The 57,413-nt window shown below is 72.6% G+C and carries 45 protein-coding genes (2 of these 45 running past the window's edge); 24 read left to right on the forward strand and 21 right to left on the reverse strand.

Annotated elements, in window-relative coordinates; genetic code table 11:
* Together ACHUEU_RS03030 and ACHUEU_RS03035 are read left to right on the forward strand one after the other, a co-directional pair.
* On the forward strand, positions 1–1,698 hold the 3' portion of the coding sequence (locus tag ACHUEU_RS03030; RefSeq protein WP_394214414.1) for an ABC transporter transmembrane domain-containing protein. Its footprint begins 66 nt before the window's first position; 1,698 of the gene's 1,764 nt are visible here — the last part of the coding sequence; its start codon lies beyond the left edge, outside the window; it ends in the stop codon at positions 1,696–1,698.
* Positions 1,695–3,527 (forward strand): ABC transporter ATP-binding protein, encoded by a 1,833-nt coding sequence (locus ACHUEU_RS03035; RefSeq protein WP_394214415.1) that lies wholly within the window; start codon positions 1,695–1,697, stop codon positions 3,525–3,527. Before ACHUEU_RS03030 ends, ACHUEU_RS03035 begins: the two co-directional genes overlap by 4 nt.
* Before the next feature lie 3 nt (positions 3,528–3,530).
* Here the strand turns inward: ACHUEU_RS03035 and ACHUEU_RS03040 are convergent, their stop codons facing one another.
* Positions 3,531–4,880 carry a hypothetical protein gene (locus ACHUEU_RS03040; protein ID WP_394214416.1) on the reverse strand — a complete coding sequence of 450 codons (1,350 nt, stop codon included), beginning with the start codon at positions 4,878–4,880 and terminating at the stop codon, positions 3,531–3,533.
* Between the two features lie 111 nt (positions 4,881–4,991).
* Between ACHUEU_RS03040 and ACHUEU_RS03045 the strand changes: the two genes are divergently transcribed.
* On the forward strand, positions 4,992–6,221 hold the full coding sequence (locus ACHUEU_RS03045; protein WP_394214417.1) for a protein kinase domain-containing protein: 1,230 nt from the start codon (positions 4,992–4,994) through the stop codon (positions 6,219–6,221).
* 10 nt (positions 6,222–6,231) lie between these two features.
* On the opposite strand, the gene ACHUEU_RS03050 is transcribed toward ACHUEU_RS03045, so the two are convergent.
* Positions 6,232–6,921, reverse strand: a complete 690-nt coding sequence (locus ACHUEU_RS03050; RefSeq protein WP_394214418.1) for a response regulator — start codon at positions 6,919–6,921, stop codon at positions 6,232–6,234.
* 38 nt (positions 6,922–6,959) lie between these two features.
* On the opposite strand from ACHUEU_RS03050, the gene ACHUEU_RS03055 reads away from it, so the two are divergent.
* The 6 genes from ACHUEU_RS03055 to ACHUEU_RS03080 all read left to right on the forward strand — a co-directional run bounded on the left by ACHUEU_RS03055 (position 6,960) and on the right by ACHUEU_RS03080 (position 14,893).
* A complete protein-coding gene (locus ACHUEU_RS03055; protein WP_394214419.1) occupies positions 6,960–8,774 on the forward strand; it encodes a sensor histidine kinase in 1,815 nt (604 codons plus the stop codon).
* Positions 8,775–8,837: 63 nt separating this feature from the next.
* Positions 8,838–9,953 carry a fatty acid desaturase family protein gene (locus tag ACHUEU_RS03060; RefSeq protein ID WP_394214420.1) on the forward strand — a complete coding sequence of 372 codons (1,116 nt, stop codon included), beginning with the start codon at positions 8,838–8,840 and terminating at the stop codon, positions 9,951–9,953.
* Between the two features lie 151 nt (positions 9,954–10,104).
* Positions 10,105–10,758: a ribonuclease FAU-1 family protein gene (locus tag ACHUEU_RS03065; RefSeq protein WP_394214421.1), complete on the forward strand. Its 654-nt coding sequence runs from the start codon at positions 10,105–10,107 to the stop codon at positions 10,756–10,758.
* 46 nt (positions 10,759–10,804) lie between these two features.
* Complete coding sequence (pepN, locus tag ACHUEU_RS03070; RefSeq protein ID WP_394214422.1) at positions 10,805–13,354, forward strand: aminopeptidase N; 2,550 nt, start codon at positions 10,805–10,807, stop codon at positions 13,352–13,354.
* Positions 13,355–13,446: 92 nt separating this feature from the next.
* Positions 13,447–14,397, forward strand: coding sequence for a mechanosensitive ion channel family protein (locus ACHUEU_RS03075; protein ID WP_394214423.1), 951 nt, complete (start codon positions 13,447–13,449; stop codon positions 14,395–14,397).
* Between the two features lie 46 nt (positions 14,398–14,443).
* Entirely contained in the window at positions 14,444–14,893 is a 450-nt protein-coding gene (locus tag ACHUEU_RS03080) for a globin (protein ID WP_394214424.1), read from the forward strand.
* Positions 14,894–14,905: 12 nt separating this feature from the next.
* Here ACHUEU_RS03080 and ACHUEU_RS03085 read toward each other — a convergent pair whose 3' ends face one another.
* Positions 14,906–15,427 carry an acyl-CoA thioesterase gene (locus ACHUEU_RS03085; RefSeq protein ID WP_394214425.1) on the reverse strand — a complete coding sequence of 174 codons (522 nt, stop codon included), beginning with the start codon at positions 15,425–15,427 and terminating at the stop codon, positions 14,906–14,908.
* 40 nt (positions 15,428–15,467) lie between these two features.
* On the opposite strand from ACHUEU_RS03085, the gene ACHUEU_RS03090 reads away from it, so the two are divergent.
* The gene (locus tag ACHUEU_RS03090) at positions 15,468–16,403 is read left to right on the forward strand and encodes an acyl-CoA thioesterase (RefSeq protein ID WP_394214426.1); all 936 of its coding nucleotides are present in this window, start codon (positions 15,468–15,470) and stop codon (positions 16,401–16,403) included.
* A gap of 277 nt (positions 16,404–16,680) precedes the next feature.
* On the opposite strand, the gene ACHUEU_RS03095 is transcribed toward ACHUEU_RS03090, so the two are convergent.
* Together ACHUEU_RS03095 and glgP are read right to left on the reverse strand one after the other, a co-directional pair.
* A complete protein-coding gene (locus ACHUEU_RS03095; RefSeq protein ID WP_394214427.1) occupies positions 16,681–18,000 on the reverse strand; it encodes an ABC transporter substrate-binding protein in 1,320 nt (439 codons plus the stop codon).
* Between the two features lie 54 nt (positions 18,001–18,054).
* Positions 18,055–20,619 carry an alpha-glucan family phosphorylase gene (gene glgP / locus ACHUEU_RS03100; protein WP_394214428.1) on the reverse strand — a complete coding sequence of 855 codons (2,565 nt, stop codon included), beginning with the start codon at positions 20,617–20,619 and terminating at the stop codon, positions 18,055–18,057.
* 335 nt (positions 20,620–20,954) lie between these two features.
* On the opposite strand from glgP, the gene ACHUEU_RS03105 reads away from it, so the two are divergent.
* Positions 20,955–22,454: a hypothetical protein gene (locus ACHUEU_RS03105; protein WP_394214429.1), complete on the forward strand. Its 1,500-nt coding sequence runs from the start codon at positions 20,955–20,957 to the stop codon at positions 22,452–22,454.
* Positions 22,455–22,488: 34 nt separating this feature from the next.
* On the opposite strand, the gene ettA is transcribed toward ACHUEU_RS03105, so the two are convergent.
* The 3 genes from ettA to ACHUEU_RS03120 form a co-directional block, all read right to left on the reverse strand.
* Complete coding sequence (gene ettA / locus ACHUEU_RS03110) at positions 22,489–24,171, reverse strand: energy-dependent translational throttle protein EttA (RefSeq protein WP_394214430.1); 1,683 nt, start codon at positions 24,169–24,171, stop codon at positions 22,489–22,491.
* A 168-nt stretch (positions 24,172–24,339) separates the two neighbouring features.
* The gene (locus ACHUEU_RS03115; RefSeq protein WP_394214431.1) at positions 24,340–25,032 is read right to left on the reverse strand and encodes an HAD family hydrolase; all 693 of its coding nucleotides are present in this window, start codon (positions 25,030–25,032) and stop codon (positions 24,340–24,342) included.
* Complete coding sequence (locus tag ACHUEU_RS03120) at positions 25,029–26,162, reverse strand: YlbL family protein (RefSeq protein WP_394214432.1); 1,134 nt, start codon at positions 26,160–26,162, stop codon at positions 25,029–25,031. The genes ACHUEU_RS03115 and ACHUEU_RS03120 overlap by 4 nt, the downstream gene beginning before the upstream one ends.
* Before the next feature lie 80 nt (positions 26,163–26,242).
* On the opposite strand from ACHUEU_RS03120, the gene ACHUEU_RS03125 reads away from it, so the two are divergent.
* A complete protein-coding gene (locus tag ACHUEU_RS03125; protein WP_394214433.1) occupies positions 26,243–27,784 on the forward strand; it encodes a zinc-dependent metalloprotease in 1,542 nt (513 codons plus the stop codon).
* Positions 27,774–28,397, forward strand: a complete 624-nt coding sequence (locus ACHUEU_RS03130; protein ID WP_394214434.1) for an NUDIX hydrolase — start codon at positions 27,774–27,776, stop codon at positions 28,395–28,397. The genes ACHUEU_RS03125 and ACHUEU_RS03130 overlap by 11 nt, the downstream gene beginning before the upstream one ends.
* Here the strand turns inward: ACHUEU_RS03130 and ACHUEU_RS03135 are convergent.
* Positions 28,373–29,038 carry a M48 metallopeptidase family protein gene (locus ACHUEU_RS03135; protein WP_394214435.1) on the reverse strand — a complete coding sequence of 222 codons (666 nt, stop codon included), beginning with the start codon at positions 29,036–29,038 and terminating at the stop codon, positions 28,373–28,375. The two genes, ACHUEU_RS03130 and ACHUEU_RS03135, sit on opposite strands and share 25 nt — an antisense overlap.
* Positions 29,039–29,573: 535 nt before the next feature.
* On the opposite strand from ACHUEU_RS03135, the gene ACHUEU_RS03140 reads away from it, so the two are divergent.
* On the forward strand, positions 29,574–29,732 hold the full coding sequence (locus ACHUEU_RS03140) for a DUF5679 domain-containing protein (RefSeq protein ID WP_137771171.1): 159 nt from the start codon (positions 29,574–29,576) through the stop codon (positions 29,730–29,732).
* A 121-nt stretch (positions 29,733–29,853) separates the two neighbouring features.
* Here the strand turns inward: ACHUEU_RS03140 and ACHUEU_RS03145 are convergent, their stop codons facing one another.
* From ACHUEU_RS03145 to nudC, 3 genes are all read right to left on the reverse strand, one after another.
* Complete coding sequence (locus tag ACHUEU_RS03145) at positions 29,854–30,147, reverse strand: WhiB family transcriptional regulator (protein ID WP_394214436.1); 294 nt, start codon at positions 30,145–30,147, stop codon at positions 29,854–29,856.
* Positions 30,148–30,466: 319 nt separating this feature from the next.
* Positions 30,467–32,614 carry an ATP-dependent DNA helicase UvrD2 gene (locus ACHUEU_RS03150; RefSeq protein ID WP_394214437.1) on the reverse strand — a complete coding sequence of 716 codons (2,148 nt, stop codon included), beginning with the start codon at positions 32,612–32,614 and terminating at the stop codon, positions 30,467–30,469.
* Positions 32,615–32,711: 97 nt separating this feature from the next.
* Positions 32,712–33,629 carry an NAD(+) diphosphatase gene (gene nudC / locus ACHUEU_RS03155; protein WP_394214438.1) on the reverse strand — a complete coding sequence of 306 codons (918 nt, stop codon included), beginning with the start codon at positions 33,627–33,629 and terminating at the stop codon, positions 32,712–32,714.
* A gap of 48 nt (positions 33,630–33,677) precedes the next feature.
* On the opposite strand from nudC, the gene ACHUEU_RS03160 reads away from it, so the two are divergent.
* Positions 33,678–34,643, forward strand: coding sequence for a phosphotransferase (locus ACHUEU_RS03160; protein WP_394214439.1), 966 nt, complete (start codon positions 33,678–33,680; stop codon positions 34,641–34,643).
* 7 nt (positions 34,644–34,650) lie between these two features.
* On the opposite strand, the gene ACHUEU_RS03165 is transcribed toward ACHUEU_RS03160, so the two are convergent.
* Together ACHUEU_RS03165 and ACHUEU_RS03170 are read right to left on the reverse strand one after the other, a co-directional pair.
* Positions 34,651–37,965, reverse strand: a complete 3,315-nt coding sequence (locus ACHUEU_RS03165) for a UvrD-helicase domain-containing protein (protein WP_394214440.1) — start codon at positions 37,963–37,965, stop codon at positions 34,651–34,653.
* Complete coding sequence (locus ACHUEU_RS03170) at positions 37,962–41,165, reverse strand: PD-(D/E)XK nuclease family protein (protein ID WP_394214441.1); 3,204 nt, start codon at positions 41,163–41,165, stop codon at positions 37,962–37,964. The genes ACHUEU_RS03165 and ACHUEU_RS03170 overlap by 4 nt, the downstream gene beginning before the upstream one ends.
* Before the next feature lie 144 nt (positions 41,166–41,309).
* On the opposite strand from ACHUEU_RS03170, the gene ACHUEU_RS03175 reads away from it, so the two are divergent.
* The 4 genes from ACHUEU_RS03175 (at position 41,310) to ACHUEU_RS03190 (ending at position 45,969) form a co-directional block, all read left to right on the forward strand.
* Positions 41,310–41,972 (forward strand): TetR/AcrR family transcriptional regulator, encoded by a 663-nt coding sequence (locus tag ACHUEU_RS03175; RefSeq protein WP_394214442.1) that lies wholly within the window; start codon positions 41,310–41,312, stop codon positions 41,970–41,972.
* A gap of 58 nt (positions 41,973–42,030) precedes the next feature.
* Positions 42,031–42,252: a DUF3107 domain-containing protein gene (locus ACHUEU_RS03180; RefSeq protein WP_394214443.1), complete on the forward strand. Its 222-nt coding sequence runs from the start codon at positions 42,031–42,033 to the stop codon at positions 42,250–42,252.
* A 7-nt stretch (positions 42,253–42,259) separates the two neighbouring features.
* The gene (locus ACHUEU_RS03185) at positions 42,260–44,020 is read left to right on the forward strand and encodes a metallophosphoesterase family protein (protein ID WP_394214444.1); all 1,761 of its coding nucleotides are present in this window, start codon (positions 42,260–42,262) and stop codon (positions 44,018–44,020) included.
* 113 nt (positions 44,021–44,133) lie between these two features.
* The gene (locus ACHUEU_RS03190; RefSeq protein ID WP_394214445.1) at positions 44,134–45,969 is read left to right on the forward strand and encodes a DEAD/DEAH box helicase; all 1,836 of its coding nucleotides are present in this window, start codon (positions 44,134–44,136) and stop codon (positions 45,967–45,969) included.
* A 215-nt stretch (positions 45,970–46,184) separates the two neighbouring features.
* Here ACHUEU_RS03190 and ACHUEU_RS03195 read toward each other — a convergent pair whose 3' ends face one another.
* Positions 46,185–47,069 (reverse strand): PHP domain-containing protein, encoded by an 885-nt coding sequence (locus ACHUEU_RS03195; protein WP_394214446.1) that lies wholly within the window; start codon positions 47,067–47,069, stop codon positions 46,185–46,187.
* A 79-nt stretch (positions 47,070–47,148) separates the two neighbouring features.
* Here ACHUEU_RS03195 and ACHUEU_RS03200 point away from each other — a divergent pair, with 79 nt between their 5' ends.
* The 4 genes from ACHUEU_RS03200 to ACHUEU_RS03215 all read left to right on the forward strand — a co-directional run bounded on the left by ACHUEU_RS03200 (position 47,149) and on the right by ACHUEU_RS03215 (position 51,798).
* Positions 47,149–48,639 (forward strand): aminopeptidase P family protein, encoded by a 1,491-nt coding sequence (locus tag ACHUEU_RS03200; protein ID WP_394214586.1) that lies wholly within the window; start codon positions 47,149–47,151, stop codon positions 48,637–48,639.
* Positions 48,636–49,985, forward strand: coding sequence for a magnesium transporter MgtE N-terminal domain-containing protein (locus tag ACHUEU_RS03205; RefSeq protein WP_394214447.1), 1,350 nt, complete (start codon positions 48,636–48,638; stop codon positions 49,983–49,985). Before ACHUEU_RS03200 ends, ACHUEU_RS03205 begins: the two co-directional genes overlap by 4 nt.
* Before the next feature lie 2 nt (positions 49,986–49,987).
* Complete coding sequence (locus tag ACHUEU_RS03210; RefSeq protein WP_394214448.1) at positions 49,988–50,584, forward strand: DUF1003 domain-containing protein; 597 nt, start codon at positions 49,988–49,990, stop codon at positions 50,582–50,584.
* Between the two features lie 110 nt (positions 50,585–50,694).
* Entirely contained in the window at positions 50,695–51,798 is a 1,104-nt protein-coding gene (locus tag ACHUEU_RS03215; RefSeq protein WP_394214587.1) for a P-loop NTPase, read from the forward strand.
* 25 nt (positions 51,799–51,823) lie between these two features.
* Here ACHUEU_RS03215 and ACHUEU_RS03220 read toward each other — a convergent pair whose 3' ends face one another.
* Entirely contained in the window at positions 51,824–52,237 is a 414-nt protein-coding gene (locus tag ACHUEU_RS03220; RefSeq protein ID WP_394214449.1) for a twin-arginine translocase TatA/TatE family subunit, read from the reverse strand.
* A gap of 130 nt (positions 52,238–52,367) precedes the next feature.
* On the opposite strand from ACHUEU_RS03220, the gene ACHUEU_RS03225 reads away from it, so the two are divergent.
* Positions 52,368–53,021 (forward strand): O-methyltransferase, encoded by a 654-nt coding sequence (locus tag ACHUEU_RS03225; protein WP_096803593.1) that lies wholly within the window; start codon positions 52,368–52,370, stop codon positions 53,019–53,021.
* 70 nt (positions 53,022–53,091) lie between these two features.
* Here the strand turns inward: ACHUEU_RS03225 and ACHUEU_RS03230 are convergent, their stop codons facing one another.
* The 5 genes from ACHUEU_RS03230 to ACHUEU_RS03250 form a co-directional block, all read right to left on the reverse strand.
* Complete coding sequence (locus tag ACHUEU_RS03230) at positions 53,092–53,259, reverse strand: DUF3117 domain-containing protein (protein ID WP_394214450.1); 168 nt, start codon at positions 53,257–53,259, stop codon at positions 53,092–53,094.
* Positions 53,260–53,493: 234 nt separating this feature from the next.
* Positions 53,494–54,264: an LOG family protein gene (locus ACHUEU_RS03235; protein WP_394214451.1), complete on the reverse strand. Its 771-nt coding sequence runs from the start codon at positions 54,262–54,264 to the stop codon at positions 53,494–53,496.
* Positions 54,265–54,280: 16 nt separating this feature from the next.
* Entirely contained in the window at positions 54,281–55,609 is a 1,329-nt protein-coding gene (locus ACHUEU_RS03240) for an APC family permease (protein WP_394214452.1), read from the reverse strand.
* Positions 55,606–56,724 (reverse strand): succinyl-diaminopimelate desuccinylase, encoded by a 1,119-nt coding sequence (gene dapE / locus ACHUEU_RS03245; RefSeq protein WP_394214453.1) that lies wholly within the window; start codon positions 56,722–56,724, stop codon positions 55,606–55,608. The genes ACHUEU_RS03240 and dapE overlap by 4 nt, the downstream gene beginning before the upstream one ends.
* Positions 56,721–57,413, reverse strand: the end of a protein-coding gene (locus ACHUEU_RS03250) for an FAD/NAD(P)-binding protein (RefSeq protein WP_394214454.1). 1,077 nt of this gene lie beyond the right edge of the window; only the last 693 of its 1,770 coding nucleotides appear in the window; its start codon lies off the right edge, out of view — the gene reads right to left on this strand; it ends in the stop codon at positions 56,721–56,723. The genes dapE and ACHUEU_RS03250 overlap by 4 nt, the downstream gene beginning before the upstream one ends.

Here is a 57,413-nt window from a genome sequence, read left to right on the forward strand (position 1 = left end):
ATGGCCTCGATCGTGCGCGCCCATCGCGGGATGCTCGCCGTCGTGCTGCCGCTGGCGACCCTCGCCGAAGGGGTCGAGCTGCTGACGCCGATCGTGCTGGGCCTGGTGATCGACCGCGGCGTGCTCGCCGGGGACCTGTCCCTCACGCTGCTGAGCGCGCTGGGGCTGATCCTGCTGCGGCTGGTGGGCGTGGTCCTGTGGGCCTGGTGCTTCCTGCAGTCGCAGAAGGCGTGCATGTACGAGCGGCATCGCCTGCGGGTGGGACTGACCGGCGCGGTGCTCGACCCGCGCTCGCGCCCGGTGCGGCGCCCGGCCGGTGAGGTGCTCTCGATCGCCACCTCCGACGCCGACAAGGCCTCCGACCTGATGGACATGCTCCCCTGGGTGGTGCCCTCGCTGCTGACAGTGCTGGCCGCGGCCGGATACCTGGCGGTGATGGATGTGTGGCTGGGGCTGGCGATGCTGCTGGGGATCGCGGTGATGGTGGTCGTGATCCGGGTGATCACCCCGACCCTGTCGGCCCGCTACGACGATCAGCAGTCGCAGGCCGCGGAGGCCGCCGCCACCGCCACCGACCTGGTCCACGGACTGCGGGTGCTGCAGGGCCTCGGCGTGCAGGGCCGGGCCCGGGCCGCCTACCGTCGGCGCTCGCGCTCCGCGCTGCAGGCCGCACTGGTCAACGCCCGCTACTCGGGGATCTCCTCGGGGCTGACCACCCTGGTCACCGGGCTCATGCTCGCCGTCGTGGTGGTGCTCGCCGCGCTGCGCACCCTGGACGGCTCGCTCTCCCTCGGCGTGCTGATCGCGGTGGTGGGCGTGGCACGCTACGTGATGGGCATGCTGCAGGGCCTCTCGGGCGCCCCGGTCTGGTGGGCGGGGATGTCCACCTCGGCACGGCGCGTGCGCGACCTCTACACGGACCTCGGACGCACCGTCGACGACCCGGCGCTGGGACTGGACGTGCTGACCACCCAGCGCGACGAGCGCGGCGACACCGGCGGGGGGCAGGGCCGACGCGGTGCCGCCGGCGGCCTGCATCTCCCCCAGCTCTCGGTCGCCGATGGCGAGATCGTGGCACTGGCCTGCGCCGATGCCCGGGACGCCGACGCCGTGGTCGATGCCGTGAACGGCCGCACCGAGTTCGGGGCGCGCATCGGCGATGAGCCGCTCACGCCCACGGGCAGGTGGGGCCTGCGCTCGGACCTGCTGGTCGAGCCCCATGTCGTGGATCTCTTCGACGGCACCCTGCGCGAGCAGCTGGCGACCCGCGCTCCTCGGGGCAGCATGGACGAGGACGATGCCTGGGCCGCCGGCGCCCTGCACGCCGCCGGCGCCGCGGACCTGCTGCGGATCCTGCCCGCGGGCTACGACAGCCGCATCCTGGATCGCGGCGCGAACCTCTCGGGCGGCCAGCGCCAGCGCATCGCCCTCGCCCGGGCGGTGGCCGCGGACGCCCCGGTGCTGGTGCTGCATGACCCCACCACCGCCGTCGACGCGGTCACCGAGCAGAACATCGCCGAGGCGCTGATCGGCGCCCGGCGCCGCACCGACCGGGCGACGCTGCTGGTGACCCGGGCGCCGGCCCTGCTGCAGGAGGCCGACAGGGTGGTGTTCATGCGGGACGGCGCAGTCGTCACCGAGGGCGCCCACCAGGACCTGATGGAGCACGAGGAGTACCGGGAGGTGGTGCGGCGATGAGCGAGCTCCACTGGAAGCGGCCGCTGGAGGACGTGCTCGGCGACGACGAGACCGCCCGCCGCCAGCTGGCCGAGCATGCGCAGCTGCTGCCGATCGCGGACGCCCGCACCTCGCTGCGGTTCATGGCGGCCCGCTTGCGGGAGCATCGGGTCGCCACGCTGCTGACCCTGGTGGTCACGATCGGCGGCGCGGTCGCCGCGGCGGTCCTCCCCCGCCTGATCGGCTCGGCCGTGGACGTGGTCGCCGCCGGGGGGCCGACGGACCGGATCTGGGCGCTCGGCGGGCAGATCCTGGCCGTCGGCGTGATCCAGGCGGCGCTGATGGCGCTGGGCTGGTCGATGATCTCGGCGCTCGGTCAGCGCATCCTCGCCGGCATGCGCGAGGACGTCATAGATCGGGCGCTGGACCTGCCGGCGCAGACCATGGAGACCACCGGGATCGGCGATGCCCTCTCCCGGGTCGCCGATGACGTGGACGTCGCCGCGCGCGCGGTGAACAACCTGGTCCCGAACCTGATCCAGCTGGGCTTCCTGGTGCTGATCACCCTGGTCGCGATGGCGACGCTGTCCCCCTGGCTGCTGCTGATGGTGGTGATCATCGTGCCGATGTACGTGCTCGCGGCCCTCTGGTACCTGCGGCGCACCGCGCCCCTCTACCGTCGGGAGCGGATCGCGATGGGAGCCCGGGCCCAGGGACTGCTCTCGGCGATCCACGGCATCCCCACCGTGCACGCCTACGGCATCGAGCGGCGCGAGACCCGCCACGTCGCCGTGCTCTCGGAGACCGCTTCACTGCTGAACATGCGGGTGATGTTCCTGGTCAGTCGCCTGGTGCTGGGCCTGAACGTGCCCGAGAACCTGGCGCTGGCGATGGTGCTGCTGTTCGGCTTCGTGATGGTGCAGCTCGGCGGGGTCCCCATCGGGCTGGTCACCGCGGCAGCGGTCTACCTGGTCACCCTGTTCTGGCCGCTGATGGCGGTGATCTTCACCCTCGACGAGGTGCAGTCGGCGCTGGCCAGCCTCGCGCGGATGATCGGGGTGATCACCTCGATCGATCCTGCCGCCTCCCCCGGCACGGAGCGTCCCGCCGACGCCTCGATCCGGCTCGAGCAGGTCTCCCACGCCTACGGCGAGGATGCGGACGGGGCCGAGCGGATCGTGCTGCGACCGATCGACCTCGACATCGCCGCGGGCGAGGTGGTCTCGCTGGTGGGCGCCTCGGGCGCCGGCAAGTCGACCCTCGCCGCGATCCTGGCCGGCACCCTGCTCCCCCGCCACGGTCGGGTGCTGCACGGCGGGACCGACCTCGCCCATGCCGATCTGGAGGCGGTGCGCGCGCACGCCGCGATCGTCAGCCAGGACGTGCACGTGTTCCGCGGCACCCTGCGCGAGGACCTGCAGCTGGCCGCCCCCGGCGCCGACGACGAGGAGCTGCGCCGGGCTCTGCACCGGGTCGATGCGCTGGCCTGGGTGGATCGGCTTCCCCACGGCCTGGGCACGGAGGTGGGCGAGAAGGGCGAGCGCCTCACCGCCGAGCAGTCCCAGCAGCTGGCCCTGGCCCGGGTCGCCCTGCGGGACCCGGCGGTGCTGGTCCTCGACGAGGCCACGGCCGAGGAGGGCTCCTCCGGGGCCCGGGTGCTCGAGCGCGCCGCGCTCGAGGTGGCCCGCGGCCGCACCACGATCATCGTCGCCCACCGCCTCTCGCAGGCGCGGATCGCCGACCGGATCCTGGTGATGGCCGATGGCGCCGTGGTCGAGGAGGGCACGCACGACGAGCTGGTCGCCCGCGGCGGCGACTACGCACGCCTCTGGGAGGCGTGGTCCCTCTGATCGTCAGCCGCGGCGCAGCCGCAGCACCAGCATGCCGGCGATGCCGGTGAGCAGGCCGAGCAGCGTCAGCAGTCCGGCGCCGCCGAACATCGCCAACCGGCCCCAGGAGGCGTCGATCCCCAGCGAGGACAGCGGGCCGCTGGTCACGGTGGTCTCCCCGAGCTCGAGCATCGTTCCCTCGGGGGCGTCCTCGGCCACCTCCCCCTCGACCTCGAGCGTGAGCACGACGGTGACCGGCTCGGCTCCGGCCGGTTCCGCGTCGGCGGGACGCTGCAGGCGCTGCAGGGTGACGTAGTGGGTGCCCGGCAACCAGGCCGTCGCGACCGAGGGCAGCTCGGAGCCGCGGTTGCCGCGAGCGACCGGGGTGGTCATGCCCCCTCCGGTCACCCGGTCACCGGAGGACATCACCCAGCTGCCGCCGTGGACGGTCACCTGCTCCCTCACGGCGTTGGCGGTCCGCAGCGCGAGCTCCCCCGCGCCCTCGGGCTGGGACATCGTCTCGACGCGCCAGCGCAGCCGCTGGCCCTCCTGCACGTCGATCCGCACCACCCCCACCTCGCCGGGCACCAGCTCCATGAGGTAGGAGCCCGGTGCCACCTCGGGCGCCGTCGCGAAGGAGCGGCCCGCCTCGAAGGGCTCGTCCTGGGCGGGCGGCACCGGGCCCGCACCGGAGTCCTCGACCTCCTCGGTGACGGCCGGCGATCCGCCGCCTGTCCCGGCGGGCTCGACGGCGATCTGGATCTCGACCGGGAGCGGGCTGTCCCCTGCGCGCGTCCCCGTCCGGGTGATGCGCAGGAACAGTTCCTCGCCGGGGCAGCCGTCCCATCCCACCGCTCCCGAGACGGCGCTGGAGGTGATGGGACCGTCCCCGGTGCGCCACTGGCCGATCTGGTCCTCGCCGCTGTCCTTGCAGGTCTCTCCCCCGGCGGTGAGGAAGGTGACCTCCATCGACAGCTCGTCCGCGGTCTCGGGGATGCCGTCGGCATACGGCGGGGCGGCCACGGTCGCGGCGGCGTGCACCCGCTGACCGCTGCTGACGGCGATGCGGTAGTGCTTCGCGGTCCCGGTGCTCTCGTCCTCGCTCTGCCCGCCGACCGCGAAGGTGTCCAGGTGGATCCCGGGCAGCAGCAGGGGCGCCTGGGCCTGGGAGGCGGCGCCGGAGACCTCCGGACCGGCTGCCTGATAGGCGTGGTCGGGTGGCGTCGCGGCCTCATCGCCCGGGTCCGCCTGCGCTGCGGGCACGGCTCCCCCCACGGCCACGGCGAGCGCCAGTGCCAGCGCCGCCACCAGTGCGGCCGTGATCGTCCCGGTGACGGGGGCGAGTGCTCCGCGGGCTCGCTCTGGGCAGATCATGCGTGCTCCTGGGGCTCGGGGGCGAGGTCGGGACGTCTCAGAGGCCAGGGTGCCAGATCCGCCGCCCTCGGGCCGCAGGGCGCAGTGCCGTGCCCTAGCATGACGTGCATCATGTCCGATGTCATCGCCGGCCGTATCGAGCTGCTCCATCCCCTCGCCCGGGGCGCCTCGGGCTCCCTGTGGCGTGCGATCGACCTGCGGTACGGAGCCGTCTGCGCGGCCAAGGTGATGCGTCAGCGCGACGGCGCCGACGTGCTGCGCTTCGTGCGCGAGCAGACGGTCGGCTCCGCGCAGGGCCTGGGACGTCACCCGCACCTGCTGCCTCCCTACACCTGGGTCGCGGAGGACGACACGATCGTGCTGGTGATGCCGCTGGTGCATGGCGGCACCCTCGCCGGGGCCCTCATGGAGCACGGCGCGCTCGCCCCGTCGCTGGTGGCCCAGCTGCTGCGCCAGCTGCTGGATGCGCTCGCGGCGATGCACCAGTCGCACTGGGTCCATCGCGATCTCAAGCCCGCGAACCTGCTGCTGGACGCCACCGGCGACGGCGTCCCGCACCTGCTGCTGGCCGACTTCGGGATCGCGCTGCACGAGAGTGATGTGCGGCTGACGGAGAGCGGTTTCGCCCACGGCACCCCCGGCTTCATGGCGCCGGAGATCCTCGCGGGGGCGGGCACCTCGGCCGCGCAGGACGTCTGGGCGGCCGCGGCCTGCGCGCTCGCGGCGCTGTCCCCGCTGCGACCGCGGGAGCACCTCGAGCCGGCCGAGCTGCCGGCGCGTCTGCACGAGGTCCTCTCGAACAGCAGCGATCCGGCCGCCCGGCCCCTCGAGGAGCTGCTGCAGCAGATGCTCCTCGCCGATCCCACGACGCGCCCCACCGCGGCGCAGGCCCGGGACCACATCCCTCCGCCCCCGTCCCCTCCGGTCTCCTGGGTGCGCACCGCCGACGGCAGGCCCTTCGTGCTCCGCGACCGGATCGAGGCACCCGATGCCTTGCCGGAGGTGCCCCTGGACGGTCCCGAGACCCTCGCGGGGCTGGCACCCGGGCTGCATGAGCGGCTGACGGCCCGGTCGCGATCGGCGACCTCGCCCCCGCCGGCCCCCTCCGCCGCCGCTGCCCCGCCCGTGCAGCAGCCGGCCGCGGCCGTGGGGACGATGAGCCCTCCGTCCGGGACCACGACCGAGCGCTTCGTCCATGACCCGACACGGGCGAGTCCTGCACCGCAGTCCGGCCCTGCGCCCCGCCGCGGCCGGGCGACCGCGACCGGGGCGGCGCTGCTGCTGATCGCGGTGCTGTCCTTCGCGGGCGCCACCGCCCTGCTGTGGTCGGCGCTCAGCTGAGCGCGTCGGCTCATTCCCCCGGCCGCACCAGCCCGGACTCGTACGCGGCGACCACCAGCTGGGTGCGATCACGCAGCCTCAGCTTGCCCAGGATCCGCGAGACGTGCGTCTTGACCGTCTGCTCCGCCATCACCAGCGCATCGGCGATCTCCCGGTTGGCGAGCCCTCGCGCGACCAGCCGCAGCACGTCGAGCTCCCGCTCGGTGAGCGCGGACAGACTCGCCTCCGCGCCGAGGGAGCGTTCGGGGCGGGCGACGAAATCGGCGATCAGTGCGCGCGTCACCCGCGGGGCGAGCAGCGATTCGCCGTCGGCCACCACCCGCACCGCCTGCACCAGCTCCTGGGGCGTGGAATCCTTGAGCAGGAACCCGCTCGCCCCGGCGCGCAGGGCGGCGAAGACGTACTCATCGGCATCGAAGGTGGTCAGCATGATGATCTTCGGCGGCGTCCCGGGCATCTCGAGCACCGTCCGGGTGGCCTCGAGCCCGCCGACATGCGGCATCCGGATGTCCATCAGCACCACATCGGGTCGCAGCTCCTCCACCACGGCGGCGATGCCCTCCCCGTCGGACGCGGTACCCACCACCTCGATGCCGTCCTGCGCGTTCAGCAGCGCCTCGAAGCCGCCGCGGATCATCGACTGGTCGTCGACGATCAGCACCCGGAGGAGGGGAATGTCCGTGCGCGCCGTCTGCTCCATGGCGTCACCGTATCCCCGCTCGGCTGGAAGGAGCGTGGATGTTCCTGATCCCTGATCGTCATGCGCTGCGCCGGCTCCGCCATGATCTGGCCCTGGTGATCCCCGGCCTGCCGCTGGCGCTGTTCGCCGCCCTGCTGCTGCTGCCGCTGATCGCGATCTCGGCAGCGCTGTCGATCATCTGGGTGGGCGTGCTCCTGCTCCCGCCGACGTTGACGCTCGCCTCTGCCTGGGCCCGGCTGGACCGTGCCCGGCTGCACCACTGGGGCATCGAGGTCACCGCGCCGAGGTACCGGCCCCGCGGCCGGGGGGCCATCGGGATGCTGCGCCTGGTCACCGACGCCCGCCGCTGGCTCGACCTGGCCTTCGAGGCGGTGATCGCGCTGCCGGTCCGGGTGCTCACCACCGGGGTCACGATCGTCTGGATCACCGGAGCCTTCGGGGGGCTGACCTGGTGGGCGTGGGGACCCCTGCTGCCGGAGCGGAACGACGTGCTGCCGGGCCAATGGGCGCTGGTCATGGTCGTCGGCCTGGTGCTGGCCCTCTCCTTCCCCGCGATGGTGCACGCCCTGGCGCTGCTCGACGTGGTGGTCACCGCACCGCTGCTCGGCGGGGCGGCGCCCGGCTCCAGCCTGCGCGGGGCGATCCCCCCGCCACGGTCGACGGAGGCCGATGCCCGCCTGCGGGAGAGCGCCTGGACCCGGATGACGGTCGCCTTCCTCGCCTTCGTGCTGGCAGTGGTGGCCTGGCCCGTCACCGCAGCGCTCTACGACGTGCACCCGGCGCCGGCGATGGCGGTGGCGGGCGCGGCCGCTGCCGCCGCCCTGCTCGCGGTCCGGTGGCCCTGGGCCGGGCTGTCGCTCTCCGTGGTGGCCGTCGCGGCGATGATGCTCGTGACCCTCCCCGCCCAGGCGGCGGCACCCTGGCCGTGGCCGGTCACCTCGCTGCTCGTGCACTGCCTGACCCTGCTCGTGCTGGCGGTGCTGCACCGGTGGTACTGGACCGTCTCCACCTGGTCCGCCGGGGCGGTCCTCACCTTCGTCGCGCTGCTGCTGACCGACGCCTCCGCGATGCCCGGCGGCACCCTGCGCGAGGTGATGACCAATGGTGTGGTGCTGCTGGCGGTCAGCGGCGGCGTGGTGCTCCTGGGCATCACGGTGCGGCAGTGGGTCCTGGTCAGCGGCCAGGTGGAGCGGGCGCAGACGCTGAGCGCCGAGGAGGTGCGACGCCGCTACGAGCTCGAGGAGCGGGGTCGGATCGCCCGCGAGCTGCACGACGTCGTCGCCCACTCCATGTCCGTGATCACGGTGCAGGCCGGCACCGCGAAGTTCCGCCTGCCGGGCCTGGATGCGAGCACGGAGCGGGAGTTCGAGGACATCGCCGCCTCCTCCCGGCAGGCCCTCGGCGAGATGCGCTCGCTGCTGGCGATCCTGCGCACCGACGAGGTGGCCGACGAGGTGCCGATGCCGGGACTCGCGGACCTCGCGGAGCTGCTGCGCTCCACCCGCGCCTCGGGCGCGACGATCACCGCCGAGGTCTCCCCGCCGGAGGTGACGCCCACAGTGGGCCTGACCGCGTACCGAGTCGTGCAGGAGGGGCTGAGCAATGCGCTGCGGCACGCCCGGGGGGCGGCGATCCGGGTGCGGGTGGCACCGTCCGCCGGCGCCCTTCTGGTCGAGGTGGTCAACGAACGTCCCGAGGATCCGCAGGCGACGATCCCGGGCTCGGGGCTGGGGCTGTCCGGGACCCGGGAGCGGGTCCGAGCCCTCGGCGGAACGGTCGCGGCGGGCCCGACGGCCGACGGCGGCTTCGCCGTCACCGCCAGGATCCCGCTCGCCGACCCCCTACCCCGGTAGGGGGTGCAGGTTCGCTCCCGCGGGGGACGCGCCGGCATCATCCGGCCCTCTAGCGTCAAGGGCATGACCACCACTGCTTCACCGCGTCCCACGCGCGCCGCCGGCGCAGCCCCTGCCCGGGGACCTCGGGCCGATGCCCAGACCCGGGACTACTTCGAGCTCTCCGAGCGGGTGAAGGATGCCGGGCTGATGGGCCGCAACGTGCGGTCCTACATGGTGCGCACGGCATTGCTCGCACTGGCTCTCGTCGGTGCCTTCGTGCTGCTGCTGACGCTGGGCAGCACCTGGTGGCAGCTCGCCGTGGCGGCGCTGTTCGGGATCCTGTTCACCCAGGCCGCGTTCATCGGCCACGATGCCGCGCACCAGCAGGTCTTCTCCTCCGGCCGCCACAATGCATGGTTCTCCCGCATCATCGGGAACCTCGTGGTGGGCCTGGCCATCGCCTGGTGGACCCGCAAGCACAACAAGCACCACGCCAACCCCAACACGATCGGCCGCGACGGTGACATCGCCGGCGGCGTGCTGGTGTTCGTGCCCGAGGACATGGCCGACCGCACCGGCTTCCTGGCCTGGTTCGCGAAGCGGCAGGGCTGGGCGTTCTTCCCGATCCTGACCCTGTTCGGCTTCGTGCTGCACTACGAAGGGATCACGGCTCTGCTCAGGAAAGGCCGGGTCAAGCACCGCAAGGTCGAACTGGCGCTGGTGCTGGTGCGCGTCATCGGCTTCCCGGCGATCGTGCTGACCACCCTGGGACTGGGCATGGGCGCGGCGTTCCTGGGCGTGCAGATGGCCGTGTTCGGCATCTACATGGGCTCCTCCTTCGCCCCGAACCACAAGGGCATGCCGCTGATCCCCCAGGGCCTCCAGGTCGACTTCCTGCGCCGTCAGGTGCTCACCAGCCGCAACATCAAGGGCGGCCTGCTGATGAACTGGGCGATGGGCGGGCTGGACCTGCAGATCGAGCACCACCTGTTCCCCCGCATGCCCTCGGCGAACCTGCGCAGGGCGAAGCCGATCGTCAAGCAGTTCTGCGCCGAGCGCGGGATCACCTACACCGAGACGAACCTGCTGACCTCCTACGGGATCATCATCCGGTACCTCAATCGGGTGGGCCTGGGCCAGGCCGATCCCATGGACTGCCCGCTGGCGGCGCAGCTGCGCGGAGCCTCCATCTCCTGAACGGGTCCGGACCGGCGCGTCGCCCCCGCGGTCCCGGGGCAGGCGGTATGGTCGGCCCATACGCCTACCCCTTCACGGGCAGCGCAGCCCCTCTCCGGTGGCCGGTCGGCACGGGGCGTCCGTGGAGGCCGATCCGGCCGGGACCCCCACCATGTCTTCCACCCCGCGCTGGTCGCCCGGCGACCAGGTGACCTGGACCTACTACACCCCTCAGCACCCCACCCGCACCGTCCGCCCCGGCACCGTCGTGCTGGACGACGACCGCGGGGTGGTGGTCTGGATCGCGCCCGGCACCGAGGTGCTGCTGCCCGTCCTGGAGACCGGTGCGGCGCTGCGCCGTGCCGGCGACGAGGGGATGTTCACCGCCCCGCGCGTGCAGTCCAAGCAGCTGTGGACCGGCAACGGCATCCTGATGATCGGCCTGCCGGACACTCCCTATTCGATCTGGCTGTTCTATAAGGACGACGGCTCGCTGGGCTGCTACTACGTGAACCTCGAGACCCCGTACGAACGGACCGAGGAGGGTGTGTGCACCCGTGATCTCGTCCTGGACCTGGTGGTGCTGCCGCGTCGCGACTGGCATTACAAGGACGAGGACGAGCTCGAGGGCGCCGAGCGCACCGGATACTTCTCCGCCGCGGAGATCGACGAGATCCGGGCCGCGGGCCGGGAGGCGGAGGCGCACATCGCCGACTGGCGCTACCCCTTCTCCGCCGGCTACGAGTACTTCTTCCCGGACCCCTCCTGGCCGCTCCCCCGGCTGCCCGAGCACTATTCCTGGGATCTCGACCTCACCCGGCGCTGAGCGCGCAGGGGCTCGCGGGCCGCTCCCGGGTGGCAGGATGGAACCCATGTCATCCGAGAACCTCACTCGCGACGAGGCCCGCAGCCGCGCCTCGTTCCTCAGCACCGACTCCTACGACATCCGCCTGGATCTCACCGCCGACGAGCGGACGTTCCGCACCGAGACCACGATCCGCTTCTCCTCCACCACCGCCCGGCCCACCTTCGTCGACCTCATCGCGCAGTCCGTCGAGGAGATCGAGCTCAACGGCGAGCTGCTGTCCGATCCGGCCTCCCGCTTCGACGGCGCCCGGGTGCAGCTGCCCGCTCTCGCCGCGGGCGAGAACACGGTGCGGGTCCTGGCCACCGGCCGGTACATGAACACCGGCGAGGGACTGCACCGCTTCGTCGACCCGGTCGACGACGAGGTCTACCTCTACTCCCAGTTCGAGGTCTCCGACGCCCGGCGCATGTTCGCCTGCTTCGAGCAGCCCGATCTGAAGGCGACCTACGCCCTGACCGTCACCGCCCCGGCGCACTGGCGCGTCATCTCCAACGCCCCCACCCCGGACCCGAGCCCCGTCGGGGAGGGCGTGGCCACCTGGGCCTTCCCACCCACCGAACGGATCTCCACCTACCTGGTCGCGCTGATCGCCGGCAACTACCAGGGTGGCACCGGGGAGATCACCACCCGCGACGGGCGCACGATCCCGATGGGCGTCTTCGCCCGTGCCTCTCTCGCCGAGCACGTGGATGCGCAGAACGTCATCGACGTGACGAAGGCCGGCATCGACTTCTACGAGGAGGCCTTCGATCGCGATTTCCCGTTCCGCAAGTACGACCAGGTGTTCGTGCCGGAGTACAACATGGGCGCGATGGAGAACCCCGGGGCGATCACCTACGTCGAGGCGTACGTGTTCCGCTCCGAGGTCTCCGATGCCGTGCGCGAGCGCCGCGACCTCACGATCCTCCATGAGCTGGCCCATATGTGGTTCGGGGACCTGGTCACCATGCGCTGGTGGGACGATCTGTGGCTGAACGAGTCCTTCGCCGAGTACGCCTCCACGCTCGCGAGCGCCGAGGCCACCCGCTGGAGCGATTCCTGGACCACTTTCGCGCTGTCCGAGAAGGGCTGGGCCTATCAGCAGGACCAGCTGCCCTCGACCCACCCCGTGGTGGCCGACATGGTCGACCTCGAGGCGGTCGAGACGAATTTCGACGGCATCACCTACGCCAAGGGCGCCTCCGTGCTGCGCCAGCTGGTCGCCTATGTGGGGCGCGAGGAGTTCTTCGCCGGCGTGCGCGCCTACTTCGCCGAGCACGCCTGGGGGAACACCGAGCTCACCGACCTGCTGGTCGAGCTCGAGGCCACCAGCGGCCGCGACCTCTCCCGCTGGGCCGATCTCTGGCTGCAGCGGTCGGGGGTGAACACCCTGCGGCCGATGATCGAGCGCGATGGCGAGGGCACCGTGACCCGGTTCGCGATCGCCCAGAGCGCCCCCGAGGAGCACCGGACCCTGCGACCGCACCGCCTGCAGGTCGGCGGGTTCTCGCTGCGCGACGGCGCCCTGGTGCGCACCGAGACCGTCGAGCTGGACGTCGACGGCGAGCTCACCGAGGTGCCGGACCTGATCGGGAAGCGCGCAGACCTCTGGCTGGTCAACGACGGCGACCTGGCCTACGCGAAGATCCGCCTGGACGAGCAGTCCCTGGCAGTGGCGATGGCGCACCTGCGCGACCTCGACGACTCCCTGGCCCGCACCCTGCTGTGGTCCGCCGCCTGGGACATGGTGCGTGACGGGGAGCTGCCCAGCCGCCGCTACCAGCAGCTGGTGCTCGCGAACCTCACCGGGGAGGACTCCTCCTCCGTGGTGCGCACCCTGCTGCAGCAGCTGGAGACGGTGGCGGGCGCCTATGCCGCGGTCGACCAGCGGGAGCTGCGCACCGAGACCGCGGCCACCGCGGTCTGGGAGCTCGCCGAGGCGGCCGCCGACGGCTCCGACGCGCAGCTGCAGTACGTGGAGTCCTTCGCCCGGCTGGCCCGCTCCGAGGCGCACCGCCACACCCTGGAGGGGCTGCTGGGCGGCACGGTCGTCCTGCCGGGCCGCGAGATCGACACGGACCTGCGCTGGAAGCTGGTGATCTCGCTGGCGGTGCTGGGCGGGATCGACGCCGCCGGGATCGACGAGCAGCTCGCCGCGGACGACACCCAGTCGGGCCGGAAGCACGCCCTGACCGCCCGGGCCGCCCTGCCCACCGAGGTCGCCAAGGCCAAGGCGTGGCGTCGCACGGTCGAGAAGGACACCCTGGCCAACGAATCGGTCACCGCCGTGATCCAGGGCTTCCGCCGGGTCACCGACGAGACGCTGCTGGCCCCCTACCGCCAGCGCTACTTCGACGTGATCCGGGCGGTGTGGGCCGAGCGCTCCCACGAGATCGCGACCCGCCTCGTCGGTGGCTACTTCCCGCACTCCTACGGCGGGCAGGGCGTGCTCGACGCCGCCGACGCCTGGTTGGCGGACGCCGAGGAGGCCCCCTTCGGCCTGCGCCGCCTCATCATCGAGGGCCGGGACACGGTGGCCCGGCAGGAGAAGGTCCGCGCCGCGGACGTCCAGTGAGGTGACCGCGCCCCGGGGCGAGGGGGGACGGTGACCCACCTCGCCCCGGACGGAGCCGGACATCAGAGTGGTCGGGCACTATCGTCGAGGGCATGTTGGACGCTCCCCAGGACCTCGGCCCGCTGCTGGCCGCCCCCACCGCCGACGACGCGCTGACCCTGATGGATCAGCTGATGCGATGGCTGCTCAGCAGCGGCGTCAAGATCGTGATCATCATGCTGGCCGCCACGCTGCTGAGCGTGATCGTCGGCTGGTTCCTGCGGCGGTTCTTCCGCACCATGGTGCAGTCCGGGGCGAAGATCTCGACCGTGACCGGCACCGTCATCCGCCGGGACCCGAAGTCGCAGCGGGCCGCCCAGGCCCGCCGCGAGCAGCGCGCGAGCACCCTGTCGAACGTCGCGCGGAACATCGCGCACGTGATGATCTGGGCGATCGCCACGATGATGATCCTCTCCGAGATCGGCGTGAACATCGCCCCGGTCATCGCGAGCCTCGGCGTGGTCGGCCTGGCGGCCGGCATCGGTGCGCAGACCATCATCAAGGACGTGGTCGCGGGGGTGGTCATGCTCTTCGAGGACATCGTCGCCGTGGGCGACTGGGTCGACCTCGAGTACGCGGAGGGCACCGTCGAGTCGATCAACCTGCGCGCCACCCAGGTGCGCGGCATCGACGGGGTGCTGTGGACGGTGCGCAACGGCGAGATCGTCCGCGTGGGCAACTACGCGCGAGGCTTCTCGACCGCAGTGGTGGTCCTCGACATCGACGCGGAGGCCGACGACGAGCTGGTCACCGCGGTGGTGACGACGGTGTCCGCCGAGATCACCGAGGATCCTGCGTGGAGCGACACCGTGCTCGCCCCCGCCGCGCTCAGCGGCATCCTGGACGTGGACGGGAACCGCTACCAGCGGCGGGTCACGATCCAGACCGCCCCCGGGCAGCAGTGGGACGTGGAGCGGGAGCTGCGTGCCCGCATCCGCGCCGGCTTCGCCGCCTCCGATATCGCCTTCGCCATGCCCCGCTTCGTCGAGACCGTGGGGAACTGATCTGCCCGTCCCCGTTCCCCGTCCGCTCCATGGAAGGATCCCAGACATGACCAGCCCCGCCCGGCAGCCCGCGCAGCTCAGCTTCTACGAGGCCGTCGGCGGCCACGAGACCTTCGCCCGTCTCGTGGACCGCTTCTACGAGGGCGTCGCCGAGGACCCCGAGCTGCGCCCGATGTATCCCGAGGAGGATCTCACCGGTGCGAAGCACCGCCTGTGCACCTTCCTCGAGCAGTACTGGGGCGGCCCGAAGACGTACGGCGAGGAGCGGGGCCACCCGCGACTGCGGATGCGGCATGCCGTCTTCCCGGTCTCCCCCTCGGCGCGGGATGCGTGGCTGCGCCACATGCGCACCGCGCTGGACACCCTGGAGCTGGCGCCGCTGCACGAGCAGACGCTGTGGGACTACCTCGATCGGGCGGCGCAGTCACTGGTGAACACCGTCGACGGCGGCCAGGCCCCGGCGGCCGGGCAGGACGTGCCGGGCCGCCTGAGCTGAGGCTCCCCCGCGTCAGTCGCGGAAGCGCAGGGGCTCGCCGGTGAACCGCTCGAGCATCCGCCGGGTCGCCTGCTCCAGCCGCACCGGTGCACCGGAGGCCGCATCGACCATCACCACCACGGTGCGGGCGCGGGCGTAGGGCGCGGCGGCCTCGGGATCATCGCGCGTGAGCACCAGGTAGTCGACGCTCAGGCTCGCCCCGCCGATCCGGGAGAGCCACAGCCGCACCAGCACGCCGTCGCGGCGGTGGCCGAGGGAGCGGGAGTACTCGACCCGCTGCGAGGCGATGACGGTGCTGAGAGCATCGCCGGCGCCGCTGATCGGCAGCGCCGCCGGGGGCCGCGGTGCCCCGAGCGCGATCTGCTCGGCGGGCGGCTGCCAGAAGGCGGCGATGCGCGCCTCCTCGAGCAGGCGCACCATGGCGGCGTTGTTCACGTGGCCGTAGGCGTCCAGATCCGTCCACCGGACCGGGATCGGGATGTCCAGCGGTCCGGGCGTGAGATCAGGAGCATCGGCAGCGAGAGGAGAAGACATGGTTCTCATCGTAAGCCGCCCGAGCAGTACGATCGGGCCCATGACGTTCCCCCGCACCGACCCCTCGGAGATCGCCGCCGGTCTGGTGGACCTGCTGGACCTGCGCGAGGTCGCACCGTCCGGAGAGTTCTCCACACCCGCCACCGTCGCCGCGTACCAGGGCGATTCCTCGCCGCACCCCGGAGGGCACGTCTTCGGCGGCCAGGTGATGGGCCAGGCGGTGACCGCCGTGGGCCGCACCGTGTCCGCGGACCGTCGGATCCACTCGATGTACTCGTACTTCCTCGCTCCCGGCGATCCCGCGCATCCGATCCGCTTCCAGGTCGATGCGCTGCGTGACGGCGGCTCCTTCTCGGTGCGGCGCGTGCTGGCCACCCAGCCCGGGAAGGAGGCCGACGAGGAGGAGCGCACGATCCTCGCGATGACCGCCTCCTTCCAGGAGAGACAGGACGGCCTCGAGCACCAGGAGCGGGCACCGCAGGCACCGGACCCCGAGGGGCTGCCCACCACGGCCGAGGCGCTGGCCGGGATCGACCACCCGGTGGCGCGGTATTGGGCCACCCAGCGACCCATCGACATCCGGCACGTCACCGATCCGATCTACCTGCGACCCGATCCCGCCTCCGACACCGCCGATGCGCAGATGGTCTGGATGCGCACCCTCGCCCCCGTCGAGGCGGAGCCGCTGCTGCACGATGCGATCCTCGCCTTCGCCAGCGACTACACGCCCTTCGAGCCGATCCTGCGCCGCCAGGGCCTGAGCTGGATGACACCCGGGCTGAAGATGGCCACCATCGACCACGCGATCTGGTGGCACCAGCACGTCAGCGCCAACGAATGGCTGCTGTACGTGCAGCGCTCACCCTCCGCCTCCGGCGGGCGCGGCCTGACCCACGGCCAGGTCTTCGACCGCGGCGGCGACCTGGTCGCGACGGTCACCCAGGAGGGCATGATCCGGGCACCGCGGGAGCGCTGAGCTCAACGGTCGTGGAGATCGAGGGCCTCCTGCAGCCAACGGCCCCGCTGGACGTCCTCGAGCATCACCGCCCGGCCGCCGAACATCGCCACCTCCCGGACGGGCCCGGCGGGCGGGAGCAGACCACCGATCCGGGCCCGGAGAGTCTCCTGGGCGGGTCGGGGCGGCCATGGCGGTCCTGCCGTCGGTGCAACGATGCGCGGGGGCCTGAGTCTTCCCGACCGGAGGCGACCTGTCACGCCCCCTCGCCGCTGCCCGCGCTGCTCCGCCCCGGCGCTCAGCCCATGGCCTCCCGCGCGGCCTGCTGCGCGCGGGGCAGGGCCTCGGCGGCGGCGGTCTCCCCGCGGAAGACCTCGGCGATGATCGGCATCGCCGCACCGGTCGCGATCGCCGAACGATCCCCGATCTCCGGCATCGCGACCTCCTCGGGGACCTCGATCACCGAGACGTCCACCCCGGCGGCGTCCCAGCTCTCCTCCCACGCCCCGCGCAGGTCCCGGTGGCCAGGGATCCCCAGCCGGCTCTCGGCCAGCGGGCGCTGACCCTCCACGCCGCCCAGCCAGCGCAGCAGCTCACCGATCGCCCGCTCCCGGTCCTCGTCCCCCGGGTCGACACCGAGCGCGGCGATCGAGTGCACCAGCGGCCGCGCTCCCTCCGGTCCCGCGACGACCGGATGGATCCCCCAGGAGAAGGCGTCGTCGATCTCCGCGGCGAGGGCGTGCAGATCGTAGGTCCCCGTCTGCAGCAGTCCGAGCTTGCCCTGCAGGAACAGCGATCTGCACAGGGTCGGGTCGGCGACGGTGTCCTTGCCCGCCGGGGCCAGGTGGGAGGAGGCGAGATCAGCCAGGTACTGCACCGCCGTGATGCCCTCCGCGGAGGCGAAGGCGGGGGTGCCGTCCTGATCCTGCCAGCTGCCGCCCTGCGCGGCGATGAACGGGCCGAGCACCGCGGTGCGATCCGGATGGGCGCTGAACCCGAAGGTCGTGCGGGCGGCCGGGTCGAAGTCCGCCTCCCCGGGCCTGCGCCCCTCGCCGTCGACGGTGAGGGCGCGGGAGAGCTCGCGCAGCGGGTCCGAGGCGGCTCCGGCATCGAAGGTCAGCGCCGAGGCATCACCGTCGACCGCGGCGACGAGTCCCTCATGGGCCACCAGGATGCTCTGCTCCCACAGCTGCGGCACGCCCCACAGTCCCGTGTCCAGACGGTAGAGGTCCGTCGCCGCGCTCTCCCAGTTCGCGGCGTCCTCCCCCACGATCTCGCCGATCTCCAGCAGCACCCCGCTGCCGTGGGCCTGAGCGAGATTGGCGGTGTTCATCCAGAGCACATCGGGCAGGTCGCCGGAGGCCACGTCCAGCGGGAGCTGGGTCCAGTAGTCCGCCCAGCCCAGCACCTCGAGGGCCACCTCGATACCGGTGGAGGCGGTGAACGCGGCGAGGGAGTCCTCGTAAGCGGTCGCCGCGGACTCGCTCCACACCCGCATCCGCAGCGCCTCCCCGTCGTCGAGCTCGACGGGTCCGTCCTCCGCGCAGCCCGAGAGGGCCCCGACCCCCGCCAGTGACATCGCAGCGGTGGAGAGCAGGAGCTGGCGACGGGTCGGCACGGGGTCGGGACCTTTCGAACGAGGGGCTGCGGGCCTCTCGGGCGGGGGTGCCGCTCAGGCGGTGGCCACCAGCCCGAGCTCGGCGCGGGAGGCCAGCACCGGGTGCTGCGGGGTGATCCGCACGGTGAAGCCCACCTCGCCGGGAGCGGCGAGTGCGAAGCGGGCGGCCCAGCGACCGTCCTCCCCGCGCCGCAGCGGGATCAGCTGAGGCTCGATGATCTCATCCCCGGCACCGATCTCGCCGAGGACCGCCTCGATCAGCACATCCGTGTCGCGCAGCCGGCCCAGCTCGACGTCGGCGACCAGGGTGAGCTCGTCCCCGGTGGTGGCTGCGGCTCCCCGGACGCCCTCCAGGCTGACATTCTGGACCGACACTGCCGGCCAGGCCTCCTGGACCTCGGCCTTCCAGGTGGTGAACTCGCCGGCCCGCGCGGGATCTGCGGTGAAGGCGGCGGCCGCCCTGGCCGCAGGCAGGTACAGATCCGTGACGTAGTCGCGGACCATGCGGCCCGCGGTGATCTGCGGAGCCACCGTCACCAGCGAGGAGCGGACCTTCGTCATCCAGCCGCGCTGCATGCCGCGGGCGTCGCGCTCGTAGAACAGCGGCACGATCGACTGCTCGAGGATCTCGTAGAGGGCGTCGGCCTCGATCTCGTCCCGACGGGCCTGGTCGGCGACGTCCGCGGTGGGGATGGTCCAGCCCGCGTCATCGTCCTTCATCTCGTCCCACCAGCCGTCGGAGACGGAGAAGGTGAGGCCGCCGTTGAGGACGGCCTTCATCCCGGAGGTGCCGGAGGCCTCCTCCGGACGGACCGGGTTGTTCAGCCACACGTCCGAGCCGGCGATCAGCACGGAGGCCATGCGGATGTCGTAGTCGGGCAGGAAGGCGATGCGGTGGCGCACCCCGTGGTCGTCGGCGAACTGCACCAGCTGCTGGAGGAACTCCTTGCCGGGGCGGTCCGCGGGGTGCGACTTGCCCGCCACCACGATCTGCACCGGACGCGTCTCGTCGAGCAGGATCCGCCGGAGGCGCTCGGGATCCGAGAGCATCAGGGTCAGCCGCTTGTAGGTCGAGACGCGTCGGGCGAAGCCGATGGTCAGAGCGTGCGGGTCGAGGATGTGGTCGGTCCAGGCGAGCTCGGCCTCGACGGCGCCGCGCCGCAGCCACGAGTCCTTGACGTGACGGCGCGCCATCGACACCAGATCCGCGCGCAGCGCGTCCCGGGTCTCGGTGAGCTCATGATCGGTGAGGGTCGACAGGGCGCTCCAGTCGCTGAGCGAGGAGATGTCGACGTCACCCAGGGCCTTCTTGTACAGATCGTCCATGTGGTCGGAGGTCCAGGTGCGGCGGTGGACGCCGTTGGTGACGGAGCCGATCGGCACCTCGGGCACGTCGGAGCCCGGGTAGAGGTCCTGGAACATGGCGCGGGAGACCGCACCGTGGAGCTCGGCCACACCGTTGGAGCGCTGGGCGATGCGGAAGCCGAGCTGGGCCATGTTGAACACGTCCCCGCCCTCCTCGATGCCGAGGGCGAGCGCCGCCTCGACGGGCAGCGAGGGGATCAGGCGGGACAGACCCGATCCGTCGGCGTCGAGGTGGCTGCGCAGCTGCGCGGCGTCGAAGCGGTCGATGCCGGCGGGCACCGGGGTGTGGGTGGTGAACACGGTGCCCGCACGGACCTCGGCCACCGCCTCGGAGAAGCCGGTGCCGGCCTGCATCCTGCGTCCCACCCGCTCCAGGCCGGAGAATCCGGCGTGGCCCTCGTTGAGGTGGAACACCGACGGAGCCGGGGCGCCCACCAGCGCGCTGTATGCCTCGACGGCGCGGACGCCGCCGATGCCCAGCACGATCTCCTGGAGGATGCGGTGCTCGTGGTCGCCGCCGTAGAGGCGGTCGGTGATCTGGCGGGCCTGTTCGTCGTTGGACTCGACATTGGAGTCCAGCAGCAGCAGCGGGACCCGGCCCACCTGCGCCGTCCACACGGCGATCGCGACCTCGCGCGCCCCGGGCAGCGTGACCGCGACCCTGAGCTGCTCGCCGTCGGCGCCCCGGACCGGCTCGACGGGGAGCTGTGAGGGATCGTTGAGCCGGTAGTCCTCCTGCTGCCAGCCGCTGCGGTCCAGCGACTGGGAGAAGTAGCCCCACTGGTAGAGCAGGCCGACGGCGACCAGCGGCACGCCGAGGTCCGAGGCGGACTTCAGGTGGTCGCCGGCGAGGATGCCGAGCCCTCCCGAATAGATCGGCAGGGTCGGGGTGATCCCGAACTCCATGGAGAAGTAGGCGACCGAGGTGCCCCCGCCGCCGCCCTGCGCCCCCGGGACGGTCCGCTGGAACCAGCGGCCGGAGTCGAGGTAGGTGCGCAGGTCGCCGATCTCGGAGCGCATCCGCGTGAGGAAGGCCTCGTCGCGGGAGGCCTCGGCCAGACGGCCGGCGGGCACCAGCGAGAGCATGGCGATGGGGTTCTCGCCGCTGGCCACGAAGGCGCGGGGGTCGAGGGAGCGGAACAGATCGACAGTCTGTCGACGCCAGGTCCAGCGCAGGTTCAGCGCCAGCTCGCGCAGCGGCGCGAGGGCATCCGGGAGGTCGGAGGTGACCGTGATCGTGGAGAGCGGCTTCATGGACCCAAGGTACCCGACGCAGCACGCGATCTTGCGTCGAACTTGCGCGATGCTGAGTGCAGGTCACACTCCTCACGGTCGCGATTCACCAGCAGTGATAGGCGACCGCTGTGATGCCGGCTGTGATGCTGGGTGCCGCCCTCAGCTCGGGGCCCGCCCCGGCGTGCAAGAACTTTCCGCAGGCTTGTGCCCGCCCGCTGCAGCGCTCCGTCCCCAGGGCACCGCGCCCGGGTGCACTGCCTGCGACAATGGTGCGGCACCGCGGGGGCGGTGCCCCGCACTGAGCAGAGAACGCACGGAGGCGCCCGATGGGGAGCGACGCACGGACCGGCGAGATGCCGGCGATTCCGGAAGACACGATCGATCTCGGGGAACGACTCGATCCGGTCCGGACCCTGCTGCGGCGCACCGCTGGCGGGGATCAGCGTGCCGCCGCGGCCCTGGTCGATGTGCTCGGCCCCCGCATCCACGGGCTGGCCGTCCATGTCACCGGCTCCGCCGCCCGTGCGGAGAAGCTCGCCGTGACGGTGCTCCGCTCCTGTCTGCGGGATGCCGGGCACCTCGCCACCAGCGGGCTGCCCGGGGAGGCCGCGGTGCTGGATCGCGCCCGACGTGCTGCCGTGGCCACCCGTCCCACCGGCGACGTGCGCTCGCTGGCCGGTCCGGGCCCGGCCACCGATCGCACCAGTGACCGGCGGGAGGTCGACGTGCTGCGGGTGCTGCTGGAGCTGCCGCCGGCGCAGCGAGCCCTGGTCGAGTCCGCTGCTCAGGGGCGGTTCCCCTTCACGGGCACCGCGCGGCAGCAGCCGGCGCTGACCATCTCCGAGGTCCTCGATGCGCTGGTGCCCTTCGGCGGTCCCCCCGATGCCGAGACCCGGGGACTGAGCTCGCTGGACGCCCTGGCCCTGGCCGACGAGGGGGAACGGCTGCGCCTGCGGGAGCTGACCCGGTCCCCGGAGACGGCCGGGATCCACCGCCGTGCGATCGAGGCCGCGGCCCGTCTCGCCCTGCTCACCGCGGTGCCGCCGTCGAGGGACCTGCGCCTCGCCGTGCTCGAGGGCTTCGACGCTCCCGGGACGTCGGCTCCCTCGGCTCCGCCGGACCCCGAAGCAGTCTACCGCGGCACCTACTCCACCCCGGTGCTCGGCACCGACACCCAGCGCCGCGTCGTCGGCCCCCCGCCGGTGGCGGGCGGGCTGCACGGCCGTGCCGCTGAGCCGCCCGCCGGCTCCCCGCCCGCGCCCGGCTCAGCGGCCGCGCCGCCGCAGTGGTCACCGCAGGCTGCGAGCGCCCCGGCCTTCACCTTCCGCCCCACCGATGAGAAGCAGCGCTCCCGGCGCAGCCGGCGGCGGGAGCAGCAGCGGGCCCGGGGCATCCCGTGGATCTCCCGTTCGCTCGCCGCCGCCGCCCTGCTCGCCGCGCTCGTGCTGGGGGTGCTGCTGCTGGACAGCCACCGACAGCTCGCGGCCTCCGAGGACTTCACCGCGGCCTGGGCCGATCGCGCCCTGACCCCCGGGGCTCAGCTCGTCACCGGGATCAGCGACAACGGCACCTGGCAGGCGGTCCTCACCGAGGAGGGCCTCGTGCTGCGCGCCGAGGGGGTCGAGGGCCGGCAGAGCGAGGTCCTCGAGCTGTGGGGCGAGACCGACGGTGTCCAGCGCAGCCTGGGTGTGCTCGAGCTCGGGGCGGACGGGACCATCGAGTTCACCTCGAGGCGGACCGACCAGCGCCTCTTCGTGACCCGGGAGATGGCCCCGGGCAACGAGTCCGGCTCCCCCTCCACCAAGGTGGTCGCCAGCCTGGACCCGCGGGCGGAAGCTCCCGAACCGGGCTGAGCAGGCTCCGGGGGCCGGCCGTGGGCGGCCGCCGTCAGTCGCGGGTGAGGCGACGATAGGTCACGCGGTGCGGGCGCGCGGCCTCCTCGCCGAGGCGCTCGACCTTGTTGGCCTGGTAGGCCTCGAAGTTGCCCTCGAACCAGTACCAGTTCGCCGGGTTCTCCGCGGTGCCCTCGAAGGCCAGGATGTGGGTGGCCACCCGGTCCAGGAACCAGCGGTCGTGGGAGACGACCACGGCGCAGCCCGGGAACTCCAGCAGGGCGTTCTCGAGCGAGCCGAGGGTCTGCACGTCCAGGTCGTTCGTGGGCTCATCGAGCAGCAGCACGTTGCCGCCCTGCTTCAGCGTCAGCGCCAGGTTCAGGCGGTTGCGCTCACCACCGGAGAGGATCCCGGCCTTCTTCTGCTGGTCCGGTCCCTTGAAGCCGAACTGGGAGACGTAGGCGCGCGAGGGGATCTCGACCTTGCCGACCTGGATGTAATCCAGGCCGTCGGAGACGACCTCCCAGAGGTTCTTGTCCGGATCGATGTTCTCGCGGTTCTGGTCGACGTAGCTGAGCTTCACGCTCTGGCCGATCTTCAGCTCCCCCTGATCCAGCGGCTCCAGACCGACGATGGTCTTGAACAGCGTGGTCTTGCCGACGCCGTTGGGACCGATGACGCCGACGATGCCGTTGGGCGGCAGGGAGAAGGAGAGCCCGTCGATGAGCACCCGCTCGCCGAAGCCCTTGGTGATGTCCTTGGCGTCGATGACCTGGTTGCCCAGCCGCGGGCCGGGCGGGATGGTGATCTCCTCGAAGTCGAGCTTGCGGGTGCGCTCGGCCTCCGCGGCCATCTCCTCGTAGCGGGCCAGACGGGACTTGGACTTCGCCTGCCGGCCCTTGGCGCTGGAGCGGACCCACTCCAGCTCCTCCTTGAGGCGCTTGGCGAGCTTCTGGTCCTTCTTGCCCTGGACGTTGAGCCGCTCCTCCTTCTTCTCCAGGTAGGTGGAGTAGTTGCCCTCGTAGGGGTAGAGGTGGCCGCGGTCGACCTCGGCGATCCACTGGGCGACGTGGTCCAGGAAGTATCGGTCGTGGGTGACGGCGATGACGGCGCCCTCGTACTGCTGCAGGTGCTGCTCGAGCCAGAGCACGCTCTCGGCGTCGAGGTGGTTGGTGGGCTCGTCCAGCAGCAGCAGATCGGGCTTCTGCAGCAGCAGCCTGCACAGCGCCACACGGCGCCGCTCACCACCGGAGAGGTGGGTGACGGGTTCGTCACCGGGCGGGCAGCGCAGGGCGTCCATCGCCTGCTCGAGCTGGGAGTCCAGGTCCCAGCCGTTCGCGGCGTCGATGTCGGTCTGGAGCGAGCCCATCTCCGTCATCAGCGCGTCGAAGTCCGCATCGGGCTCGGCCATCTCCTCGCCGATGGCGTTGAAGCGCTGGACCTTCTTCAGCAGCTCGCCCATGCCCTCCTGGACGTTCTCCAGCACGGTCTTGGACTCGTCCAGCGGCGGCTCCTGCAGCAGGATGCCGACGCTGTAGCCGGGGCTGAGGCGGGCCTCGCCGTTGGAAGGCTGGTCGAGCCCCGCCATGATCTTGAGGATGGTCGACTTGCCGGCGCCGTTGGGGCCGACCATGCCGATCTTCGCGCCCGGGTAGAAGCTCATGGACACGTCATCGAGGATGACCTTGTCGCCCACGGCCTTGCGGGCCTTGTGCATGGTAAAGATGAATTCAGCCAACTCGGTTTCCTGTTCGGAGAGGGGTCTGGGGATTCTCACCGGCGCGCCGCGGAGCGGCGCTGCGCGGGATGCGTCACGGCTCCCGACTCTACCCGCATCCCTGCGCGCACCGCCGCTGCGGCGGCCGGAACATGACGGGCACGACCCTCCCGGCCGCGCAGGGCCGGATCAGTCCAGGGAGATGCCGCGTCCGGCGAGGACACGGCGTGCGATCGCCGCACCGTGCTCGGTGCCCGCGGGGTGCTCCTCACCGTTGCGCGGCCAGAGGTGGGCGTCGATGTCGAGCGCCCTCGCGGCGTCGACGTTCTCCTGGCGGTCGTCGAAGAAGATGATCGCGGAGGGGATCGACACTCCCCCGGTCTCGTGCGCGAGGACGTCCAGCAGCACCTCGAAGATCTCGCGGCCGGGCTTGACGGCCCGCTCCTCGCCGGAGATGACGGCGAGAGTGAAGGCCTCGAACCAGTCGGCGCGGCGCACCGACTCCCCGAAGGCCTGCGAGGTGTTGGACAGCAGCGCCAGGCGCACCCGGTGGCGGGCGAGGTCATGGATCAGCGAGCGCGATGCCGGATCCAGACGCAGGAAGTAGCGGTCGTCGGCGCCCTGCACCTCGGCGACCTCGGCCTCGGAGAGCTGCTGGACCCCGACGGCGGCGGCGACCGCGCCCCAGTACTCGGCCGCGCTGACCGCGCCGCGGTCGTAGGCGTCGCGCTCCCGCCAGAGCGCCTCGCGCAGCACCTCGGCGTCGCCGCCGAGGAGCTCGTGGACAGCCGGCACCGGGTCATGGCCGGCGCTCAGCACTCCCCCGAAGTCGAAGACGACGGTGGGCTTCGGGGGTGTGCGGCGACGGTTCTTCTTGCTCATCGGGTGGTCACGTCCTCACAGGTGGGAAGGCCTTCGGTGCTGCCGGTCTCGGCGATGGTCCCGGTGGCGGTCAGCGCGTCCTCGAAGGTGGAGACCGCCACCACGTCCAGCTCGTCGGGCACGTGGCCCACGGCCTCGTCGCAGTTCTTGCTGGGGGCCAGGAAGAACTCGGCCCCGGTCTCGGACGCGCCGACCATCTTCTGCCGGATGCCGCCGATGGGCCCGACGGCGCCGTCGGCGGCGATGGTGCCGGTGCCCGCGATGGCGTGGCCGCCGGTCAGCGCCCCCGGGGTCAGCTCGTCGTAGACGGAGAGGGAGAAGATCATCCCCGCGCTGGGACCGCCGATGTCCCCCACCGAGATCTGGACGTCCATCGGGAACTCGTGGCCCGGGGCCAGGATCACGCCCATCCTGTCAGCGCCGTCGACCAGCGCCGTCGGGACCTGGAGCGCGAGCTCCTCGCCGTCGCGCCGCACGGTCATCGGGATCGGCTCCCCGTCCGGGACGGCGTCGATCAGCCGCTGGTAGCCGTCGACCCCGCCGGCGGTCTCGCCGCCGACCGCGACGATCACGTCGCCCCCCTCGAGGGTGCCCTCGGCCGCGCCGTCGCTCAGAACTCCCGCGATCATCACCACGTCCCGATACTCGATGCCCAGCTCGTCCAGGGCGACGGCGACGGCGCCCTGCTGGGAGGAGCTCATCGCCGCGGTGTTGGCCAGGGTGGTCTGCTCACGGGTGCGGCCCTCGGGGAAGACCACCTCCCTCGGCAGCACCAGTTTGGAGCGGTCGAACCAGGCGGCGACGACCTCCACGGGGGTGACGCGGAATCCGGGCCCGCCGTCCACGGAGACGGTGGTCATCATCAGCGCCCCCTCGGTCGGGTGGGTCTCGGCCCCATCGATGACCAGGATCTCCTCGTCCTCGTACGCGCCGAGCACGTCGATCGCCGGGCCGGGCCGCTCGATGACGTAGGGCACCGGCAGCAGCGATCCGCCCAGGATCATCACGCACAGCACGACCAGGGAGATCAGCGCCATCGCCGGCCGGGCGAGCTGCGCCTCGTCGACCGAGCGGGCGAGGAGCGCTCGAGCTCGTCGGGTGCGGGCGGGACGGGCGGGGGCATCGATCACCCCGACATTGTGCCCCACTCGCCGCTGACCCCCAGGAGGGATCGGTAGGCTGGCGGTCCCACGGACTGCTGGAGGTGGCCATGAGTGATGCCCCGATCCCGGGTGAACCCGGTGACATGGACGAAGAGGCGCTGAAGCGCTTCCTGAAGGAGACCTTCGGGGACGCCCTCCCGGAGGGGGCCCTGGACGGACTGGACCTGTCGGCGCTCGCGCAGCAGGCGAATCTGCCGCAGGATCCCGCCCAGCTGCGGGCGGCCGCCGCGCAGATGCAGAACATGTTCGCCGCCCAGGGCGACAGCCCGGTGAACTGGGACATGGCCGAGGACATCGCGCGCCGGACCGCGGCCGGTCAGGCCGGGATCCCCGGCGCGCCCGACCCGAGCGGCACCCCGGGCGACCCGGGCCCGACGGACTCGACGATCACCGAGCTGCGCCAGGCCGCGCAGGTGGCGCGGCTGTGGCTGGATCCCGTGATCTCGGTCGACGTGCCCTCGACCGAGCTGGGCGTGTACAGCCGCGGGACCTGGCTGCACCGCACGCTGCCTCGCTGGAAGCCGATCGTCGAACCGGTCGCGAAGTACATGGCCGGCGCCATCGGCGAGGCGATCGCCGCCCAGCTGGGCGAGTTCGGCGGAGCCGGGATGCCGATGCCCGGCGGGGACCCGGCAGCCATGATGGAGCGCATCGGCGGGACAATGTTCGGAGTGCAGTTCGGGCACGCCATCGGCTCCCTCGCGCGGGAGGCGGCGGGCACCACGGATCTCGGCCTGCCCCTGGGACGGGACGGGGAACCGGCGCTGGTCGCCGCCAACGTCGACGACCTGATCTCCGCGCACTCCCTGGACCCGGGCGCGGCCCGCATCTTCCTGGCGGCGCGCGAGATCGCCCACACCGCGCTGTTCGCCTCCACCCCCTGGCTCGGCAAGGCCCTGTTCTCCGCGATCGAGGACTACTCCCGCGGCATCACCCTGGACCTCGACGCGCTCGACGCGATGGTGCGCGACCTGGACCTGTCGGACCCGGAGGCGATGCAGGCCCGCCGCCCGGAGGAGATGTTCGTGTTCACCCGGCGCGCCTCGCAGGAGCGTGCGCTCGAGGAGCTGGCCACCACCCTCGCACTGGTCGAGGCCTGGGTGGATCACGTCACCACCGAGGCGCTGGACGGGAAGCTCCCCGATCTCGAGGCGATGCGCGAGGTGCTGCGGCGGCGCCGCGCCTCCGGCGGGCCCGCCGAGGAGATGCTCTCGAAGACCGTCGGCATCGAGCTGCGACCGCGGCGCGTGCGCGAGGCGCTGGCCTGGTGGGAGAGCGTGCGCGACACCGAGGGCGAGGCCGGCCGGGAGGCGAAGTGGGACCACCCGGACCTGCTGCCCACCCCGGAAGTCCTCTCGGGCCGTCCGCAGGCCCCGCAGCCCCAGGCATCGGCGGACGAGGTCGACGGGCTGGCGGATGTCGCCCTGCCCGAGGACTTCGATGCCGAGCTGGAGAAGCTGCTGTCCGGCGACGGGCACGAGCGCGCGCCGCGCGAGGACGAGCAGGGCGGGCTGCACCGTTCGGACGACGAGCGCGGTGACGGGGACGAGGGGCGCGGCACCTCCACCGACGGGGACGATGAGCGCTGAGCCCGACGGCCGGGGCCCCGCGGTCCCGGAGGCGGCGCTCGCCGAGCTGGTGCACGCCGCGGCCGCGGTCTCGGGGCCGGCGGTCGCCCACGAGTTCCAGCAGCTGCTGACCGGCGACCCCCGGCTGATGCGCCGCGACGGCGGTCCGCGGCATCTCACGGCGAGCGCGATCGTGATCGACCGCCCCGGGGATCACGTGGCGCTCCTGTGGCATCGCAAGGGCCGCTTCTGGGTGCAGCCCGGAGGCCACCTCGAAGCGGGAGAGACGAGCTTCGAGCAGGCCGCTCGCCGGGAGGTCGCCGAGGAGATCGGGATCGACGGTCTGCAGCGGATCGGCGACGGACCGGCGATGCTGCACCGGCACGCCCTCGAGGCGGCCTTCGGCGCCTGCTCGGAGCACTGGGACGTGCAGTACCTGCTGCGCGCCCCGGCACCGGCCGCCGACCTGCCGCTCACGGCGAGCGCGGAATCGCCCGAGGTGCGATGGGTGCCGTGGCCCCTGCGCGGCGTCGGCCCCGAGCGCGAGACCACCGCGCTGCCCGAGGGGACGGTGCCGGATCTGGCCGGGACCCTCGAGGAGCTGGCGCTCTATCTGGCGCGCCGGGCCGGCTGAACCGGCGACGTGCCCGCGGCCGCCCCGTCGGCCGCGTCGTCGATCCCGCTGTCGATCTCGCCGTCGGCCCCGTCCTCGACCTCCGTTCCGTGTCCCGGCAGGTTCTTCGACCAGGAGACTCCGTCGAGGAAGCCCTGCGCCTTCTCCGCCAGCGGGTAGTTCGCCATCAGGGCCTTGAACTCCGGCCCATGGCCCGGCACCAGCAGGTGGACGAGCTCGTGCATCATCACCGAGCGCACCACGTAGTCCGGCATGCCCTGGAGCTGATGCGAGAGCCGGATGGTGCCGTCGGTGGGGGTGCACGAGCCCCAGCGCTGATTCTGCCGTGAGGACCATGTCACCGAGGAGGGATGTGCCCGCCCGCCGAGGTGGAGCTCGCTGACCTCTCGCGCCATCCGCAGCAGGGCGTCGTCGCTGCGCCGCGCCGGTGCCCGACGGGCCTCCTTGCTGACCAGCTGATCGACCATCCTGGTCACCCACTGCCGCTCCTGCCGCGCGCTGAAGGTCGCGGGGATCGCGATCAGCAGATCGCCGTCACGACGCGAGATCGAGACGGTGCGGCGACGGCGGGCGCTGCGGCGCACCAGCACGCGTTCACCGCGAGGGCCGGCGACGTGCTCGTGGAGGACCAGATCGTTCATGGGTCACAGCCTCGCACGTGCTGCCGACGAAAATATTCATCCACATCTGTGCACCGGGACATGACCGGTCAGAACGTCGTGACCGGCGAGATCAACGGTTCCTCCACAATGCGCGCACGCTCATCGACACACCGTCCACAGCAGGAGACCCGTTGTCCACAGCCGATCCCCCGCCGAACTTTGACCTGTCGTGATCGCACGGGCTACGTTTCCCTCCACGTGGGATCCCGGGATAACTAGCAGGACGCACACGGGGAAGGTGCGCGTGGTGCTGAGCGCCCCCGGGGTTCCACGGCCCTTCGAGGCCTGATGCCGTCCAGGGGCCTCCGATGTCGGCTCGTCGCGCGCACTTCCTCGGCTCCTCGCAGAGCCCCTTGCCCCCGAAGCGCGCGACGGGCCGCCCCGATCGGGCCACATCCGACCGACCCGATTCGTGCGGCGTGTTCCCGCGCCGTTACAGTGGATCGGTCCCGGCTTCGCAGCCATCGCCGCGCATCCGGGAATGCACATCACCGACAAGCAACGAGGAGCGGATATGGCCGACGAGACCTATGCCGGAGAGTTCTACTGCGTCAAGTGCCGTGAGAAGCGGGAGGCCGAGGGCAACGTCGTCGTCTCCAACGGCCGCCGCATGGCCAAGGCTGTGTGCCCGGTGTGCGGCACCAAGCTGAACCGGATCCTCGGCAAGGCCTGAAGCACCGCTGAGCGCTGTGCTGCCTCGCGCCGCACCGACGAGGGCCCCGGACCGCACGGTCCGGGGTCCTCGTCGCTGCGCGGGACGGGCAGGGGCCGGGTGAGCCGGAGCTCGACCCGGCTCATGCGACCCGCTGGCCCCGGTTCTTCCGGGGCCGGCCACGGCCGCGCTTGACGGCGATGATGCGGCCGTCCTCGAAGATCGCGCCTCCCCACACGCCCCAGGGCTCCGCCCTGTCGAGGGCGCCCTGACGGCACTCCTCGATGAGGGGACAGCCCGCGCACAGGGACTTGGCCTGTTCGAGGTCTGCGGGGCGCTCGGAGAAGAAGAGGTCGGCGGCGTCCGCGTCGTGGCACGGGAGCATCGTCGCGGAGGTGTCCGCGGGATTCGGGAAAGTGGTCAGAAGAGAAGTCATCGTCTCGCTGCTTCGGAGGTCCGTCAGGAAGGACCCGCCCGGGGGCGGGGGCGCGGCGGCGGTGCCGCACCCGAAGCGAGGGAGGACCTCGTCAGCTCAGGCGGAGCACCGCGGGGGCATGGCCCCGTTCGCGCGGCAGGGGGGAGGGCGCGCCGAGGGGGCGCTGGCCTCCTCCTGCGAGATTCCAGATATCGATCACTGTGGCCACCCCCTTTCGAAAGCGCGCGTCCCGGTGCCCCGGGCCACGACTGTGGACGATTGACGAGTGCGACTCTACACCCGTTCACGGGAACCCGGAACTATTTTCTGACCTGCAGTTTCAGGGTTTCTCGGCATCCGTTCCGAGCAGCTCGAGCAGGTCCGTGCCGAAGCTCGCGACCTTGCCGGGGCCGATCCCCGGCACCTCGAGCAGCTCCTGCTCGCTGCGCGGGGCGCGTTCGGCGACCGCGGTCAGCGCGGCATCGGTGAGGATCGCGTAGGGCGGGGTCCCGCGCAGCCGTGCCTGCTCGCGTCGCCAGGCGCGCAGCGTGGCGTGCAGCTCCTCCCCGACGGTCGACGGGCAGCCCTCGTGGCGGCCCAGCCGCTGCTCCCGCGGTGCGACCAGGCCCTGCCCGCACACCCGGCACTCCGCATAGACGGTGGCGGAGCGCCGACCGGTGCGGCGCGGTCCCGCACCGGGCGAGGTCCGCGGCGCCTGGGGATGGGCGAGGACCCCGTCGAGGAAGCGGGAGGCCCTGCGCGATCCGCGGGCCCCGGGGGTGCGGGCGGCGGACCAGCTCACCGTCAGCAGGTCCCGGGCCCGGGTGAGGGCGACGTAGAACAGGCGCCGCTCCTCCTCGACCTCGGCCGGGGTCTTCGCCATCGAGATCGGCAGCAGGCCATCGCTGGCGCCGACCACGAACACCACCGGCCATTCCAGGCCCTTGGCGGCGTGCACGGAGGCGAGGGTGACCCCGTCGACGACCGGGGCGGCCTGCGATTCCGCCCGTTCCTCGAGCTCGCGCACCACCTCGGTCATGGTGGTGCCGGGGCGGGCGGTGATGGTGTCGGTGAGGCCGACGAGGGCGTTCAGCGAGTCCCAGCGGTCACGGACCGCGCCGGTGGTCTCCGGGGCCGTCGGCGCCCAGCCCTGCTGGGAGAGGATGTCCCGCACCGCGCGAGCCGGGTCGAGCTGCTCCACCCGGGTCGCGGCGCGGAGGGAGACCATGGCCCGGCGCACCTCCTGGCGTTCGAAGAAGCGGTCGCCGCCGCGCACCAGGTACCCGATGCCGCGGGAGGTCAGCGCCTGCTCGAAGGCCTCGGACTGGCTGTTGGTGCGGAACAGGATCGCGGCCTCGGAGGCGCTCCTGCCCTCTGTCACCAGCTCGGCGATCCGCTCGGCGATGCCGTCGGCCTCGGCGGAGTCGTCGGGGAAGGACTCGACCAGCGGCGGCGGGCCCGGCTCGCGCTGGGAGGCCAGGGTCAGGCGGGTCTCGCGGGTGCGGCCCTGCGCCCCGTCGAGCACGGTGTTGGCCATCCGCACGATCTCCGGGGTGGAGCGGTAGTTGCGCTCGAGCCGGATGGTGCGGGCTCGCTTGAACTCGGAGCGGAAATCCAGCAGGTAGGAGGCACGGGCACCGGCGAAGGTGTAGATCGTCTGGGCGGCGTCCCCGACCACGCAGAGATCGTCGGAGGTGCCCAGCCACAGCCGCAGCAGGGCGTGCTGGAGGGCGGAGACGTCCTGGTACTCGTCGACCACGAAGTGCTTGTACTGCTCTCGCACCTCCCGGGCGACATCGCCGCGCTCGGTGAGGAAGCCGACCATGTGCAGCAGGACGTCCTCGAAGTCGATCACCCCGCGCTCCTTCTTCACCTCCTCGTACTGGGTGAGGATGCGGGAGAGGGAGCGGGAGTCGAAGCCCGCGACCCCCGGTCGGCGGGCCTGCTGGGCGGCCTCCGGGTAGGACTCCGGGGTGAGCATCGAGACCCGCGACCACTCGACCTCGGAGACGATGTCGCGCAGCGCCGCACGATCCACGCTCAGGTGCAGCCGCTGGCAGGCCTCCCCGATGCCCGCGAACTTGTTCGTCAGCAGCTCAGGCATCGGACCGCCCACCACCCGCGGCCAGAAGTGACGCAGCTGGCGCAGGGCGGCGGAGTGGAAGGTGCGGGCCTGGACCGCGGGCACACCGAGGTCACGCAGGCGGGAGCGCATCTCGGCCGCGGCCTTGGCGGTGAAGGTCACCGCCAGCACGTGGCGGGGGTTCAGCTGGCCGGTCGCGACACCGTAGGCGATGCGGTGGGTGATGGCGCGGGTCTTGCCGGTGCCGGCGCCGGCGAGCACGCAGAGGGGGGCGCCGAAGCTGCGGGCCACCTCGCGCTGCTCGGGATCGAGCGCGGTGAGCAGGGACTCCGCGTCGGTGGGCGCCGGCGCGCCGCGGTCGGCGCCGCCGGCGGCGTGGTCGGAGGGGGCGGCGTGGTCGGTCATCACCGATCATCCTGCCAGGACTGTGCGACATCCCGCGGACCGCTGTGGACGGCGGGTGCCCCACACCACCCGGCCGGGCACCCGCCGGGGACGGACCTCACCGCTGCGCGGAGCGGCCGTACCAGTCGTCGATCAGCGCGCGGCCCATCGAGGCCGTGCCCGGCAGCGCGATCTCCCCCGCCTCCAGGGCGGCGGCGAGCTCTTCGCGGCTGAACCAGCGGGCTTCGGCGATCTCCTCCTCCTGCAGCGCGAGCTCGCCGCCGTCCGGTGCCCAGGCCCGATAGCCGAGCATCAGCGAGCGGGGGAAGGGCCAGGGCTGGCTGCCCACGTACTCGACCTCCTCGACCGTGATCCCGACCTCCTCGGCAACCTCGCGGGTCACCGCGTTCTCGAGGCTCTCGCCCGGCTCGACGAAACCAGCCAGCACCGAGTGGAAGCCGCGGGGGAAGTGGGCGTTGCGGGCCAGCAGGAGGCGGTCCTGCCCGTCGCGCACCGCCATGATCACGGCGGGATCGGTGCGGGGGAACTGCTCGGTGCCGTCCTCGCGGCAGCGCAGCACCCAGCCGGCCATCTCCGGCTCCAGCGCGCTGCCGCACTGCGGGCAGTGACGCATGGAGCGGTGCCAGGCGCCCATCGCCACGGCGGCGGCCGCGAGGTCCGCATCGCTGTCGACCAGCTGATCGGCGACGCGGCGGAGGTCGCGCAGATCACGACCGGGGGCGTCCAGCTCCGGGCTGGGCTCGGCGATCTCGGCGGCGAGCACGCGGAATCCGTCACGCCGGCCCAGCAGCACCAGCGGCTGCAGGGCGCCGTCGCGGGGGTCGGCCTCCTCCAGGACCGCGTGGAGGGTGCCGTCGACCTCCTCGCGCAGGGTGACGGCCCCGGCCCGGGTGACCAGGTAGCGGGCGTCCTCCCCGGGGGCGACCGCGCCCGGGTCGCCGCGCAGCAGCGCGTCCCGGTCGGAGCCGAGGAGGGTGAGGGGGGTGCTGAGATGGGGACCACGGAGCTTCGCCATGCTCTGAGCCTACGTGGAGCAGCCACCCCGGCCGGGTACGGTGGTCGCGTGCATCGCAACTCCTATTCCCTGGCTGCTCTTGCGGCGGCGGCGGTCCCCGGGCTGGTCCCGGCACGGACCATGCCGATCGCCACCCCTGCCGAGGATCTCGACGTCGCCGGCATCGTGGGCGAGGACGGCAGGCGCGTCATGGTCCTCTCCCCCGCCTCGACCGCCGCCGGGGTCCGTCTCGAGCGGGACCTGAAGGTCGCCGACACGCTCACCGGCACCTCGCTGCGCAGTGTGATCCCTCCGGTGCTCGGCTTCGTGAAGCTCTCCGAGGGCGGGCGCTGCGCGGTCACGGAGGCCCCCGTCGGGCGCCCGCTGATGCTCGATGATCTCGCCGGCAGCCCGGAGCTGGCACGGTCCCTGGGCCAGGTGCTGGCCCGGATCCACACCGTGCCCCGCTACGCCGCCGAGGCGGCCGGGGTCGAGACCTTCACCCCGGAGGCGATGCTGGCCGCCCATCGTGCCCGGATCGACACCGTCACCGCGGCCGGGCACCTGCCCGCCGCGGTCTCCCAGCGCTGGCAGGCGCTGCTCGAGGACCCGGAGCTGTGGGACGTCACCCCGCAGTTCGTGCACGGGGATCTCTCCGAGGAGAGCCTGTTCACGGCCGACGGGCAGGTCAGCGGGATCCGCGACTGGTCCTCCTCCCAGGTCGCCGACGCCGCCTCCGACCTCGCCTGGCTGATCTCCTCGCTGGCCCCGGAGCGGTTCGATGAGCTCTACGCCGCGTACCGCGAGGAGCTGCCCACCGCGACGCATCCGCGGCTGGTGGAGCGGGCACAGGCCCTCGGCGAGTTCGCCGTGGCGGAGTGGCTCGCCCACGGTCTGGAGGTGGGCGATGAGGAGATCGTCGCCGATGCTCGCGGCATGATCGCCGATCTCGATGCCGATCTCGCGCAGCTCGCGCGCGAGGAGGCCGAGCGGGCCTACGAGGAGATGAGCGCGCGGGAGGACGGGACGGTCTGACCTCCCCTCACTCCGCCGCCAGCTGCTGTGCGATCGACTCGCGCGAGGGATGGCGGCGCACCTCGTGGGTGACCCCGTCGGCCACGAAGTGGAAGGCGGTGCGGATGCGCGACAGCGGCAGGCCGGTGCGCTCGTGCCAGGCCAGCCGGTACAGCGAGAGCTGCAGGGCGCGCTGCCGCAGCGGGGCGGGTCGGGGCACCCGGCCGGTCTTCCAGTCCACGATCATCACGCCCTCGCTGCCGTCCGTGCCCTCGGGATCGGCGAAGACCGCGTCGATGACGCCGCGCACCGCGATCTTCCCGATCCGGGTGTGGACGGGCTGCTCGACCGCGAGCGGGGAGCGCTCGGCCCACTGCGAGGCGGCGAAGGCCTCGCGCAGGGCGCGGTCGTCGAGCCCGGCGACGGCCGTCCCGTCCGTGTCCTCGAGGTCCAGCAAGTCCTCGAGGTCCAGCAGGGTCGCGCTGTCGTAGCGGGACTCCAGCCAGGCGTGGAAGGCGGTGCCCCGCGCGGCGGCCGCGGAGGGCTGGCGGGGCAGCGGGCGCAGCAGCTCCAGTGCCGCATCCCGGGGGCTGCGGGCCTGGTGGACCACTTGGGACGCCGACAACCGCGGCGGGGAGTGGACCACGGGCGGGGCGGCCTGCTGCTCGAGGTCCACGACCGCGCGCCGCACCAGCTCCGCGAGCTCGGGATCCGCCGGCTCCCCCTCCTGTCCGGCGACGGCGGCGAGCAGCTCCGCCGCCCGGGCCCGGGCCTGCTCGCTCTCCCCCGGGGCCGGGGGCCAGGACGCCTGGGGACGCTCGCTCTCCAGCGGGTTGTGCTCGGGGACCTCCTGCACGGTGCGGAACGCTTCGGGCACCAGCTCGGTGACCTCGGCGAGATAGCGGGAGCGGGGCCGGGCGGAGGCCAGCCCGCTGCGCCAGGCGGCGGAGGTCAGCAGCAGGCGGCTGCGGGCCCGGGTCACTGCGACGTACATCAGCCGGCGGTCCTCCCGCAGCGACTCTTCCCCCTGGGCGAAGCGGTACTCCTGGATCAGGGACTCGGCATCGACCTGCGTGTCGGCTTCGGCCCAGGCCAGCTCCGGCAGGGTCTCCGCGTCGCCGCGCAGGGCGGTGGGGACCGCGGCGGAGGCGAGCTTGCCGAGCCAGCCGTCGGCCGGGACCCGCACCCGTCCGGACTCGTCGGTCTTCGCCCGGCGCAGGTCGTAGGAGGGGACGCTGCCCTCGGTGAGACCGGCGACCGCGACCAGATCCCATTCCAGGCCCTTGGCCGAGTGCAGGGTGACGATCGTGACCGCGGCGGGATCGAGGGAGGCCTCGGGAACCGCGGTGACGGCGAGCCCGGCCTCCTCGTCCTCGCTGATCTCGAGCAGGTCGAGGTAGGCGCCGAGCCCGCCGCGGCGGGCGGTGCGGTCGAAGGCTGCGGCATGGTCGCGGAAGGCCTCGAGGTCGGCGAGCGCCCGGGAGTCCGGTTCCTGCTCGAGCAGCGCGAGGTCCACCTCCAGCAGCCGGGTCGCGGCGGTGACCAGGTCCGGCAGCGGCAGCGGCAGCAGGCGGCGCAGCTCCCGCAGGATCTGCTGGACCTGCGCCAGCCGCTGCCGGCCGGTGGCGGACAGTCCGCGGCCGGAGGGATCGGTCCAGTCCGCGGGCGGGAGGTCGTCGACCGCGTCGACCAGCGAGACCGTCTCGGCCTCGTCCTGACCGCCCGGCGTCTCCCCCTCCCGGCGCAGCCGGGAGGCCATCCGGTCGCGCCAGCGGCCCAGCACCGCGAGGTCCCGGGCCCCGAGACGGAGTCGGGGTCCGGTCAGCAGGCGCATCAGGGCGTCACCGCGGCCGGGGTCGTGGGCGCACTCCAGCAGCGCGCGGACATCCGCCACCTCGGGGCGGTGCAGGAGCCCGCCGAGCCCCACCACTGCGACCGTGAGACCGCTCGCCTCGAGCCCCTCGACCAGCGCGGGGATCTGCCGGCGGGCCCGCACCAGCACGGCGGCCGAGGCCGGCGCAGCGTCCTCCTCCTGCTCCGCGCGGCGGGCGCGGACCCAGCGGCCGATCGCGAGCGCCTCGGTGCGCTCGTCGGCGGCCTCGACGATCTCGCAGGCGCCCTCCCCCGCCCCGGGTCGGGGCTGCAGCTCGGGAATGGTCACCTCGGAGTCGGCGCTGCGCAGCGGGCCGGCGAGTCGGTTCGCGACGGCGAGGACCGCCTGGTCGTTGCGCCAGGAGGTGGACAGGGTGCGCTGCAGGACGCTCTGCTCCTCGGTGGCGAAGGCCGCGGCGAAGCCGGCGAGGGAGGCGGCCGAGGCCCCGCGCCAGCCGTAGATCGCCTGCTGCGGGTCGCCGACGGCGCAGGCGGCGTGGCCGGGGCCGAAGAGGTCGGTGAGCATCTGCAGCTGGGCGACGGAGGTGTCCTGGAACTCGTCCAGCAGCACCACCCGGTGCATGCGACGGGCCAGGGAGCCCGCGGCGGGCACCTCGCGCGCCACCCGGGCGGCGAGGGAGACCTGGTCCGCGAAGTCCAGGGCGGAGGACTCGGTGCGGATCTCGGCGAACCGTTCCAGCAGCGGCAGCAGCGCGAGCCGTGAGTCGAGCGCGCCGAGCACCTTCGCGACCTCCTTGGGGGTGGTGCGGCGCTTCCCCTCGACCTGCAGCGGGATCTGGGAGAGGTGGTCGCGAATCTCGCGCAGGTGCGCGGCCAGCCGGTCCGGGGCGACGAGGTGGTCGGCCAGCGATGAGGAGAGGGAGAGCAGGGCGGCGGTGAGGGTCGCCGGGGACGCCTCCAGGTCCAGGGAGTCGTCCCAGCCCTCGACGATCTCGTGGGCGAGCTGCCAGGAGGCGGAGGTGGACATCATCGTCAGCTCGGGGTCGATGCCGACGGCGAGCGCATGCTCCCGCACCAGGTCCAGGGCGAAGCCGTTGTAGGTGTGGACCAGGGGCCGCTGCCCCACCAGGTCATCACCCCCACGCTCGAGGCCGCGCGGCAGGGGCAGGCCCTCGGCCCGCAGCGCGGCGGCGAGGGTGCCCAGGCGCGCGCCGATCCGCTCGCCGAGCTCGTGGGCGGCCTTGCGGGTGAAGGTCAGGCCCAGCACCTGGCGGGGCTCGACGATGCCGTTGGCGATCAGCCACACCACGCGGGAGGCCATGGTCTCGGTCTTGCCGGACCCCGCCCCGGCGACCACCAGCATCGGGGCCAGGGGCGCCTCGATGACGGCCACCTGCTCCGCAGTGGGCGGGGGCTGCTCGAGCAGGGCGGCGAGAGAGTCGGCCGAGTGGGCAGGCCGCTCTGCGGGACGGGCCGCGATGGGGCCCGGAGGGGTGGGGCGGGGGCTCACAGCTGGTCTCCTTCGGGCTGCAGGGGGCAGCTGCTGCGCACGGCGCAGTGCGTGCAGTGGGCGTTGACGCGTGCAGTGACCTGATCACCGGAGACCTCGCGGGAGACCTGCTGGACGAGATCGTCGAACCAGTCCGAGTCCTCCGCCCGGGTGAGGGCTCCCTGGGTGCGCACCGCGGCCTTCTTCCCCCCGGTGCCGATGAAGACCAGCTCGGCGCCGTTCAGCCGGTCGGGGGCATCCGGTCCCAGCTGCTCGGTGAGGGCGCCCTCGCGCACCGCGGCCTGGTAGGCGGCCAGCTGCAGGTCCTCCTCGGCCTTCGCGGCGGATTTGGCGACGCGGCCGGACTTGAGGTCCACCACCCGCAGCCCGGTGGTATCGCCCTCGATGCGGTCGATGCTGCCGCGCAGCTGCACCCTCCCCAGCGTCACCTCGAAGGGGGCTTCGACGGCGAGCGGCTCCCCGGCGCTGCGCAGATATTCGGAGAGCAGTCGGGCGGCGTCCTCGGCGCGGCGCACGCGGCGCCGGCCGGACCAGGTCTCGGTGCCGGGCACGGTGCGCAGCAGGGTGTGCAGCTCCTCCAGCAGGTCCTGTTCGCCGCCGGGCGGGCCGCTCGGATGGACCTGGGCGAGGTGGTGCAGAGCGGTGCCGATGAGCTGGGCGGGCCCGCCGCTGCGGGTGCCGCCTGCGCGCTCCATCAGCCAGGACTGGGGGCAGTCCACGGCCCGTTCCAGCGCCGAGGGGGAGAGCCGGATCGGGGTGTCCACCTCGTGCAGGGGCGCGGTGGAGCTGGGCTCCTGGTGGTACCAGCGGGCTGGATCCGTGCCGGGGGCGCCGGCCCGGGCGAGCGCCTCCAGGGCCAGGGCGGCGTCCCGGGCACCGGTGGGATCCTCCTCGCGCAGCCGCCGGCGCAGCGCCGCGACCAGGCGGCGGGCGTCCGGGGCGGGGCCGGGGTCCCGGCGCAGGGCCTCCAGAGTGATCCAGGGCTCGGCAGGAGGGTCCCCGGGCTCGGCGAGGGTGGCCAGCTCGGCGAACGCGTCGAAGAGGGCGGAGGGCGCGCTCTGCTCGTCCTGGACCGCGGTGACCAGCACGCGGTGCCGGGCACGGGCGAGAGCGCTGACGGCCAGGCGCAGCTCGTCGGCGATCACCTGCTCGCGCTGGAGGGCGCGCAGGGCATCCGGCTCGGGCGGGAGCTCCGCACCGCGCCGGGCCCCGGCCCGCAGGGACAGCTCGGCGGCGCCGAACAGCGTCGAGCGCAGCCGCAGATCCGGCCAGGCCCCCTCCTGGAGGCGGGCGAGGACCACGGTGTCGCGGTGGTCTCCGGCGAGCTGCGCGGGGGTGAGCACGGCGATGCGGCCGCGAGCGGCGGCGGCCGGTGCCAGAGTGTCCTCGACCACTGCTTGGGAGCGGACCTGCTCGACGAGATCCAGGGCGCCGGCCCCGGGCCGACGATCCGTCAGGCGTTCCGCGGCGGCGAACAGCTCCAGCAGCGCGTCGAGCCGGGACGCGGCGAGGCGCGAGCGGGCGCCGTCCACATCTCCGGCGGCCCCCAGGGCGGCGCGTCGCCAGCCCGCTGCCAGTCCCGAGGCGTCCCAGGCCTGCCAGAGCACCAGCTGTGCGTCGGCCTCCCGGTGCTCGCGCACCGCGGCGATCATCTCCCGTATCCGGTGCACGGGCGCGGCGGCGCGGTCCCGGGCATCGGCCGCAGGCAGTCCCGGCACCTCCGGTTCGACCAGCGCCCGGGCCAGCAGCTGCTCGCTGCTGGTCCCGCTGTCGGGCTCGGCGGCGCGGTGGGCGCTCAGCAGCAGGCGGCGGATGCGGCGCAGGCGGAGGGTGTCGGCGTCGCCGAAGGGACCGCGGAGGAGCTCGATGGCGGCCCGGGCATCGAGCGGTGCGGCCGGCGGGGCCAGCCCGATCTCGAGGATCGTCAGCAGATCGGCGATCGCGGGCACCTCGCGCAGCGGCTGGGGACGGTGCGGGATCCGCACCGGCAGGCCGGTGCGGGCGAGCAGGTCGGCGAGATCGGCGACCGCGGCACCGGAGCGGCACACCACCGCCATCTGGTCGTAGTCGACCTCCTCGCGGTGGTGGAGGTCGCGCAGGGCGGAGCCGATCAGCCGCGCCTCGTCCAGCGGGTCCTGGGCCCGCAACGCCACCAGCGCGCCTTGGCGTGCGGCCCGGGGGCGGCGCACCTCCGCGGGGGCGCCCGCCAGGGGCAGCCGTCCCCGCAGCGCATCGACCGCGGCGGTGAGGCCCTCGACCTGCGCATGCGCTCCGGTCAGCACGATGCTATCGGCAGAGCGCGGGAGGGCCTCGCGCAGGCGGTCGGCGGCGTCGGGCAGGGCGCCGCGGAAGGTGTCCACCGCGGCGTCGGGGCAGCTGCACACCAGCACCCGGGCACCGGTGGCGGCGAGCGCGAGGACCAGGTCGACGCCGGCGGCGGTGAGGTCCTGGGCGTCGTCGACCACGACGGCGCGGAAGCGTGGGGGCGTGGCCGGGTCGGCGAGCAGATCCGCGGCCCGGCGCACGAGGGCGCCGGAGTCCAGACGCGGCCCGGCATCCAGGGCGGCGGAGGCCTCGAGGTCGAGCACCCCGAGGTAGTCCCGCAGCAGGGCGGCGGCGTCGAGCCAGGCGGGCCTGTCGTGTGCGCGCCCGAACGCTTCGAGCTCGGTGGGGCCCAGTCCGAGCTCCGCCGCTCGCGTGATCAGGTCCCGCAGCTCGGTGCGGAAGCTCGGCAGCAGGCGGGCACCGGGGTCGATCTCCAGGTGCCAGCGCTCGCGCTGCGCGATCAGCTCGGCGAGCAGTGCGTCCTGCTCGGCGCCGGTGACCAGGGTCGGCGCACCCAGGCCGCGGCGCAGTGCGTCGGCGCGCGCGATCGCGTGCCCGAGGGCCGGCGGGGTCATGGCGCGCACCTCGCCCGTGCCGTGCACGGCGAGGGCGTCGCGCAGACGTCCGGCCGCGGCGCGCCGCGGAGCCAGCAGCAGCGTGCCCTCCCCGGACGCCTCGGCCGCGGTCAGGGCGAGCGCGGTGCGGCCGCTGCCGGGCCCGCCGTGGACGATGACATCGCTGCCGGTGAGGAAACGGTCCAGGGCGGTGCGCTGAGCGTCATCGAGGTCCTCCGCACGATGCAGGGCGGGCAGCGCCGCGAGATCGGGTCCGAGCAGACGGATCCCCTCGCCCGTGGTCGTGCCCGTCCCTCGCATCCCCCTATTCCACCCCACCGCACCGACATCTGCTGGCCTCGGCTCCGGCGGGCCGCGGCGGTAGAGTGTCCGGGATCACGAGGATCCTGACTTCTGCCCCGCAGTGCTCTCCTCACGCTGCGATCGGATTCGGAGGCTGACGCCATGTCCATCCCATCCACGGCCAGGATGCCGCGGGCACAGCGCCGGGCGCAGCTGCTCGAGCTCGCCATCCGGGTGTTCACCGAGAAGGGCTTCCAGGCCACCTCCATGGACGACATCGCCGCTGCCGCCGGTGTCACCAAGCCCGTGCTGTACCAGCATTTCGATTCCAAGGAGAAGCTCTACGTCGAGGTGCTCGACGTCATCGCGACCTCGATGATCGACGAGGTCCGCACGATCGGCGAGGGCGCGGGGGACACGATGACCCGCGTGCGTGCGGGCCTCCACCGCTTCTACGAATTCGTGGCGCTGGACAACTCCCTGCGGCTGTTCACCGGTCACGAGCTGATCTCCGAGCTCGTGCAGCAGAAGGTGGTGACGGTCCTGGACCGGATGGCGATCGAACTGGCCGGGGTGCTGACCGCCTCGCGGCACATCAGCGCCGAGGAGTCCCGGATCCTCGGCCGAGGGGTCATCGCCGTCACCCAGACCACTGCGCAGCTGCTCCAGGGCGCCGCGGACGAGGCGGAGCGCGAGTCGATCCTCGACACCATGACCACCACGGTCGTGCACGGCCTGACCGGCTTCGCGCCGCGGGAGAACGCCCGGATCTCCGGCGTTGTGCTGGCGGCGGACGACGTCTCCGCCCCGGCCGGGGACGCGTAGACTCCCCGGAGCACTGCAAAGAACGTCCCCGCCCCCGGGGCGGAGGAAAGGTCAGGTCATGGAGATCCGTATCGGCATCCAGCACTCCCCTCGCGAGATCGTGATCGAGTCCGAGGAGAAGTCCGAGGCGCTGATCGAGCGGCTGAGCGGCGCGATGGCCGACGGCTCCCCGGTCGCTCTGGTCGATGACAAGGGCCGCACCGTGCTGGTCCCCGGTGCGAAGGTCGCCTACGTCGAGGTCTCCACCGAGGAGCCTCGACGCGTCGGCTTCCTCGGCTGAGACCCCGGTGACCTCGCACGAGGGCCGCTCGCCGCAGGATGCCGCCCCGCCGCCGGAGGGCGGCGCGGCGGAGAGCGACCGCGCGGCGGTCCACGATTCGACGGTCCAGGACTCTCCCACCCGGCACCGGCGCCTCCGGCGTCGGCTCCGGCAGCGTCGCCTGCGATGGCTGCACGTCACCACCACGGCCGTGGTGGCGGTGCTGGGGGCGATCGTGGGCCTGCTGCTGGTCCCCGCGACGACGGTCGAGGTGGGCCCGCTGACCGCGAGCGTCCACCTCCGCCCCTCCCTGTCCTCCCAGACCGTGCTGCTGCTCCCGCCGGTGGGCGAGGTCGCCTTCGACTCGCACACCGCGCCGGTGCGCATCGAGGCCCGGGTCAAGAGCGTCGACGTCGAGCAGGCGGAGGCGCTGTTCTACGCGGACTCCGGCTTCGCCGAGCTGCAGCGGACCGCGCCGGAGACCCTGGCGAGCGCCGCGGCGAAGAACGCCGCGCTGAACGCCCTGTTCGCCGCCGCCGGTGCCGGTCTCGCCGTCGGCCTGACGTTCCGTCGGGTACGGCGCGCGCTGCTCGCCGGCGGCGGCGCGGTCGCCGTGGTGGGCGCCTCGGTGGCCACCACCTCCGTGACCTTCTCCCCCGCCTCCCTGGACCAGCCGAAGTTCGAGGGGCTGCTCTCCCAGGCCGCGTACATCGCGGACCTCGGCCATGGGACGGCCATCGACTACAGCAGCTATCGCGACACACTCGCCGAGTTCGTGGGCCAGGTCTCGGCGCTGTACATCGCCGCGGACTCCTTGCCGGTGGGGCTGGACCAGGAGAACGTCATCACGGTCCTGCACGTCTCGGACATCCACGACAACCCGCAGGCCTACGACGTCATCGACCAGCTGCACACGCAGTTCGCGATCGATGCGGTCGTCGACACCGGCGACATCGTCTCCTGGGGCACGCCGCTGGAGAACGAGCTGCTGCGCCGCATCGGCACGCTCGACGTCCCCTATGTCTACGTCGGCGGCAATCATGACGGCGCCGCCGCCGCGGCCATGATCGAGGCCCAGCCCAACGCCACCGTGGTCGACAACGAGGTGGTCGAGGTCGCGGGGCTGCGGATCGCCGGTATCGGCGACCCGCGCTTCGCGGCCGACGACGACTCGGACGCGGGCGGCTGGCGCGAGGGCGACGCGGCCGTCGACGCCAGCGCCTTCCAGCTGGGCGACACCATCGAGGCGTACGACGCAGCCCATCCCGAGGAGCCGGTCGACGTCGCCCTGTTCCACGACCCGACCCAGCCCGAGGGGCTGCTCGGGCGGGCCCCGCTGGTGCTGTCCGGGCACATGCACACCTCGGAGGTCGAGCTCGATCGCGAAGGCTCCGGCACGGACTGGATGATCGTCGGTTCCACGGGCGGGGCGCTCGCCTCGGGCGGGATCTCCCCGGTGCTGAAGGGCGAGGACCCGCTGGACCTCACGGCACGGATGCTCTACTTCGACCAGGACACCCGCCGTCTGGTCGCCTACGACGACATCGTCATGGGCGGTCTCGGCCTGGTGTCGGTCTCGATCGAGCGCACGCAGATGCCCGATGAGGTCCCGGAGCTCGAGGTCCCCGAGGATGCCGAGACCCCGGAGGGAACGATCCCGCCGGAGCAGGAGGTCGAGCCCGGCGAGGGCCTGCCGGATGAGGACCGCGTCACCCCCACCGATCCCGTCAGCCCGTTGCCGGAGACCCGCGAGCCGATCCCCGCGGGCAGCGACGGCGGCGTCGGCTGAGCCTCCGGCGCCTGCCCGGCCGGACCGATGTCACCTTCTGCACCGTCCGGCAGTCCTGCGACGGGCGCGGGGGCTACGATGGCTGTGCTTATCCATGATCAGAGAGTTGAACGGTGCCTGAATCCACCCCGCACACCGACGAGGCCGTGTCGGCCTCCCCCGCCGTCGAGCAGAGCTCCGGCACCTCCGCACAGCCCGAACAGGTCCAGAGCTTCGCTGATTTCGATGTCCGCACGGACATCGTCGAGGCCCTGGCCGCCAAGGGCATCACCACCCCTTTCCCGATCCAGTCGATGACCCTGCCGATCGCTCTGCGCGGCCGCGACATCATCGGCCAGGCCAAGACCGGCACCGGCAAGACGCTCGGCTTCGGCATCCCCCTGCTGCAGAACTCCGTCGCACCGGGCGAACCGAACCCGAAGGACCGCCCGCTCGGCAGCCCGCAGGCACTGGTGGTGCTGCCCACGCGTGAGCTCGCCGTCCAGGTCGCCCACGATCTGGAGACCGCGTCGGCGAAGCGCCCGATCCGCATCCTCACCGTCTACGGCGGCCGCGCCTACGAGCCGCAGATCGAGGCGCTCGAGAAGGGCGTCGAGGTGGTGGTCGGCACCCCGGGCCGGCTCATCGACCTGATGCGCCAGAAGTACCTGGATCTGTCCCAGGTGCGCACCGCCGTGCTCGACGAGGCCGACGAGATGCTCGATCTGGGCTTCCTCGAGGACATCGAGAAGCTGCTGCAGGCGGTGCCGGAGGATCGACAGACGATGCTGTTCTCCGCCACCATGCCCGGCCCGATCATGGCGCTGGCCCGCCGCTTCATGAAGCAGCCCACGCACATCCGCGCCCACGACCCGAACGACGGTGCCCGCACCAAGGCGGACATCAAGCAGGTCGTCTACCGCGCCCATCAGCTCGACAAGATCGAGGTGATGGCCCGCATCCTGCAGGCTCGCGGCCGTGGTCTGTCGATCATCTTCATGCGCACCAAGCGGCAGGCGGACCGCGTCGCCGGTGATCTGGCCGATCGCGGCTTCGCCGCGGCTCCGCTGCACGGCGACCTCGGCCAGGGCGCCCGTGAGCAGGCGCTGCGGGCCTTCCGCAACGGGAAGATCGACGTGCTGGTGGCGACCGACGTCGCGGCCCGCGGCATCGACGTCACCGACGTCACCCACGTCGTGAACTGGAACTGCCCCGACGACGACAAGACGTATCTGCACCGCACCGGCCGCACCGGCCGCGCGGGCAAGAAGGGCACGGCGGTCACGTTCGTGGACTGGGAGGACCTGGCGCGCTGGGCGCTCATCGCCCGCCAGCTGGGACTGGAGTCCACCGAGGCCCGGGAGACCTACTCGACCTCCGAGCACCTGTTCGCCGACCTCGACATCCCCGCGGGGGCCAAGGGCACGCTCCCCAAGGGCGCCCGCACCCGCGAGGGCCTGGAGGCCGAGGAGCTCGAGGACCTGGGCGGTCCCGACGGTGCCCGCGGCGGCCGGGAGACCGGCCGCAGCAGCCGTGACGGCGGCCGCGGTGAACGCGGCGGCCGGAGCCGCGGCGGCGGACGCGAGGGCCGCGGCGGCCGTGACAGCGGCGGTCGTGGAAGCGGCCGTGACCGGTCCCGCGACGACTCCCCCCGCGGTCGCGACGGGGGCCGTCAGGACGGCGCCACGAGCCCCGGTCCCGCCGCCCGCACCGGCAGCGAGGAGAGCTCGGGCGAGCGTCCCCGCCGCAGTCGGTCCCGCTCCCGCACCCGTCGGGTCCACGGTGAGGTCACCGACGCTCCGCAGAGCGAGACGCAGAGCGCCTCCCGGAGCACGTCGCAGTCGTCGCAGTCCGAGCCGCGGCGCGAGGACTCCTCGGACGAGGGCCGCCCCCGGCGGCGCCGCTCCCGCGGCGGCCGCGGCCGCTCCGGTGGAGCCGCCGGCCCGGGCTCTGCTCCGCAGGAGAGCTGACCGACGGGCTGCGCCGCGGCGCAGCCCGTCCCACGGCACAGTTCAGCGGCTCGTGTCCCGGTCTCCGGGGCACGGGCCGCCAGTGCGTTGCCTCCAGTGGCGCTCAGCCAGCATCCGCACCTGTATACGGGGGCGCATGCTGAGAGCGCGCCCGTGGATGGCATCCTGCTGCGCTGGGGCCGGGCGGAGCACCCGGTCAGGCACGGCGCACCCGATCAGGGCCGGAGGATCCGGGTGCCGCTGGTGGCCCGGGCGGCGATCTCCTCCAGCACCTCCGGGGCGGTGAGGTTCTCCGCCAGCCGGTTCTCCTTGCCGGTGCCGTGGAAGTCGCTGCCGCCGGTGATCAGCAGGTCATGGCTGCGTGCAAAATCCCGCAGCCGGGTCCGCTCGACCTCCCCGTGCTCGCGGTGATCGACCTCGATGCCGTCGAGACCCGCCGCGACCAGCATCTCCAGCAGAGTCAGCGGCAGATCATCGTCCCGGGTGACCGAGCCGGGGTGGGCGAGGACCGAGACGCCCCCGGCCTCCCGGATCGCGCGCACCGCGGACAGCGGTGAGGGAGCGTAGTAGGGGACGTAGTACGGGCCCGAAGGACGCAGGATCTCGGTGAAGGCCGCTGAGCGGTCCGGTACCACCCCCTCCACGACCAGGGCATCCGCGATGTGCGGACGACCGATCACCGTGCTCTCCCCCGCGACCTGCGCCTCCACGTCCGCCCAGCAGACCGGGTGGTCGGCCGAGATCAGCTCCACCATGCGCCGCGCGCGCTCGATCCGCGAGCTGCGGGCGCTGGCCATCTCGGCGGCCAGCGCCGTGTCCGGTGAGGGATCCACCAGCAGTGCGAGCAGGTGCACGCTGCGGTGGTCGTCCTCGCTCGAGACCTCGATGCCGGGCACGGCCGCGACCCCGCTCGCGGCGACCGCCGCGGGGAGCTCCGACCAGCCCGCGACGGTGTCGTGGTCGGTCAGCGCCAGCACGTCGATGCCCGCCGCGGCGGCCTGGGCGAACAGCTCCTGCACCGCGGTCGTCCCGTCGGACCACGAGCTGTGCGCATGCAGGTCGATCCGCTGGGCGGCGCCGGCGTCAGTCCTCTCACTCATACGCCCAGGGTAGACCGCGTCATGAGACCATCGGGGGGTGAGCACCGAGCACAGCACCACCACCGGCAGCAGCGAACGGATGAAGGATCTCGCCTCCCGCGGCGACTCCCGCTCGCAGCGCCCCAGCAACGACGCCTTCCGCGAGTTCATCTCCTCCGGCTGGGACGAGACCGTCCCCGATGCCGAGCGCCGCGAGTCCGCGGACTTCACCCCGGACCGTCGCGATGCGCTGGTGCGCCGTCTGACCGGGACTCGACTGGTGCTGCCGGCGGGCGTGCTGAAGGTCCGCTCCAACGACACCGACTACCCCTTCCGCCCGGATTCTGCCTTCGCGTACTACTCAGGGCTGGGCACCGATGAGGAGCCCGACAGCGTGCTCGTCGTCGAGCCCTCGACCGAGGACCCGACGGTCTCCGAGGCGACGTACTTCTTCCGTCCCCGCGCCGGGTTCGACACCAGCGAGTTCTATGCCGACGCTCGCTACGGCGAGATGTGGGTGGGGCGCCGGCCCACCGTCCCCGAGGCCGCCCAGCGACTGGGCATCGAGGTGCGCCACATCGACGAGCTGCGCGACCACCTCGCCAAGGACGTCGGCGCCCAGCTGTCGCTGACCGTGATGCCGAGCGTGGACGCGTCCGTCGAAGCGATGGTCGAGGAGATCCGCGCACAGAACGGCCTGCCCGGCGGGGACGAGGCCGCAGCGGAGAGCGCCGCCCTGAAGGAGGCCGCGAGCGAGCAGCGTCTGGTCAAGGATGCCTACGAGATCCGCGAGATGCGCAAGGCCGTGGACGCGACCCTGCGCGGCTTCGAGGACGTCATCCGGCATCTGCCGAGCGCCATCGGCCATCCTCGCGGCGAGCGGGTCATCGAGGGTGTCTTCGCGGCGACCGCGCGGGCCGCCGGGAACGGCGTCGGGTACGACACCATCGCGGCCGCCGGCGACCATGCCTGCACCCTGCACTGGACCCGCAACAACGGCGAGGTCACGGCGGACGAGCTGGTGCTGATCGACGCCGGTGTCGAGGTCGATTCGCTGTACACCGCCGACGTCACCCGCACCCTGCCGGTCTCCGGCACCTTCTCCCCCGCCCAGCGGAGGATCTACGACGCGGTGCTCGAGGCCTCCGATGCCGCCTTCGCGGTGGCCCGGCCCGGCCTGCGCTTCCGTGAGCTGCACGCCGCCGCGATGGACGTGCTCGCCCACCGCCTCCAGGAGTGGGGCCTGCTGCCCGGCACCGCCGAGGAGTCCCTGGCCGCCGAGGGCCAGTGGCATCGCCGCTGGATGCCCCACGGCACCAGCCACCACCTGGGCCTGGACGTCCACGACTGCGCCCAGGCCCGCCGCGAGATGTACCTCGACGCGGAGCTGGAGCCGGGGATGATCTTCACCATCGAGCCCGGGCTCTACTTCAAGGAGAACGATCTGCTGGTGCCGGAGGAGCTGCGCGGCATCGGCGTGCGCATCGAGGACGACGTGCTGGTGACGGCCGACGGTGTCGAGAACCTCTCGGCCGCCGCACCGCGCCGGGCGGAGGACGTCGAGCGCTGGATCTCCGAGCTGCAGCGGTGAGCACCAGAGCGCGGCCGCGCTTCTACGCGGCACGGCTGGCCGGCACCGCCGTCTTCGACCCGATCGGAGACGCGGTGGCGACGGTCCGTGACGTGGTGGTCGTGCCGCAGACCCGCAACAGCGCCCGGGCTGTCGGCCTGGTGGTGGAGGTCGGGGGGAAGCGCCGCGTGTTCCTCCCCATCACCCGGGTGACCTCGATCTCCCCGGGACAGGTGATCTCCACCGGGGTGCTGAACGTGCGCCGCTTCGAGAAGCGCACCGGCGAGCTGCTGGTGATCGGCGACCTGCTGGACCGCGCAGTCACCCTCGATGACGGCACCGGGGAGGCGACCGTGCTGGACATCGCCCTGGACCAGGACCGCCATCGGGACTGGAACGTCTCCCGGCTGCATCTGCGCCGACAGCGCCGGGGCGGGTCGCTGAGCCGCCTGGTCTCCCGCGGGGAGACCCTCACCGTCGAGCTGACCGAGGTCTCCGGGCTGTACGGCACGCAGGCCGAGCAGTCCGCGCATCTGCTGGCGGCCTCCTACCAGGACCTGAATCCGGCGGATCTCGCGGAGATCATCCAGGAGCTGGAGCCCAAGCGCCGCATCGAGCTCGCCGGCGAGCTCGCCGACGAACGCCTCGCCGATGTGCTCGAGGAGCTGCCCGAGGACATCCGGGTCGAGGTGGTCACCGGGCTGGACGCCACCCGCGCCGCCGACATCCTCGACGCCATGGACCCCGACGACGCCGCCGACCTGGTCCAGGAGCTCCCGGAGTCCGTCGCCGCCCATCTGCTCAGCCTGATGGAGCCCGAGGAGGCGGAGGACGTGCGCCGCCTGCTCGCCTACGACGAGTACACCGCCGGCGGCATGATGACCACCGAGCCGCTGATCGTGGCGCCGGAGACCCCGGTGGCGCACTGCCTGGCGATGATCAGCCGGGAGGCGATCCATGCCGCCCTCGCCTCCACGGTGCACGTGTGCCGCTCCCCGCTCGAGACCCCGACCGGGAAGCTGCTGGGCATCGTCCACTTCCAGCAGCTGCTGCGAGAGCGTCCCGACCGGCCCGTCGGCGAGATCCTCGAGGCGGACACGGCCGCGGTCGCGCCGACCGTGCCGCTGTCCACCGTCACCCGGGAGATGGCCACCTACAACCTGGTCTCGATCCCCGTGATCGACGGGGACGGTCGCCTGCTGGGTGCGGTGACCGTCGACGACGTGCTGGACCACGTGCTGCCCGATGACTGGCGTGAGCAGGACGAGCCGCCGCCGGCGACCGGCCAGATCGATCTGTCCGAGATCGCCCGGGCCACGGCCCGGGACGCCGAGGATCCCGCCCCGCCCGGTGCGACGAGGGGATGAGCATGGCAGAGCACATTCACAGCCCGCTCGACGACCCCTCGCCGGGCAGGGGTCCGCTGCTGCGCAACCCTTTCCGCGGCGACGCCTTCGGGCGCGCCGCCGAGGGCTTCGCGCGGATGATGGGCACCCCGGCCTTCCTGGTCGGGATGACCCTGTTCTGCGCGGTCTGGCTGACCTGGAACTCGCTGGCCCCGGAGTCCGCGCAGTTCGATCCGCGCGCCCTGAACTTCACCCTGCTGACGCTGATCCTCTCCCTGCAGGCCTCCTACGCCGCGCCCCTGCTGCTGCTGGCGCAGAACCGTCAGGACGACCGTGACCGCGTGCAGGTCGAGCAGGATCGCCAATCCAACGAGCGCAACCACGCCACCACCGATTTCATCACCCGGGAGATCGCCTCCCTGCGGCTGGCCCTGAACGATGTCGCCACCCGTGACTTCGTGCGCAGCGAACTGCGCGATCTGGTCGAGGAGCTCGAGGAGCCGCCGACCCGGGACGTCGAGACCCTGCGCGCCCTCCTGCGCGAGGAGGTCGAGGCGGCGCTGGACCGCCGCACGACCGATGCCACCACCCCGTCGTCGAAGGAGCAGAACAGCCAGTGAACACGCAGTCCGTCCCCGAACCGAGCACATCCGGGCGGAACGAGTCAGCGCCGGCCGAGGCCGGGCAGAGCCCACCCGGGCCCACCACCGGCGACGAGCGCGTCGCCCGGATCCACGAGGCGCTGAGCGGGGTGATCGACCCTGAGATCCACCGCCCCATCACCGAGCTCGGCATGGTCGGCTCGGTGACGGTCGACGCCGAGGACACCGCCCATGTCGAGGTGCTCCTGACCATCGAGGGCTGCCCCATGCGGGACCGCATCGAACGCGAGACCGCGGAGGCGACCGCGACCGTCCCCGGCCTGTCCCGGGTCGAGGTGTCCACCAGCGCGATGACCGAGGAGCAGCGTCGTGAGCTCACGAACCGCCTGCGCCAGGGCCGCCGTCAGATCCCCTTCAACCAGCCCGGCTCGCTGACGCGCATCTTCGCGATCTCCTCCGGCAAGGGCGGGGTCGGCAAGTCCACCGTGACCGCGAACCTCGCCGCGGCGATGGCGGCCGACGGGCTGCGCGTGGGCGTGATCGACGCGGACATCCACGGGTTCTCGATGCCGGGCATGTTCGGGATCACCGACCAGCCCACGAAGGTCTCGGACCTGCTGATGCCGCCGGCGGCGCACGGCGTGGCCGTGATGAGCATCGGCATGTTCGTCCCCGAGGGGCAGGCGGTGGTGTGGCGCGGGCCCAAGATGCATCGCGCGATCGAGCAGTTCGCCTCGGACGTGTTCTGGGGCGATCTGGACGTGCTGCTGCTGGATCTGCCGCCCGGCACCGGCGATGTCGCGATCTCGGTGGCCCAGCTGCTGCCGGGCGCGCAGATGGTCGTGGTCACCACGCCGCAGCAGTCCGCCTCCGGGGTGGCCGAACGGGTCGGGTCACTGTCCACCTCGACCGAGCAGGAGGTCGCCGGGGTGGTCGAGAACATGGCCGGGCTGACCCTGCCGGACGGCACCGTGATGGACGTCTTCGGCACCGGCGGCGGGGACCGGGTGGCGCAGACGCTGGCACGGGCCGTCGGCCACGACGTGCCGGTGCTGGGCCGGATCGGGCTGGACCCCGCACTGCGCGAGGGTTCGGATCAGGGCGTGCCGCTGGTGGTCTCGGACCCCGACTCCCCCACCTCGCTGGCGCTCCAGGGGGTCGCCCGCGCGCTGGTGCACAAGCCGCGCGGGCTCGGCGGGATGAAGCTGCCGCTGACCGTCGCGCGGTCCTGACCGGAGCGAGCCTGCGGGGGTCGGCTCAGGTGGCCTCGTCGTCGAAGGGCGCGCGCTTGGGGCCCTTGTCCTTCGCGGACTGCTTCCCGGACTTCCCGGACTTCGCGGCAGCCCCGGCCGCCGCCCCACCGGCGGCGATGTTCAGCGAGTCCTTGCTGGGGATCAGCTCTTCGAGGTCGGTGTCGCCCCAGGCCTCACGGATGATGCGCCGCGGGTCGTACTGACGCGGGTCGTACTTGCGGAGGTCCTCGATGGCGATGCCCATCTCGTCCTCGACCGTGGAGCGGGAGTCGTCGACCCAGCGGCGCGCCTGCCGCACCCACTGCACCAGCTGCCGGGTGAGGTCGGGGAGCCGTTGCGGCCCCACGATCACCAGGAACACGACGAGCAGGATCACGATCTCCCAGCCGCCGAGGCCCATGAATCCGGTGCCGCCCATTGTCCACCTTGCACGTCTCGAGATCTGCTGATGCGTCGCCATTATTGCATCGCGGGCCCGCGGGGGCTCACAGGGGCGGCGGCTGTCGTAGGATCGGCCAGATCGCACTGTGAACGGAGAGGATGCGCTGATGTCGTCGGGAAAAGTGGCCAGCTGGGCCCACGGTGAGGAATTCGTCGACGAGACGACGCTCTTCTCCGACGACGGGGTGCTGGCCCGCGCCAGGGACCGCGGCAACGAGCTCGGCGCCACCCCGGTGCTGCCGGGGGCCGGTGCGCTGATGCGGGTGCTGGCGGCCTCGGTGCAGGCGCGCTCCGCCGTCGAGATCGGCACCGGCAGCGGAGTCGGCTCCCTCTACCTGCTCTCGGGCATGCACCCGGACGGGGTGCTGACCACCATCGACCTCGAGGTCGAGAATCAGCGCGCCGCCCGGGAGGCCTTCGCCGAGGCCGCGATCCGGTCCCCGAGGGTGCGCACCATCGCCGGTCGGCCCCGCGATGTCGTCGGTCGTCTCACCGATCACGCCTACGACCTGGTGAGCTTTCCCGCCCACACCCCGCATGCCCTGGATCTGCTCGAGCATGCGCGGCGCCTGCTGCGGCCCGGCGGGGTGCTGATCATCCCCCACGCCCTGTTCCACGACCGGGTCGCGGACCCCACCGCACGGGACGCCACCACCCAGGCCGTGCGCGCGCTGCTGAAGGCCGTCACGGAGTCCGAGGACCTGGTCTCGGTGCTCACCGGCAGCGGCGACGGCGTGCTCGCGGCCGTGCTGCGTCCCTGACGAGTGCACCGCTGAGAGGAGGACAGCCCCGCACCGGAGGGTGCGGGGCTGTCCTCTGGGCTGGTATCGGCTACTTGACGACACCCTCGAGGGCGTCTCGCAGCTCCACGGCTTCCGATGCGGCGATCTCGACGACCAGACGGCCGCCCCCTTCGAGCGGAACCCGCATGATGATGCTGCGACCCTCCTCCACGACCTCGAGCGGACCGTCACCGGTGCGCGGCTTCATAGCAGCCATCGTGCCTCCTTGATGTGTCACTGCCCTTGCGTGGCACCCCCGGACGGGGCCTCGGACAATGCGCGTACGGTGGCTATTATCTCAGGTCTCGCGACCGGCGCGCACGTCGAGCTCTGCGGGGCCTGTCCGGGAGGTCGATCCCGCCTCCGATCCGCCCTGTCGCCACCCCCACCATCAGCGCTCCGACCAGCAGCGCGACCAGCAGCAGGAGGATCACGACCGGTCCCACGGCGCTCATGTCCGGCTCGAGGTCCCCACCGCGAGGGGGGTCTTCCGAGCATGCTCCCGCAGCACGTCGAGCGCCTCTCGCGGGGTGTCGACCACTCGGATCAGGTCGATGTCCGCGGGGTTCGCCATCCCGCCGTCGACGACCGTGGTGCGCAGCCAGTCCAGCAGCCCCTGCCAGTAGTCGCGGCCCACCAGCACCACCGGGAACATGTCGATCCTGTGGGTCTGCATCAGGCACAGCGCCTCGAACAGCTCATCGAGGGTGCCGAAGCCACCGGGCATGACCACGAAGCCGCTGGAGTACTTCACGAACATCGTCTTGCGGACGAAGAAGTACCGGAAATCGACCCCCAGGTCGACGTAGTCGTTCAGACCCTGCTCATGGGGCAGCTCGATGCCGAGTCCGACGGAGACCCCACCGGCCTCCTGGGCGCCACGATTGCCGGCCTCCATGATCCCGGGCCCACCGCCGGTGATGACCGCGTACCCCAGCTCCACGACGCCCTTGGCGATCTCCACCGCGCAGCCGTAGAAGGGGCTGTCCTCGGACAGCCGGGCCGAGCCGAAGATCGAGATCGCCGACCCGAGCTCGGCGAGCGCACCGAAGCCCTCGATGAACTCGGACTGGATGCGCAGCACCCGCCACGGGTCCGCGTGGACCCAGTCCGTCTCGCCGTCCTCCTCCAGCAGGCGCTGGTCGGTGGTGCGGTGGGGTCTCTGGGAGCCGCGCAGCGTGATCGGGCCCTTGCGGTGGCGGTCTCGTTCCTCAGGCGTCATGGACCGAGCGTAACGCTCAGGCGCCGCGGCGGACGCCCCGCAGCAGCATCACCAGCAGCCCGAGCACCGCCCACACGGCGCCGACGGAGAGGGCGAGCGGGCTCGCAGCGACCAGCACCACCAGGAGGACGGCGGCGCCGAGCACCGGGATCGCCAGATGCCGCACCGGCCGGACCGCCCCGCCGCGACGGCGTACCACGAAGTAGCCGATCACCGAGGCGTGCACCAGCACGAAGCCCACGATCGCACCGACGTCCACCGTCGAGGAGACGATCGCGAGGCCGTCCGCGCGGGTCGCGGCCCAGCCGGCGATCAGCACGTTGCCCACCGCGGCGACGAGCACCCCCACCACCGGGGCGCCGGTGCGGGCGGAGACCCGGGAGAACGCCGACGGCAGGGCGCCGGAGCGACCCATGTCCCACAGGATGCGGCTGGCCGCCGCCTGTCCCACCAGCGCCGCGAAGATCGCGCCGATCCCCTTGGCCAGGGCGAGCAGCCAGTACAGCCCCGGGGAGATCGAGGCCTCGACCATCGTGTAGTAGGCCTCCCCCTGCAGGGAGGGGTCGGCCTGCAGCTCCTGGCTGTCCAGCGGGGACAGCAGCGCCCCGATGTAGGACTGCACCACGAACAGCACGCCGGCGATGACCAGGCAGATCACGGTGGCGCGGCCCACGGTCCGGGATCCGCCGCGAGTCTCCTCGGCGAAGGTCGCCAGGGCGTCGAAGCCCAGGTAGGACAGGACGGCGATGCTCGCCGCGCTGAGCACCAGGGCCGGGTCCAACCCTGCCTCCCCGCCGGTCAGCGGATCGAGCCATCCCCGGACGGGGCCGGCCGTCGCGAGGACGACGACCCCGGCGACCAGCACCATCAGCAGCACCACCACCTCGATGACCACCACCACGGTCGAGACCCATGCGGTGACCCGGACCCCGGCAAGGTTCAGACCGGTCGACAGCAGCACCGCGGCGACCACGAACCCCCAGACCGGAAGCTGCGGGAACAGCGAGTGCAGCGCGATCCCGCTGAAGAGGTAGGCGACCGAGGGGATGAGCAAGTAGTCCAGCAGCATCATCCAACCGCCCATGTGCCCGGTGCGGCGCCCGATGCCCTCAGAGGCGTAGGCGAACACGCTGCCGGCGCGGGGCACTGCGGCGGACATCAGCGCGTAGCTGGAGGCGGTCAGCGCCATCACGGCCGTGGCCACCAGGTAGACCACCGGCACCACGCCGCCCGAGACGGCGTCGAGCGTCCCCCAGATGCCGACAGCGGCGGCCGGGCCGATGAACACCAGTCCGTAGGCCAGCAGCTGCGGCAGGCCGATGCTGCGCCTCAGCTGGTCGGTCACGCGCGCACCCCCAGCCAGCGACGCAGGCTCGTCAGCGCGGTGCGGAGATCCTCCAGCGGCACGTGCTCGTCGTCGGTGTGGGCGAGCAGCGGATCGCCGGGGCCGAAGTTCACCGCCGGGGTCCCCAGGGCGGCGAAGCGGGCCACATCGGTCCATCCCTGCTTGGCCCCGATGCTCACATCCTCACCGAGGGCGGTCAGGAAAGCGCGGGCCGGGCCGGCGTCGAGCCCGGGCAGTGCGCCGCCGGCGGCGTCGACCACCGCGATCTCCAGCTCGAGCCCTGCCAGGACCTCGCGCACGTGCGCCTCGGCCGCGGCGACGGAGGTGTCGGGCGCGAAGCGGTAGTTCAGCAGGGCGGTGGCTCGGTCGGGGATGACGTTGCCGGCGATGCCCCCGTCGATCATGACCACGTTGAGGCATTCGCGGTACTCGAGCCCGTCGATCACGGCGCGACGGGCCTGGTAGGCGGCGAGGCGCTCCAGCACCGGGGCGAGATGGTGGATCGCGTTGTCCCCCACCCAGTCGCGGGCGGAGTGGGCGGCGACCCCGTGAGCGGTGACCTCGAGCTTCATGGTGCCCTTGCAGCCTCCCTCGACACCGGCGGAGGTGGGTTCGCCGAGGATCGCGAAATCCGCCTCGAGGTGCTCGGGGTGCTCGGCGGAGATCCGGGTGAGGGCGTTGTCCGCTGCGGCGACCTCTTCATGGTCATAGAAGATCCAGGTGAGGTCCACGGGCGCGGCGGCAGCCTCGACGGCGAGCTTGAGGAACACCGCGAGACCGCCCTTCATGTCGCAGGTGCCGCGGCCCACCAGCTCCTCGCGCCCGTCCCGGACCCGGCGGGTGGAGGGGAGGTTGTCCGCGAGCGGGACGGTGTCCAGGTGCCCGGCCAGCAGCACCCGCTGGGGGAGACCGCGATCGGTGCGCGCGATGACGGTGTCCCCATCACGGACCACGTGGAGGTGGCCGGCGTGTTCACGCAGCGCGTGCTCGACCGCGTCGGCGAGTGCCTGCTCGTTCCCGGAGACGGAGTCGATGTCGACGATCGCGGCGGTGAGATCGACGATGTCGGCACGGGGGTCGAGGACGGGTGGTGCCAGGTTGCTCATGGTCGTCATCGTGCCATGTCACCCTCGAGCGCACCGCCGGCCCGGGCCAGCCGCAGCGCGACCGCCTCGGCGTGCCGCAGCAGCTGCGCTCCGGTGCCCGGCTCGGCGCTGATCGAGGAGCCCGGCTGCGCCGTGCTCACCGGCACGCCGACCAGCAGCCGCCGCTCGTAGACGGTGCCGTCGGCCCCGACCGGCGCGTACAGGCCGTCCACCGCGATGGAGCCGGTGAGCATCCGCCGCCTCGTGCCGCGGGAGGCCCAGGAGTCCTTCTGCACCTCGCCGCGCTCGCGCCAGGCACCCAGCAGGGCGCTGCGATAGGCGGGCAGGTCCACCGGCGGCAGATGCGCCTCGAGCACCCCGTCGCACAGGGTGCTCCGCTCCTCCGCACCGTGGACGGTGAAGCGGCCGGTCTCGTCATCGATGGTCAGGTGCATCCGGGGTCCCGTGAACTCCAGCAGCCCCGCCTCCGCCAGCGCGAGCACCTGGCGGGCGCGCACCACCGGCGGGCCCGAGGCCCAGGAGGCGAAGGCGTTGCGCAGGTGACCGTCGATGTCCTGCCGGACGGACTCGGTGGTGTAGGCGCCGAGGTCGGTGAGGCGGTTCACCTGGATCCGCAGCGCGATCAGCACCCGGTAGATCAGCACCCAGGCCGGATCGGGCTCGGATGCGGCCCGCAGCGCCTCGCGCAGCACGTCACG

Origin of the sequence: Brachybacterium vulturis, from assembly GCF_043641765.1 — a bacterium.
In the GTDB taxonomy this organism is placed as follows: domain Bacteria; phylum Actinomycetota; class Actinomycetes; order Actinomycetales; family Dermabacteraceae; genus Brachybacterium; species Brachybacterium vulturis_A.

Excerpts from the sequence above, each read along its gene's own strand:
- ACHUEU_RS03220 (WP_394214449.1), bottom strand. The coding sequence starts at position 52,237 with ATGGGCGGCACCGGATTCATGGGCCTCGGCGGCTGGGAGATCGTGATC.
- ACHUEU_RS03175 (WP_394214442.1), top strand. The coding sequence starts at position 41,310 with ATGTCCATCCCATCCACGGCCAGGATGCCGCGGGCACAGCGCCGGGCG.
- ACHUEU_RS03085 (WP_394214425.1), bottom strand. The coding sequence starts at position 15,427 with ATGTCTTCTCCTCTCGCTGCCGATGCTCCTGATCTCACGCCCGGACCG.
- ACHUEU_RS03210 (WP_394214448.1), top strand. The coding sequence starts at position 49,988 with ATGGCAGAGCACATTCACAGCCCGCTCGACGACCCCTCGCCGGGCAGG.
- glgP (WP_394214428.1), bottom strand. The coding sequence starts at position 20,619 with ATGAAGCCGCTCTCCACGATCACGGTCACCTCCGACCTCCCGGATGCC.
- ACHUEU_RS03150 (WP_394214437.1), bottom strand. The coding sequence starts at position 32,614 with ATGACCGACCACGCCGCCCCCTCCGACCACGCCGCCGGCGGCGCCGAC.
- ACHUEU_RS03060 (WP_394214420.1), top strand. The coding sequence starts at position 8,838 with ATGACCACCACTGCTTCACCGCGTCCCACGCGCGCCGCCGGCGCAGCC.
- ACHUEU_RS03065 (WP_394214421.1), top strand. The coding sequence starts at position 10,105 with ATGTCTTCCACCCCGCGCTGGTCGCCCGGCGACCAGGTGACCTGGACC.
- ACHUEU_RS03040 (WP_394214416.1), bottom strand. The coding sequence starts at position 4,880 with ATGATCTGCCCAGAGCGAGCCCGCGGAGCACTCGCCCCCGTCACCGGG.
- ACHUEU_RS03225 (WP_096803593.1), top strand. The coding sequence starts at position 52,368 with ATGTCGTCGGGAAAAGTGGCCAGCTGGGCCCACGGTGAGGAATTCGTC.
- ACHUEU_RS03145 (WP_394214436.1), bottom strand. The coding sequence starts at position 30,147 with ATGACTTCTCTTCTGACCACTTTCCCGAATCCCGCGGACACCTCCGCG.
- ACHUEU_RS03050 (WP_394214418.1), bottom strand. The coding sequence starts at position 6,921 with ATGGAGCAGACGGCGCGCACGGACATTCCCCTCCTCCGGGTGCTGATC.
- ACHUEU_RS03090 (WP_394214426.1), top strand. The coding sequence starts at position 15,468 with ATGACGTTCCCCCGCACCGACCCCTCGGAGATCGCCGCCGGTCTGGTG.
- ACHUEU_RS03140 (WP_137771171.1), top strand. The coding sequence starts at position 29,574 with ATGGCCGACGAGACCTATGCCGGAGAGTTCTACTGCGTCAAGTGCCGT.
- ACHUEU_RS03195 (WP_394214446.1), bottom strand. The coding sequence starts at position 47,069 with ATGAGTGAGAGGACTGACGCCGGCGCCGCCCAGCGGATCGACCTGCAT.
- ACHUEU_RS03235 (WP_394214451.1), bottom strand. The coding sequence starts at position 54,264 with ATGACGCCTGAGGAACGAGACCGCCACCGCAAGGGCCCGATCACGCTG.
- dapE (WP_394214453.1), bottom strand. The coding sequence starts at position 56,724 with ATGACGACCATGAGCAACCTGGCACCACCCGTCCTCGACCCCCGTGCC.
- nudC (WP_394214438.1), bottom strand. The coding sequence starts at position 33,629 with ATGGCGAAGCTCCGTGGTCCCCATCTCAGCACCCCCCTCACCCTCCTC.
- ACHUEU_RS03170 (WP_394214441.1), bottom strand. The coding sequence starts at position 41,165 with ATGCGAGGGACGGGCACGACCACGGGCGAGGGGATCCGTCTGCTCGGA.
- pepN (WP_394214422.1), top strand. The coding sequence starts at position 10,805 with ATGTCATCCGAGAACCTCACTCGCGACGAGGCCCGCAGCCGCGCCTCG.
- ACHUEU_RS03230 (WP_394214450.1), bottom strand. The coding sequence starts at position 53,259 with ATGGCTGCTATGAAGCCGCGCACCGGTGACGGTCCGCTCGAGGTCGTG.
- ACHUEU_RS03180 (WP_394214443.1), top strand. The coding sequence starts at position 42,031 with ATGGAGATCCGTATCGGCATCCAGCACTCCCCTCGCGAGATCGTGATC.
- ACHUEU_RS03035 (WP_394214415.1), top strand. The coding sequence starts at position 1,695 with ATGAGCGAGCTCCACTGGAAGCGGCCGCTGGAGGACGTGCTCGGCGAC.
- ACHUEU_RS03105 (WP_394214429.1), top strand. The coding sequence starts at position 20,955 with ATGCCGGCGATTCCGGAAGACACGATCGATCTCGGGGAACGACTCGAT.
- ACHUEU_RS03115 (WP_394214431.1), bottom strand. The coding sequence starts at position 25,032 with ATGAGCAAGAAGAACCGTCGCCGCACACCCCCGAAGCCCACCGTCGTC.
- ACHUEU_RS03125 (WP_394214433.1), top strand. The coding sequence starts at position 26,243 with ATGAGTGATGCCCCGATCCCGGGTGAACCCGGTGACATGGACGAAGAG.
- ACHUEU_RS03130 (WP_394214434.1), top strand. The coding sequence starts at position 27,774 with ATGAGCGCTGAGCCCGACGGCCGGGGCCCCGCGGTCCCGGAGGCGGCG.
- ACHUEU_RS03055 (WP_394214419.1), top strand. The coding sequence starts at position 6,960 with ATGTTCCTGATCCCTGATCGTCATGCGCTGCGCCGGCTCCGCCATGAT.
- ACHUEU_RS03200 (WP_394214586.1), top strand. The coding sequence starts at position 47,149 with ATGAAGGATCTCGCCTCCCGCGGCGACTCCCGCTCGCAGCGCCCCAGC.
- ACHUEU_RS03135 (WP_394214435.1), bottom strand. The coding sequence starts at position 29,038 with ATGAACGATCTGGTCCTCCACGAGCACGTCGCCGGCCCTCGCGGTGAA.
- ACHUEU_RS03045 (WP_394214417.1), top strand. The coding sequence starts at position 4,992 with ATGTCCGATGTCATCGCCGGCCGTATCGAGCTGCTCCATCCCCTCGCC.
- ACHUEU_RS03075 (WP_394214423.1), top strand. The coding sequence starts at position 13,447 with ATGTTGGACGCTCCCCAGGACCTCGGCCCGCTGCTGGCCGCCCCCACC.
- ACHUEU_RS03080 (WP_394214424.1), top strand. The coding sequence starts at position 14,444 with ATGACCAGCCCCGCCCGGCAGCCCGCGCAGCTCAGCTTCTACGAGGCC.